Genomic DNA, 57,671 nt, shown 5'->3' on the forward strand with positions numbered 1-57,671 from the left:
CACGCGCGGTCATGCTGCTCACCCACCTGGTGCGAGCGGGCGGCGTGCTCGCCCTGGCCACGCTCAACGCCACCGGAACCATCCAGATCTGGCACCTGTTCGTCTTCGGCGTGCTCTCCGGCGTCGCCGAGGCGTTCTTCTGGCCGGCCAGCACAAGCATCCTGCCGTCACTGGTATCCGACGAGCAGCTGCCCAAGGCGAACGCCCTGCTCGGCATGAGCGAGCAGTTCGGCCGCCTGGTCGGCCCGCTCGGCGGCGGCGTGCTGATCGCACTGAGCGGCACCACCACGGCCATGCTGGTGAACGCGGCCACCTTCCTGGTCGCGGCCGCGACCCTGCGCGGCGCCCCCAAGGGAACCCGCCCGGACCGGCCGGAGACCCCGCTGTGGCGGGAGATCGGCGTCGGCCTGCGCTACGCCCGCGACAGCGTGCCGATGCGGATCGTGCTGCTGCTGGTCACCGCCTCGACCCTGTCCTACGCCGGCCTGTTCGCCGTCGGCCTGCCCGCCCTGGCCAAGGAGCTGTCCAACAGCCCCATCGCCCTCGGCGCCCTGGTCGCCTCCTGGGGCCTGGGCCAACTGATCGGCGCCTTCAGCGCTTCACTAACCGGACTCCCCCGGCGCTGGGGCCTGCTGATCATCGGCATGACCCTGTTCGAGGGCCTGGCCTTCGCCCTGGTCGGTTTCCTGCCCAGCGTGTGGATCGCGGCCGTGGTGCTCGCGGTGCTCGGCATCGGCGTCGCGTACTCCAGCGACGTGGCCCTACCCGCCTTCGTGCAAAGCACCGCCCCCCGCGAACTCCTCGGCCGGGTGAACAGCATCGTCGACCTGCCCCGCATGACCCTGGACTCGCTCTCGATCGCGCTGATGGGACTGCTGATCACGATCGACGTGCGGTGGGCCTTCGCGATGGCGGCGGTGCCGATGCTCGCGGTCGGGGCCGGGTTGGCGTTCAGCCGGACCGCCCGCGAGATGCGCGCGGGCGAACGCGCCTAGCGGTTGTCCAGACTTTGATGGAGAGAATGCGACGCCCGTTCGGCACCCTCGCCGCGACCTCGGCCGTGGCCGGCATCACGGCCTACGGGTACCGGATCGTCAAGACCAGCCGTTTCCGGTAGACCCCCGACGCACAAACCGGTGGTGGCGAGTTCCCCTCACCACCACCGGCCAGCCGCCAGCCGGTCCTGAAGGTTACTTGCCCCAGGTGTTGTGCTGCACGGGTTTGCCGTTCTCCCACCACCAGTGCCCCAACTCGCCATCCGGACTCATCGTGAAGGCGAACACCTGCTGCTCGTCGAACCATACATGCGCACTCGGATCCCCAGCGATCTGCGCGCCCTGCCAGGTCTCCCGAACGACCTCACCCTGAGTCCGCGCGTCCCAGTACCAATGGCGCAGCTCTCCAGCCGGGCCGCGACCGAAGGCATGCTGCTGCTCGCCATAGGGAAACCCAGCAGGCCGGCCCTCGATCTGCCCGCCCCAGTTGTCCTGCCAGAACCTGTCCGACCACTGCCAGTGCTCCAGGCTGCCGTTCAACCCGCGGGCGAAGACGTGCTGCTGTCCCTGCCAGAGGTAGCCGGTGGGATCGCTGCTGATCTTGGGCCCCTGCCACACCTCAGAGATCAGACGCTCGGCACGGGCATCCCAATACCAGTGCACCAGCTGCGAATCCTTGTCCCTGGCGAAAACGTGCTGCTGCTCCCCATGGGCGAACCCGGCCGGGCTACCGACCAATTGACCACCCCAGGAGTCATTGCGCAGTGAACCGGACCAGATCCAGTGCGCCAGCGACCCGTCCTCGGCGCGGGCGAAGACGTGCTGCTCGCCCTTCCAGACGTAGGCCACCGGGTCACCGGTGATCTTCGGCCCCTGCCACGTCTCCTGCCCGACCCGCTCCGGCACCCTGGCATCCCAGATCCAATGACGCAGGCTGCCGTCGGGGCCGCGGCCGAAAACGTGCTGCTGCTCGCCGTCGACGAACCCGGCCGGGTTACCGGCCAGCTCCCCACCCCAGGAACCACGCTCCACCCCGCCCCCACGGTTCATCCACCAGTGGGAGAGCTCGCCGTTGTGCGCGCGGGAGAAAACATGCAACTGATGCCGCCAAGCAAACGCCAGCGGATTCGGGCGCTCCACAGTGGTGGTACGCACCCAGTCGGCGAGGGTGTCCACCCGCGCCAGGGTTGCGGTACGCCGGGTCTCGGTCTCGCCCAGACAGCCGCCTTGCCAGGCGGCGCTGACGAGTCCCAGCAGTTCCACCGCCTGGCCGCGCTGGCGCAGCGCGGGTCCGCCCGCATCCCCCTTGCAGATGCTGGCCGCGCTGGTGGAGGGCGAGACCGCGACCGTGGCACCGCTCACGGAGGTCACGCCGTAGGTTCCGCTGTGCGGAGCGCCGGGCACCCACTCGGTGGCGGTGCGCCCGTAACCGGCCAGCCGCAGCACCTCGCTGTCACCGGGCGCGGTGGCGGTCAGCGGCACCGGGGCGATGTCGGTGATCGGGAAGGCCAGCTTGACCAGGGCAACATCCCGATCGTCCCTGGGCACCACCTCCAGCACCGGAGCCTGGTGCCCGGTCTTGCCCGAACGCGGATTACGACCCACGGTAACGGTGGTGAGCAATGCCGGTGGACCCGGTCGAACGTCCGACTCCTTGCCCGGCTCGGCGAAGCAACTGCGGGCGGTGAGCACCCACTGCGGAGCAATGAGCGCGCCGGAGCAGCCGCGCACGTGCTCTCCGACCACAACCCTCGCCAGGAACAGATCTGTTCCCTCCCTGACGGGGTCTCCTACTGCCGCCTGCGCCGTGGTCGCGGTACCGACACCCAGGAGGCCTGTACTCACCACAGTCATCGCGGCGATTGCAACCGCCAAAGCACGCCGTCTTACCTGCGCTGCTTTCACATCCACCACTTCATTCGTGATCCATTGAACGAAACCCCGGCACGGGGCCCGTGGATACCAGGAAATAGTCAGCCCAATGAGACGCCCAGACAATCTGACCACTGAATGTCCGAACCGGGGTCCAGGAGCCAGCGATGATCAGGAGCTGGCCCGGAGCTCAAGAAGAGTTGCAGGCCCGTTCGGCTCACTGATCCCCTCACCCACGGGCTTTCCCTCATTTTTGGGAATGCTGACGTTCTCTTCTCGATCTTTGACCTTCAACTTGGCCTGAACGTCGTGGTTTGCCGCCTGGATGTAGAAGACCTTCTGGACCTCCACGGCCAGATAGCCGACGGGAGCGGCGACCCGGAAGCAGGCAGTGATCAGGCCGGTTGCATTGCGGGCCTTGACGACGATCTGGTCCTCGCCGCTCACGCAGTCGACGGACTGAATGTTCCCGTCACCCTTGCGCACGATGATTCCACGTTCCCGCAGGATGGCATCGGCGGCAGGATGCTGGAAGTCCTCGACGACAAACTTCGGCGCGTCGGCTGCCGGCCCCGTGGACTGGGCGACGGATGCCCCCTGGACGCTGATGAGCAGCGCGGATATGGCCACGACCCCGAGGACCGCCAGGCGCGGGACAAGCCTCACAAGTGCTCCCCTTGAACTTCCGACCCCTAGGAAGACGAGCGACAAGACCAGAATTCCGGCACCGCAGCGAGAGCCGTGGTGACGGTGACTTAACGCCCCTGCTTCCCTCCCCCCACAGGAGAGAATTCGACGTTAGGCACAAAAGCTGTTTGCAATCAAATTTCTGTGACGAACGCAACAGTGTGTAACGTCGGCTGGCGTACCACATTCGGCCCAACCAGGGTGACAAGCGAACAGATCTTGCTCTAGTGTTCTCTCGCCTGTGGCGCATTGATCGCAGGCACAGGGGGGCACGGGGGGCATGACTGTCGTTCACACGCGCTAGGCGCGGATCTTGTTTCAATCCCGCTTCCTTACGCCTTTCTTCACGCTCTGACCACGCGGATGGCTGCAATGCGCCAACCGGATGCCGCCATTCCAACTTTCAGTTGCCGAAGGGACACGAGCACGGTGAAGCGGAAAAGAGGGCCTGTGACGCCTAGACGTTCACTGGTCGCGACCTCGATGGTGCTGGCACTTCTGGCCGGCGTTCTCCAGGGCGGTCCGGCTTTCGGCGCCGAGACGCCGGCGCTCGCAGATCGCGAGCAGGCGCTGACGTTGCTGAAGACCGGTGGCCCCGGTCTCGCCTACGCCGCGGAGTCCGCGCTCGTCGGCGGCGACGAGGCCGTGGCGGAGTTCCTGCGAACCGGCAGGCACCAGGCGAAGGAGGCCGACGACCAGGTTCTGGTCGCCCAGATCATGCATCGGGGCGGCCCAGGAGTCCGCGCGGCCGCCAAGGCCGCGCTGGCCGGGTCGGCCTCGGATGTCCGCGCCTTCCTCGACACCGGGCAGTACACCGCCCAGGCGGCCGACTTCCAGGTTCAGCTTGCCCAGATCATGAACGCTGGCGGCTCCGCTGTCCGCGATGGTGCGAAGGCCGCGCTCAACGGCACCGCCCAAGACGTGTGGCAGTTCCTCGGCGATGGCCAGCACTCCGCTCGGCAAGCGGACAACCAGGTCCTGGTCACCCAGATCATGAACGCCGGCGGCCCGGCGGTGAAGGCCGCGGCCAAGGCCGCGCTCAACGGTACTGACGAGGACGTGGCGGAGTTCCTGGCCCGCGGCCAGCACGTGGCCAGGGCCCGGGACGAGGAGCGGGCCAGCGTCGCGGAACTGTCGGCTGCGGCCAAGGCGGCCGAACAGCGCGCGACGGCGGAGACCGAAGCCGCCAAGGATGCCTCCGCACGAGCGGTCGACGCCGCCGAGAAGGCCAAGCAGGCAGCCGAGATCGCCGCTGCCGAGACCGCGGCGGCGAAGGATCAGGCTGGCAAGGCCGCGGCCGCGGCCATTCGCGCGGCCGACGCCGCCGAACGCGCGGCCGATGCCGCGAAGACCGCGATTTCCGCGGCACAGGCAGCGAACAACGCCGCTCGCGTGGCCGCCAACGCCGCGTCCAAGGCAGCCTCCGCGGCCTCGGCCGCGGGCCAAGCCGCGGCCGAGGCCCGCAATGCGGCGACCGCGGCGGCGGGAGATGCCAACCAGGCCTCAGCCGCCCGCAAGGCTTCCGAAGCGGCACTGGCGATGGCCAAGGTGGTCCAGCAGATCGCCGAGGCCGCGAAGGCAGCAGGCCGTGCGGCCGAGGATGCGGGCAAGGCGGCCGGGGCGGCCAAGAGCGCCAGCCAGAACGCGGACAAGGCGGCCAATGCTGCTCAGGCAGCGGGCAGCCACTCCCACGTCGCCTCCGGCGAGGCCGCTCGTGCCAGACAGGCCGCAGCCAACGCCCGGCGCAAGGCGAATGAGGCCTCGCGCGCCGCGGGTGTCGCCGAGTCCCTTGCCGGGGAGGCAGGCCGCGCGGCGAACGAGGCGCACCTGGCGGCGAGGTCAGCGGCCGAGCACGCTCACGCGGCAGGTCTGGCCGCGGCGGATGCGGCCGAGCACGCCGGCCAAGCCGCGGACCTGGCCAAGATCGCCACCGAGCACGCCGAAGCGGCCCGGGTCGCCGCCGAGGCGTCGGTCGCCGCCGCCCGGCAGGCCACGACGATCGAGGAGAACGCGCGCAAGGCCGACGCGGAGCGGCTGACCGTGGAGTCCGGCGAGGCCTTGCTGACCGCGGAGGACGCCAAGGCCGAGTACGCGGCACGGAAGTCCGACGCGGCATGGGATGCCGCCGAAACCGCGCACCGGGACGAAGAGACCAAGCGGCTGCTGGCCGAGGCGACCGCCCCTGGCGCCCCGGCTTCAGTGGTGTTGACCAACGGGCGCAAGGTCGCCGCGCGAGTGCTCAAGAGCGGCGGGCAGTGGAGCAGGAAGGCCGCCGAGGCCGCACTCGTCGGAGCCGAGGCCGATGTCCGGCAGTTCCTGCGGACCCAGCTGCCGTTCGATGCGGAGCAGGATGACCGCTCCCGCGTCGCCTACATCGCCGACCACACTGAGATCCCGGCTCAGAAGAAGGCCGCCGAGGCCGCGCTGTCGGGTTCTCACGCCGGGGTGCTGGAGTTCCTGCGCACCCGTGAGTACGAAGGCAAGGACGCCGACGACCAGGTCAAGATCGCCCAGATCATGAACACCGGCGGTCCGCAGACCAAGGAGAGCGCCAAGGCCGCGCTCAACGGCACCGTCGAGGACCGCCGGGCCTTCCTCGCCACCGGCCAGCATGTGGCGGCCGAGCAGGACGACGAGATCAAGGTCGTGCAGCTCCTCGACGGCGGCGGCCCAGAGGTGAAAGCCGCGGCCCGGGTCGCACTCGCCGGCCCTCCGGCCTATCGCAAGGACTTCATCCAGGTTGGGCAGCACAAGGCCCGTCAGCGCGACCAGGAAGCCGCCTCGCACGTTGCCGAGGTCCGTCGTTACGTCGCCGACGCCGCCCGCTCGGCGGCCAACGCGCAGGAGAAGGCGGCCGAGGCTGCCCGCGCGGCCGCGATCGCGCGCAACGCCGCCGCTGAGGCGGACGAGCACGCGCGGCGAGCGCGGGAGGCGGCCAACGAAGCGGCTGGCTACGCCGCTCAGGCCCGGCAGTCCGCCGCGCAGGCACAGGAGTCGGCCAACCAGGCGGCCGCCTCGGCACGCAGCGCCAGGGAGGCGGCCAACAACGCCCAGCGCGACGCCCGGCTGGCCTCCCATTCCGCCTCCGCCGCGACCGCGTCAGCCGCACGGGCGCAGCAGTCCGCCGCCGAGGCCCGGCAGGAGGCCACCCGGGCACGGGACGCCGCCATCGCCGCGGGCAAGGACAGCGACGCGGCTGCGGCGGCCGCCAGCGAGGCCTGGCGCGCGGTGGCCGAGCGGCAGCGCGCCGCCGATGAGGCGAAGCGCAAGGCAGGAACACAGCGCCCGCCATGGGCGCAGACCGAGGACGACATCAAGAAGCAGTTGGCCGAGCGATACAACTCGGCGAACTTCGACGACATGGTCGGCCCGGAGGGCCTTCCGCCACACCTGCGGGCGATGGCGCTGGAAGAGTACGGCGAGCGGATGTGCGAGGCACGGCCGGCCGACTGCAACCAGATCCTCGCGGCCATGTCCGCAGCGGCCGTGTGGCGAGCCGGGCCACGAGGGATGACAAAGCACAAGGCGGAATCCGCTGAGATCGTCCGCAAGGCTGCGGAGCGGGTCATCAGCATTGACGCGAACGTCCTCATGGAGAGACACCTCACTCAGGCTGAGCGGGATTACTACAACAGCTTGCCCCACAAGGCGCGGGCGGCATTGTGGCGCCGGTACGCCGGCACCGCGATCCATCGAGCCGTTTTAATCGAACTGGAGAACGAGTACCGAGGCCGGTTCAGGTACGCAGCGTCCTGGCATCCCGACTTCTACGACACGAAGACCCGCACCTACGTCGAGCTGACCACAGATGCGCAGCTCACCCGCCATATCCTACGCGGCGGAGCCTACCCGGGGTCGGCCTACATCGCGTACAGTATCCCGTACGGATTTGGACTTCGATGACATCAAGCAGGGTCGCACCAATGAGCATAGGCAAGATCGAGGCCGGACGCTTCACCATCACCGAAAAGAGCATCAAGGACACCGACTTCTCTCAGAACAAGAGCAAAGAGTGGGGTATCGTAGAGTCCCGGCTCGAACGGTGCAAGTTCGAAAACCTGCGGGTGAGAAACTTCGTTTTCGGATCAGGCAAGAAGCCGACTGAATACATCGACTGCAGCTTCGACGGCTCCCACATCCGGGCACTCGTCCCTGGACGCGCCCGGTTCATTCGGTGCTCGTTCCGAAATGTCCGACTGGAGAAGTGGCTCTGCAACGAGGCGGAGTTCATCGACTGCGTCTTCACCGGCACTCTACGCGAAATCAATTTCAATCGAGAACTCGACAAGGGAGCCCGGGGCCAACTGGGCCGCAAGGAGAACGCATACTCCGGCAACAACTTCTCCGGTGCCACCCTGGAATGGGTCGCCTTCATGGGCGGGGTCGACCTGTCGGCTCAGCAACTGCCTACCGGCGAGGAATATCTGTATCTACCCGACGCGGCGCCCGTCCTAGCCGCAGCCTTCGCTGAAGTCGAAAACTGGGGTGAGGCTGACCGCAATACGGTCAGGGGCAAGCTGGAAATGGCACGCGAGGACGTGGCGCACGGCCAACATCAACTATTTCTCTGCCCCGAGGTATTCATCGCCCGCTCCCCTGAGCAAGAGAAGGCGCTGGGTCAGCTTCGCGAGGTCCTCCTCGCGGCCAAGGCAAAGCTCGAACAACCGGCCGGGGGTTCGTCCGGGACCGAACGTCCGAATCTGGCAATCGACCGCCGTGCGGTCCACGGGCCTGGCTTCGTGTACTTCCGCGCTCGTGACCAGGGCGATGCGGGACGCTCGCTGGGCCTGCCCGGTGGGCCGCTCACCGAGGACTCCACGGGGACTCCGGCATTCGACGGCGTGATCGCGCGCGCGGTCGAGCCGTTCCTGGTCCTGGGTGCGCTGGTGGCAGCCACCCGGGACGTCCGATGGCATCCCGAATTGTCACCGATCGTCAGTGTGTGGCCGCCTGAGGAGACCGAACCTCGTTCGATCGAGGAAGCCATGACACTGCCCGATGGCTCTCCCTGGAAGGACCCGGGATCCGTCTTGCAGGAACTGGGCACCGCAACCAGGGACAGCCTCGCCGCGGTCCCGGAGGATCGACTGGCACAGGTCGCGGCGCAGTGGTCGCGAGCTGAGGCGTTCGCCCACTTCCAGGATGTGAACCCGGAGAGCATGCTGTCGGTCGTTCGCGATTTGGTGGGTCTCGCCCAGCGGGCACGAGCCGCCGACGAGCAGCTCTACTGCTGGATTGGCACCCCGCCGGCATCAGAGGCCAGCCACTGAGAACGGGTGGGGGCGACCAAGCGAGGTCGCCCCTGCCCGGACCGGAACGCTTTCCGCGCTCAGCACAGGCCGCGACCTTGGCGCGCTTGGTCGGACGACGGGCCACCATCTCGCACTCCAGCCTCGCGGCAACGGTGCTCAGCGGCGCGGGCCGACCACGTGCCCCTGGCCGGTTTCGGGGGCGAGGGCCAGGTCCACCGCGGCTTCGGCATGCGCAACAGCCGTGTCGATGATGGGTACCGGACTGTCCTCGGGTTTGACGAGCAGGCCGAACTCGGTGCACCCGAGGACAACGACCTCCGCGCCGCGCTCGACCAGATCCGCGATGGCGGCCTTGAACTTGTTCCGGGTCGCGGCGAGGAAGACGCCCTTGGCGAGTTCCTGGCAGAGCGCGTTGTGCACGTTCTCCTGGTGTTCGCCCTCGGCGACCAACACCTTGAGGTCATAGCGTTCGCGCAGGCGGTTCACGAAGTAGTCGCCGGTCATCGTGTAGCGGCTGCCGAGCAGTCCCACGGTGGTGAACCCGCGTTCCCTGACCTGCCGGGCGGCCGGATCGACGATGTGGAGGAACGGGAGGTCGACCGCGCTTTCGATGCGGTCGGCGGCGGCGTGCACGGTGTTGCAGGCGATCAGGAAGAAGTCCGCGCCCGCGGCCTTCAGCTTGTTGCCCTGCTCGGCCAGGAGGTCGCCGACCACGTCCCAGCGACCCTCGCGCTGGTTCCGGTCGACTTCCTCGAAGTCGGTCTGCGCCAGGACAAGACGCGCGCTGTGCAGCCCGTCGTCACCCAGGCGCTGAGAGGTCATTTCGTTGATGAGCCGGTAATAGGCGATCGAACTGGGCCAGGCGACACCGCCGACTATTCCGATGGTCTTCATTTCCCCACGCTAGAACCGCCTTTTCCCTACGTCCACTGCGCTGCCTCGCCCGTCCACGCAGCTCGGCGTCCCACTCGTGCAGGGCGACGGACGGGGAGTGCGACCTACGCCTTCGAGAGCCAGGTGGCCGGTGCCGTCGAACTGCCGATCGCGGACCAGGGCGCGTCCCGCACGATCAGCCTGCTGTGGCGGAAAGACCCGTCGGCGGCGGCGACCCTGGACCTCCGGCGCCACATCATCGATACGGCGTCTCAGCTCTTCGCGGCGGTCAGCGGCGGCCGGTGGCCAGGATGACGAGGAACTGGCCGCCGCCCGGCTCGATGCTGGCGGTCACCGGCAGTCCTGGCACCAGCCGGGAGAACCGGTCCACCAGCCAGTCCGCCGCCTCCTGGGCGTCCTGCTTGGTCGGGCACCGGGCCACCATCTCGCGGCCGCCCTTGCGCTCCAGCCTTGTGGCGACAGTGATCAGCGGGGCGGGTTCGACCACGTGCAGGCGGTCCGGCCAGGCGATGACCACCTTGACCGCGCCCTTGCGGGTGTTGCAGCCGCGGTGCGCGAGCCGCTCGGCGATCTTGGCCTTGCGGTCGGCGGTCCGGCTGTCGACGCTGGGCCCCCTCGAGTCGTTCACCGACATGTCGGGGTCGACCGGTTCATCGCAGACCCAGCAACGCCAGCCGTCGCGCTCGGCCACATCATCGAGGAGACTCACCCGAGCAAACTAGCCTGCCGCCAACGGCATCCACAAAGGACAGAGAAGGTCATCGGTACCTCGGCGGCACATGCCAGAAGCCCCGGGGCACGTTGTGGACCGTGTCACCAGGGCTTCTGGGGCTATCTCAACCGAGTCGAGCTGAGGGGATTCGAACCCCTGACCCCGCACTGCCAGCGTAGGTGAATCAAGCATCTGACCAGCAAGTGCCGTTGCATACCGTTCAACGGCGTTCGACTCGGTTCCTGCGAAACCACTGCTCCAGGTCTGCTCCAGGCTGGCCCGCGCACCACAGTTCTAAGGGCCAGGCCGGCCGTCTTACCCGGCCGGGACGGGCAGCGGCATGCCCGGCACCCGCGCGTCGACGGGGGGCTTGCCGTGCACCAGGAACCGCTCCACCGCGCGGTCCAGGCGGGCATTGCCGTCGGCGTAGAGCCCGTGGTCGCCTTCGCCGGTGACGGTGATCATCCGCGCGCCGCGGAAATTCTGCCGCGCCTTGATCGCGTTCTCGATGCCGGTGGCCCCGTCGTGCTCGGAGTGCACGATCAGCACCGGCGGCACGCCCTTGCCGGTCAGCTGCTGGAGCGGGATTTGCCCCTGCGGGCGCTGCCAGAACACGCAGGCCTGGCCGGTCAGCCAGCTGGCGCCGAGGATGAGGTGGCCGCGGTCGAAGTTCTCCTGGGAGCGGCGGATGATGGACTCGCGGTCGCCGGTCCACGGGGTGTCGTTGCACAGCGTGGACCACAGGGTGGCGGTGAAGAAGTCGGCCGCCAGCGCCTGGCTCGGTGCGGGCGTGCTCCGGCCCTGGGTGGCCGCCCGGGCCGACACCAGCAGATCGGCCAGCAGCGGGAAGTTCTTCTTCTTGTACAGGTAGTGCACCACCGCGCCGTCCAGCGCGAGCTGGTTCACCAGCCCACCGCCGATCTCCACCGGTTTGCGAGCCAGTTCGGCGCGCAGGTCCTCATAGACGCGCCGGGCCTGTTCGCCGGTCGCGCCGAACCGGTACCTGGACTCGTACTGGGCGATCCAGGGCAGGAAGTCCTGCCGCCAGCGGCGTTCGAAGCTGGCTGCCTGGCTGTCCCGGAAGGTCTGCCAGTCGCCGGTGAACTCCACCACGGAGTCCACCACGAACCGCCCGGTGCGCCGGGGGAACTGCTGCGCGTAGTGCGGGCCCAGCCAGGTCCCGCCGGAGATTCCGTAGTAGTTGATCTTCTGTCGGCCAAGCAGCACCCGCAGCAGGTCCATGTCGCGGATGGTCTGCGCGGTGTCGATGTACTTGCCGAGCTCGCCGGAATGTCGTTGGCAGGCCTGGGCGAACTCGCGCACCGAGTCCGCGATTGCCGCCAGGTTCGCCGGCGAGCGGTCCCGCCCGTCCCGGCCCGCGCCGGGCACCACACCACCGCAGCTGATGTTGTCGCTCTTGCCGGTGCCGCGCGGGTCCATGCCGATGATCTCCTGGTGCGCGCGCAGCTCGGTGCCCGGCTGCCAGCGGCCCGGCCCACCCGGTCCACCCGGGTTGGTGAACAGCGAGGCGGTGGCCTTGCCGGTGGCGGGCAACCGGCTGATCGCGATGGTCAGCTCCGGCTCGTCGCTCGGCCAGGCCCAGTCCCGAGGGGTGCGGAAGGTGGCGCACTCCAGGCCGGTGATGTCCAGGTCATCAGGCAGCGGCGCGCTCATGTCATCCATCGTGCAGGGCCGCCAACTCAAGCTCTGCCCGGCGAAGCGGTCCGGGATTCCGGTGCTGTTCAACGGAATCCCGGCGGCCAGTGCCGGGGTCGTGGTGGCGACTCCGGCCAGCAGCACTGGCAGCACGAGGAGGAGGCGTTTTCGGCTCATGCCCCCAGTACAGGCTGTGCCGCTGCGGCACAGTCAAGTTCGACGCGGCGCGGGCCACATTCCACCCGGTCGTGGGGTGCGGTGGTGCACTCGACTCAGGCTGACCGCGCACGCGATACCTCCACTCACCTGCTCAGCACTCCCGCGCGGTGTTCGGCAGGAACCCGAGCTGAGCGAGCCACGCTGTCGTGGTGGTTAAGGTGAAGCCCCGCGCGGGGAACACGTGGTCGAGGACGGCTCTGTTCAGGGCGGGGTCAGCGTCGGCGACGGCGTCGGTCAGAACCGTGATCCGGTAGTCGCGGTCTGCGGCGTCGTAGGCGGTGGCCGCGATCATAGCGCTGGTCGCTACGCCGGTGAGTACGATCGAGTCGACATTGCGGGCTCGGAGCACAAGGTCGAGATCCGTTCCGGCGAAGGCGCTCGTGCGGCGCTTGAGAACGGTGACGTCATCGGGTCCTGGCCCGAGCCTCGGGTCCACCTCGGTGCCGGGAGCGTCCTCGCGAAAGGTCTCGCCTGCCTCGAAGAACGCGGTCATCAGCGGGTTGGTGTCGGCGAGGTCCGTCCTGTTGCGGCGCAGGGCCGTCCGGACGAACACGGGGAGCACACCGGCCGCCCGGGCCGCGGGTAGCACCGCGGCGATCGGGGCGACGGCGTCCGCGGCGAACGGGAAGTCGCGGGTGACACCGACCTGCAGGTCACCGACAATCAGTGCGGTCCGCATGCTTGTGTGCCTTCCATCCGGCGTTCGATGGTGAGAAGTACGGCCAGGCCGAGCATCATGATCAGCGCGATGAGCAGCAGCGCCCAGGTGTAGCCGCCGGTGCGTGCTGGGAGGTCTCGCCGGGTGAGCAAAGAGCAGCGCAGACAGCAGCGACCAGGGCGTGCTCAACCACGCCAGCGAACATCTGGCTCAGCCCAGCGCACGACTACCTTGCCACCACTCGAAGCACCCGGCGTCAACAGCGACCTGAGCACGGCGAACGAATGTCCACCCGCGTCAAGACGTTCCTTCGGCCGCGCACGCGAGATCCTGCGGCGGACGCTTTCCGGTGACGAGGTACTCGGTCGTGGCGTCGTTGAGGCACTTGTTCTTCTGGTAGACGTAGGCACCGTGCCCGCCCTGGTCGGCGGTGATCATCCGCGCGCGGTCACCGAGGGCCGCACGCATCTTCTTGGCACCGGACAACGGGGTGGACGGGTCTCGGAGGTTCTGCACGATGAGCACATTCGACGGCCCGTGGCCGGTGATCTCCACCGGGAGCTCGATCGGCTCGGTCGGCCAGAACGCACACGGCCAGATGTTGGACGCGGCCGCACCCCACATCGGATGCCGGAACCGGTCGATCTCGACCTGACGTTGGTAGAACTCCACCGACTCCGGCCAGTTCCGGTCGTTGCAGAGCACCGCCAGCTGGGCGGCGGCGGCGTTGTCCGCAGGCTGGTCCGGCGGCGGCGGCGTGCCCGGCAGCGGTTCCACGGGCTTGCCGGTGTTGACGGCACGCCACATCTCGGCTGCCTGGGGCAGGCCCGCGTCGGTGTACATCCGCTCGAACGTGCCCTTGCGGAACTGCTTGCCGTCGAAGCCGTCCGCCATCGGTTTCGCGTCCAGCCTGGCGGCCAGTTCGTAGTACTTCAGCTTCACCTGTTCTGGCGTGGTGCCAAGGCCGTACTCCGGATGTGCGGCGATGAACTTCGCCAGATCCGGAAACCTGTCTTCGACACCCTGGCCGAACCCGCGCGAGGCCGCGGGACTGCTGCCTTCGTTGCTCATCGAGCTGTCGAGCACGATCCGGTCGCCGCGGTTCGGGAACATCGTGGCGTAGACCGCGCCGAGGTAAGTGCCGTAGGAGACGCCGAGGTAGGAGAGCTTCCGCTCACCCAGTGCCTCGCGGACCTTGTCGATGTCACGTGCGGTGTTCGCGGTGGTCATATACGGCAGGATCGACGCCGTCGAAGAGGAGCCGCATTTCTTGGCGGTCTCGACCATCCTCTTCGCGCGGTTGGCGACATCGGCCGAATCCAGCGCGTATTCCGGGATGTTGGCGGTCTGTGACGTCCCCGGCGGCATGTCGCAGGTCACCGGGGTGCTGTAGCCGACGCCACGCGGATCCATGCCGACCACGTCGTAGCTGTCCCGCACGCTCTGCGGCAACCCGAGATAGGTCAAGATTATCGAGTAATTCATCGCCGGGGCGCCCGGTCCGCCGGAATTGAGCAGCAGTACACCGCGGCGCTTCTCCGGTTTGGCACTGGCCATCCGCGATATCGCGATGTTGATTGTCTTGCCACCGCGGTCGTGGTAATCCAGCGGAACCTTCAGCGTCCCGCACTCCAGCGGCCCCAAAAATGTGCCGCTGGGGCACTTCCCCCAGGCTACGGTGGCCGGCCTGTCCGGTGCCGCATCCGCAGCCAAGCCCGGCGGGGCGAGAGGCACCACCAGGGCGGCGGCGAGAACGGCAACCACAGATCTACGCATTGAGTGCTCCTCCTCGGGGTGACGCCATCGCGCGGTCTACAGCGGACGATGGCGCGAGCCGAATGCAGTGAACACCGTGCCCCAACGGCACAGTCAAGTCGAATCACACGCTCGAGTGCGCGCTGTCGTCCTTCGCTCGGCGATCCAGTTAAGAATGAGCGGAGCACCGTCAATTTCGGCGCAGAACGTCCCCCCGTGAACGATGCGTTGCACCTACTCGTACCGCGTCTCGGACAAGAGTGGCAAACGTCCGTGCTGCCTGGCTACACAATCATGTACAAGGAGCAGCGGTGCAGGTGCACCAGGGCGACGTCGAGCATTTCCTGGCCGGGTTGGCGGCGTTGTTCGCGGTGGCCCGGGTGGGGTGATCGCAGGGCGGGCCTGGGGTGGCCGGGGCCGGATTGCGTGGCGCCGAGCCTGGAAGTGGCGTCTACGCTCTGGCCCGCGAGCAGGGCCTGCCGAGTGCGCTTGGGACAACGAGTCGCTGGAGCACCACCTGCTCAAGCTGGAGCTGGTCACCACGATCCATGCGCTGAGGGCGGTCGGGGTGAGCCGCTGGTGCGGCGCGAACCTGTACATCACCATGGCGGCCGCGGTTGGTGAAGGATCGCTGGGGTGACCGCCGATCGCCGATCTAAGGGCCAGGAGGCTGGCGGTGCCGACGCTGCCACGGAGGCCGGGTTGACGCGCTGCCGCTCGTCGGACCTGCCGGGGGCTGCAGCAGCTGGCCAGCCAGGCGGGATTTGGTCGCGGCTGCATTCCGGCAAAGCCAGGCCCAGTAAGGGCCGGCAGAGCGACGGCGAGCACACGACACCGCATGACCGGCCTCCAGCAGCCCAAGCGGTCACTGAGGTGTCGCGCATGACCTCTGAGGCATTACCAGCCGCGACCGCCCTCCAGCGGGGGCCACCGCACAAGGTCGACTTAGGTGGGTGAGGGCTCCTGGCGACTATCGGGGCGAGCCGACAGCCCCCGTAGAACGAGCTCGGATACCAGCTGAACATGCTGTTCTGGCTCGCGACTGCGGTGGGTGATGGTCTGCATGAGCAGCATGTTTGTCAAAACTGCAGCGATGTCATAAGCCGCCTGCGAGGAACTGAGGGTGCCGCGCTCGAGACCTTGTTCAATTGCAGGGACGATGACTTTCGGAAAATTCAACCATTCCTTCACGACCGCCGGGCCGTCTACGTTGCCATAGGTCTCGTGCGACAGCGCCATCAGCAATGCGTCAATGAACTCCGATTCGTCACGGGCCAGCTTTGCCAGGCGCTCTAGGTGACGTTCAATCGCCTTCATTTCGTCGAGCCCAAGCGTAATGTCGTCAACGGCCGCCTGAGAAAGCTTAAAAAACTGGTTCTGGAGGGCGCCGACGATCAACATAGGCTTGCTAGAAAAGAGATTCTTGACGGTATGTAGCGGCACGCCGGATCCCGCGGCTACCATCTCAAGCGTGGTGGCGAAGTAACCTCGTCGCCCGAACTCAATCCTCGCGGTGTCGATGATACTTTGGCGTGGATCACTCGGGAGATCGATTCCCTGCGCCGACTTGAAGTTGGCCATGATGTCAGCGGCGATGGAGGCGGCGACATCATCAATGTGCTCGTGTTTATGCTGGGTATCGATGACGCTGCTCATGAAGGCTACTGCGATTTCACCGAAGAGCCAATCTGGCACGTCATCATTATTGACCTTCCAGCGGAAGGCGAGCCCTTCAACGATGGCAACCAGGCTCACGCTCAGCAGACGGACGTCGAACGGTTTGCGGATCGAGGCTCCCCAGCGCTCGAACATCATCTCATAAGCCTTGGCACCCTGGTCGTCGACGGAGCGGTAGAGCGCCTGCAAGTTTTTCATAGTGGTTGGGTACTTGCGCCCGAGTACCAGTGCAAGAATTTGACGAGCTGTCATGTGGTCTCTACAAACCTCGCGAAAGTCCCAGTTTGCGACTTCTCGCATGGCATGGCGCGGATCTCCACCCTTTGCCATCAGGACGCTTTCAATCTGTGCACTCAGGTCGTACGGCAGCTTGAAATTTGCCGGTATGAGTTCGTCCATCACTGCCTTGATGAACGCTTCTTTAGTGGGATGGTGGCGGTAGAACGTGGCAGTCGACAGCTGCGCTCGATCCATTGCGTCTTCTGGGCGCAAACCCTTGTTGAGTATCGCGCCGCAATCCTCGACTAATGTTTCGATGGCCACACGCACCAGCCGCTCTCTCGAACCCTCACCCTTTTCCATATTGTGACCTACCTCCAGTCCGCCGCCGACTCGATCGCTGCGAACGATGCGGCAGGGCGCTGACCTCGTCAGTGAGAGTGATTACTCAACTCGCTTGAGCACGAGAGAGCAACCTAGAGAGCGATTGATCGCTGGGTGTGACGTTGATTGCTACTCAGTCTGCGTCGGACACTTTGGCCATGACGTGTTGCTCTGTCAGCGACCGCGTCGTTTGCCGGACGTTGCCTGGGTGACTTGGGCGCATCACTAAGCCTCTTGCGCAGGCAAGGGTTCTCGACGGCAGAGTCGATTCTGGCCACCTTGCGGGCCACCAAAACTACAAGGAGCACGCGGTGGAACTCAGCACGCCCGAGGACTTCGCCCGAACCCTCGATGCACTACGCCGAAAATCCGGGAAATCCTACCGTCAGTTGGCGGAAGAATCTGGTTTAGCTTTCACCACGATCTCCGGCTACTGCAAGGGGCGTCACCTGCCACAGCTCTCGGTCGGGCGCGAATTCTCCGGCCTCCTGACCGCAATGGGCGTCTCGGAGCAGGATGCCTGGTTCGACGCGCTCCCCAGGCTCAGGACACGCGCGACTCCGGGCTCAAATCCGTACCGAGGGTTACGTGCGTTCCAGCCAGAAGACGCGGCGGTGTTCTTCGGGCGCGCGGACCTCACCGCGCGGGTGTTGGCCACGGTGACCGACGAAGGGCGGCTGGTCGTAGTCGGGCCATCGGGCTCGGGCAAGTCGTCGCTCCTGCGCGCCGGCCTGATCCCGGCGCTCGACCAGGCCGCGCTGATCACGCCGGGCAATACGCCGCTGCGGGAGCTGGCGGACGTCGCCGACGAAGTGGTGCTTGTAGTGGATCAGTTCGAGGAGCTGTTCACCATGTGCCCGGACGAACGTGACCGCATCGACTTCCTCGATGCACTGCTTGATCGGTCCGCTCCGCTCGTGCTCGGCCTGCGCGCGGACTTCTACGAACAGGCGCTGCGGTACCCGCGGCTCGCCCGACTGGTACAGCAAGCGCAGGTGGTCGTGGAGCCAATGACCGAGGTCCAGCTGCGTGACGCCATCGTGGAACCCGCGCGCTGCGCTGGGTTCGAGTTGCAGGACGGGTTGGTCGAACTGCTTCTACGGGACACAGAGCCGGGAGCGTTGCCACTGTTGTCGCACACGCTGCAGACGATCGTGCAGTTGTGCCAAGAGGACAACCCCCAGGCCACGTCACTTGGCGTGTCGCACTACCAGGCCGCGGGCGGCGTCCGCGGGGCGATCGCCAAGTCGGCCGCTCTCGCCTTTGACTCATTGAGCACCACGCAGAAGACCGTGGCACGAAACCTGTTCCTGCGATTGGTGAAAGTCGACGACAGTGCTGTGGACACCCGTCGGCGCGTCACCTTCGATGAGCTGTTTGACGGCCGTACCGACGAGGAGGTCGACGACCTCACCGAGGTGTTCGACCTATTCGTCACTCATCGACTGCTCACCGCCGACAAGCACACAGTGGAGATCAGCCACGAGGCGTTGCTGACCGCGTGGCCGCTGCTACAGAGCTGGCTGGCAAACGACAGGATCGGCCGCCACGTCCACGGCAGGCTGACCGCTGCGGCCCGTGTCTGGCGAGACAACGGGTACCCGGCCGAGGAGCTCTACCGGGGCGGGACGCTGGAGACCGCGCTGGACTGGGCGGCCACACCTGGCCCGCACGAAGCGCTCAACCCGTTGGAACATGAGTTCCTCGCTGCCTCAGTTGACCAGCGCACCGCGGAGGATTGTGCCGACCGGCGACGGGTTCGGCGCGGTTACCAGGCGATCATCGTCCTGGTCGTGCTGGTACTGGTCGCGGTAGCCGCAGGGCTGTACGCGCGGCAGGTCGCATCCAGTGCCGACCGTAACGAAAGGCTCGCGCTGTCCCGGCAGACCGCAACGAAAGCAGATCGGCTGCGTGACAAGGACCCTGCACTGGCCGCGCAACTCGCCCTGGCGTCCTACCGGGTCGCGCCGACCCCAGAAGCGCGGGCGGCGCTGCTCGACTCGTCTGCGCGCCCGATGCCCACTCGCGCCCGTGCCCGCAGCGGAACCACACAGGTGATGGCCACAGCAGGTCATCTGCTGGCCTCGGGCACCGACACCGGGCATGTCGAGATCTCTACCGTCGATGGCGCATCGGTGGCAGTCCTTGCCACGGGCCGTCCCGTGGCGGCGATCGCGCTCACTTCCGATGGTGCTCATGTCGCGGCAGGCGATCAGACGGGCTCCGTGTTGGTGTGGCGGGTCGGCACCCTCACTCCCATCGGCACGTTCGCGGCTGGTCCCGCGCGGCTGTTCTCCCTCGCGTTCAGCCCGGACGGTCGCCAGCTAGCCGCAGCCAGCGGTGACTCAGCCGTGCGTCTGTGGACGATCGGGCAGGACACGGCTCCAACTGTGCTCACCGGGCCTAGCCAAGCCGTGAAGAGCGTCGTGTTCACCCCGGACGGACGCACAGTCGCGGCGGGCAGTGACGACGCCACCGTCCACGTGTGGCCCGTGGCCACTCCAGGCCGATCGCTCGTCCTACGCGGTCCCACCAGCAGGGTCTTCACCGTCGCGATCTCACCTGACGGCCGCACTCTCGCCGCGGGCACAGCCGCCGAGCACCTCGTCTACACCTGGGACCTCACGGCCCCCGGCAGGCCGCCTACACAGTTGGCAGGACCGGCAAGTTGGATCAACATCGTGGCCTTCAGTCCGGACGGACACACCCTGGCCGCGGGCAGTTCCGACACCCTGCTGTGGCAGTGGGATCTGCGGACACGCCAACCGCTCGGCACGCTCCCGCACCCGGTTCCGCTGACCGGCGTCGCTTACCGCGACAACCGCACACTGCTCGGCCTCACCCCGGATGGCGTCATCCGGACCTGGCCCTTGCCGGGCCCGGCGCTGGTCGGCAGCACCAACCAGATCTTCTCCGCCTCGTTCGACGCCTCAGGTGGCCGGCTGCTCGTCGGGGCGGGCGACGGCAGCCTGCGCCTGTGGGACGTCACCGCCCACACCCGGCCCACAGCTACGGTTGCCTTGGCAGAAAAGGAAACCGCAGCAGCCAACCTTGCCGGCGCGTCGGTGCTCACCCCCGATGGCACAGTGGCGATCGCCGGGTCGAAGGACGGCAGAGTCTCCTTCTGGAACCTCCGTGCCCGGACGTCCGTGCACGTTTCGGTTGCCAAGACAACGATTCAGGCCCTCGTCCTCAGCCCTGATGGGAAGACGTTGGCAGCGTCGAGCGGTGACGACGGCATGGTGCACCTGCTCGACATCACCAACCCTGACCGCCCCGTCGTCACCATGGCGCTGCCCCGCCTCACCCCGCCCGCTGCGGCGGGCGGGGTGAGGTTCAGCCCAAACGGGCGGCTCCTCGCCGTCGCAGGCGGCGACGCCAAGGGCTACTTGTGGGATATCACCGACCGGGCACGGCCACGTCTGCTGGAAACGGTCACCGGGTTCACTGGCGCGGTTTATGCGACCGCGTTCAGCTCCGACGGCAGGCTGCTCGCCTTCGGCGGGGCCGACTACTCGGTCCGGCTGGTCGACCTCTCCCGACCCGAGAATCCGGTCACACTGGACGCCCCGCTGATCGGCCCGGTCGGCGAGGTCTACGAACTTGCGTTCCAGCCGGGTAGCAGGGTCCTCGCGGTCGGCAGCATCGACCGAACTGTCTGGCTGTGGGACCTGGGCAACCCGCGCGAGCCGGACTGGAGAGCTACCCTTACCGCTGCCGAGGGTGGTCTGTTCACTGTCGCGTTCAGCCCCGACGGCCGCACTCTCGCAGGCGGTGGCCGCGACCGGGCAGTCCGACTGTGGAACACCGACCCCAGCACGGTCTCCGCCCGGATCTGCGCGACGGCGGGCGATCCGATCACCCCGGCGGAGTGGGCGCAGTTCATCCCTGACGAGCCCTACGCCCCGCCCTGCCGCTGAGACGTGTACGGGCTTGTATGGGGCGTATGTGTCAACCTGTACTGACCTGGTCAGAGCACTGTCGGGCCGCTGTTTCACCTGGCTAAATCCGTCACGGAACATCCCGCGGATCCCAGGAGGAACGGCAATGCTCATCAAGAACGGGACCAAGGTGACACTCGTGATCGCCGCGGTGACGATGACCGGATCATCCGGCTCGGGAGCCACCGCGCTGGCAGACAAAGTCGACAACGGTAACTCGTACAACGATTGCCCGGACGGCTTTACCCTCGCCTCGGCCAACATCGTCAAGGATGGCGCCGTCATCGGCATCGGGGAGATGCGGTGGCCATGGGCGTGCTCAGGCGAGTGGACCAAGGTCTGCGCCGGTGCACATGAGCTGCTGGGGTAGTCGTCCACCAGCGTGTGCAGAACATGGAGAACCTCTCCTGCTCGTCCCACGGCCAGCAGGACCTGGAACCGGTGGTGCTGGTGCTGGACATCTCACAGCTCGGACGCCATCTCAAGCCCGTGATCGTGCGCCAAACCGCGCCCGACATCGGTCAAAACAAGCCCTCGCCACAGGTCCCTGGGTGGTTCATCCAGGGTCCCGGTGCGTCCTCACAAAGGTCGGCACATGCCGATCATCAACAATGGGGAGGACGCCCATGAACCCACCCTCGGTGCGCGAGTCACTGCCAGGTGAACCCCACCCGCCGTGGTCGTGTCTGACGGTGCGCCACCTTCTCCGTCGCGGAATACGGAAAGGGGGTGCGATCACATGATCATCCAGTTCATCCCGACCGAGCGTGAAATGACCTTCAGCAACGACAACGAGGGCTCCAGCGGCTGACCGGAAGGAGGAAGGCCATGCAACGTCCGCGAATCAAACCCGAACACCTGCCTTTCCGCCGCGGCGAGGACCTGGTGCAGATCGGCGGCTCCATCTACGGAATCGCCAACCTCATCCCGGACCCGGACGGGGCCGTGTGGGCGCTGCTGGCCCGCCTCGACGGCACCCGCACCGTGGACCAGGTGGTCACCGACCTGGTCCGCCTCTACCCCGAGCATCCGGCCGGGACTGTCCACACGGCGATCGAGGCCCTGGCCCGCGCCGGCCACCTCGAAGACGCCGCCGAACCACCCCCTGCGGAGCTCAGCGATGCCGAACAGGAACGCTACGGCCGCAGCCACGCCCTGTGGCGGTGGATCGATCTGACTCCCCGCTCCAGCAGCTGGAACGCTCAGCTGGCGTTGCACCAGGCGCGGGTTGTCGTGGTCGGCCTCGGCGGGGTCGGCAGTGCTGCGGCCCTGGCGCTGACCGTCTCCGGGGTGGGGCAGGTGCACTGCGTGGAACCGGACGTGGTGGAGCTGTCCAACCTCAACCGCCAGATCCTGTTCACCGAAGATGACCTGGGCCAGCCCAAGGTGGAGGCGGCAGTGCGGCGCCTGCGGGAGCACAACTCGGCGATCGAGGTCACCGGGCAGCGGCACGTTATCGACGGCCCGCAGGTGCTGCGCCAGCTGGCTATCGGGTGTCAGGTGCTGTTGATGGCCGCCGACACCCCGCGTGAGATCCGCTCCTGGACCAACCAGGCGTGCCTGGACACCGGCACCGCCTGGGTGCACGGGGGCTACCACGGTCCCCGAGTCAACATCGGCCTTTACCAGCCGGGAACTGGTCCGTGTCACGATTGCACCGGTCTCGCTGTGGCCGAGCGGCGAGCCGCGCAACCACAGCGCACGTTGTGGCCGGGGACGCCCTCGACCACGGCGGCGCACGCCGCAAGCGCAATCTCCGCCGGGTATGCCGGGCTGATGGCAGCGCACGCGGTGATGAGCCTGATAACCGGGGCGCCGGCGTTGCAGACCAACTGCGAGTACGGGTTCAGCCTCGTCGCCTTAGACGACTGTTTCACCCTGAGCCTGTCTGCGCCTCGGCCGGACTGCCCGGCCTGCGGCCGGGCCGCCGCCTAATTGTCGGGTGGGGCGTGCACCAGGCACTCCCCACCCGACCGTGCGGTCAGTTCTGCTCGGCCAGTTCGGCCGCGCGTCGGTGCAACTGCTCGGCGCGGGACTCGTCGAGCTCGGTCAGAATCACCGCGGCCTCCCCCAGCGCCCGGACCGCCTCCTCCTGCCGGCCATGCCTGATGAGCGAGGCGGCCAGGGTTTCCAGGATCATGGCCTGGCTGGATTCGGTCCCAGCCAGTTCGCGGTACTGGGCGAGTCCGCGGTGGCAGAGCTCGATCGCGGTGTCGTGGTCCCCGCGCCCCTGGTGGGCGACCGCGATGTCGTGCAGGGCGTAAGCGATGCCGTTGGGGGCACCGACCTCGCGGCGCAGCGCCAGCTCGGTCTCGGCGTGCGCCAGGGCGGTGTCAAAGTCGCCTTCCTCGGCGGCGATCTGGCTCAGGTTGCAGACGACCACCGCCTCGGCCGAGGCCTTGCCCGCGGTCTGGGCCAGGGGAAGCGCGGCTGTGTAGTACGCGCGAGCCTCGGGCAGGCGTTCCTGGGAGCGGCGAATCAACCCAAGGGCGCACAAGGCTTCACGGCGGGCGGCAGGATCCCCGAGTTCTTCGGCCACGGCCATAGATGCGGTGAAGTCAGCCTCGGCGGCTGGGAGATCCCCCAGCATGCGGCAGGTGCCGCCGTGGCGCAGCAACAAAAACGCCTCAGCGACCCGGTCACCGCAGGCCCGCGCGGAGGCGAGACCAGCTTCCTCTGCTTCAAGGCGGTTCCGCCACAGCGTCCGCGGTCCCAGGGTGAGAAACCGCGCCGCGCTGGCGATAAGCACCACCACCCCGTGTTGTCCGTGCCCGGCGGCCAGCCGCTGAACAGCCCACAGGGTGGCGTGCTCAGTCCGCAGCCAGGCCACTGCTTCCTCCCGGCTGGTCACCGGCACCGAGACGGTCATCTCACCAAGCTCGTTACACAGGGACTCAGTGCCGGGAAATAGCTGGCGATCGGCCTCCATGGCAGTACGGGCGTACCAGGTCAGCATCGGCATCAGCGCCCCACGCCGCTGCCCTGGTTGCTCCTCACACTCGGCGCGGTGTGCGGCGTAGGCGTGCAGTAGGTCGTGGAAGCGGTAACGGCGCCGCCCTGCCGGCTCGATCAAGTGGTACGCGGCCAATGCCTCCACCAGCCGTCTCGCCTCCCGCAACTCGACCCCGGCAACTGCGGCGGCCGCGTGCACCCCGAACTCCACTCCTGGATGCAGGCCCAGCAGCCGGAACATCCGCGCCTGCGCCGGAGGCAACCGGGAATAGGACCAGTCGAAGACAGTGCTCACCGAGCTTGCCTGGTCCCCCGGCACGGTCAACGCGCCAAGGCCTTGCCAGCCTTCGCGGATCTCTTCCACCACGTCGGCGACCTCCAGGTACTGGTGGGCGGCGATGCGGGTGGCGGCGACCCGCAGTGCCAGCGGCAAGTGCGCGCACACCCGGATCAGCTCGGTCACCGCTTCGGCTTCGGCTGCGGCCCGCTGCGCGCCGATGACCGTGGCCACCAATTCGTGGGCCTCAGCGGTGGTGAACAGGTTCAAGACGAGCGGGGTGGCGGTTTCGATCACCGCCAGCCCGATGAGGTTCGCGCGGCTGGTCACCAGCACCAGCGACCCCAGGGATCCTGGGAGCAGGGGGCGGACCTGCTCGGCATTGCCAGCGTTGTCCAAGACCACGAGCACACGCCGCTCGGCCAGCAGCGAGCGATACACCGCGCACTGCTGATCCAGATCTGCTGGGATCCGCTCCTCGGACACCCCGAACGCCATCAGGAATCCGGTCAGCACCAGGTGAGGCGCCAGTGGTGCGCTGGGGCCGTAACCGCGAAGGTTGGCGAACAGCGTGCCGTCGGGGAAGTGATGTTGCACCCGGTGTGCCCACTGCACCGCCAAGGTGGTCTTGCCGACCCCCGCGGTCCCATCCAGTGTCACGATCACCGTCGCCGGGGTAACGCTCATGGTGTCCGCTGTCGGCAACAGCGCGTCCAGCATCGCTAAGTGGTGGGCGCGACCGGCGAATCCCCGGACTGTCGGGGGCAATTGCCGCGGTACCAGTGGGGCCTCTTTCGGCGGGGTCAGCACCACTTGGCCGATGGTGTGCGCCTGCACGACCGGGCCCGTGACGGTTCCGCTGACCGTATTGCCGACCTCGACCATGTACTTGAGTCTCCTAGGCTTCCACCACGCCGGAGCTGGCTGCGGTGGAGAACACCCAGTCGGAGCATCTACCTGGCCCGTCAGAACACCGGGTTGAGCACGGTCGCCCTGAAAATCGGGAAACTCAGCTGGCCGTAGCGATCACAGAGGTCGAGCTGGTCAATGGCCGGAAATATCGGGCCTGGCGGTGCCCGGCCACAGTGGATCCATGGTCGCCCCGTGATTACTCGGATGTGGATGGCCAGCAGACCCCAAGATCATCAATTGGAGCGTCTGGTGATCCGGTCAGCCGCCACCCCAGTGCTGTGCCCGTGGTTGCCGCGCACGCCGTCCGTTGCTCGCCGCTACCCTCGGTCAGTTCTCGCCTGTGGCAGCCCCCTGGGGCTCGGCACTGGCCCCGGCGATCGCACGGCGTAGAGGATGCAGCCGTATTGCGACCACCACGACCCACCGCCAGGGTGGCATCCGGTGCAGCTGACCGAACTCGAGCTCGCGCCCTTGTCGAACACGCCGAACAGGTGTCGCGATATCACACCTCGTGGACGTGCCACAGTCGAAGGAAGTAACCACAGTTGGCGGTTGACTCTCCGCTCGAAGGCTCGGCGTCAGGAGGCCTCCCGACATGCTGCCCGGCGGCCGTGGTCCAGGGGCGGTCAACTTACCTGTGTGTTCGAGCTATTGTCAGAGCTGGCGGCGTGCCGGCCGAAGCAGCTGCGGCAAACCCGTGTGCCGTCCGGCAGTTTCGACAGCGTCTTCACCTGGTGTCAGTGAGGAAACTGGGCGACGGTCGAGCGGTTCGGCGATCCGGGGACGCCGTCGCTTCGAGGGCCGAGGCCAGCGCGGTGACAGTACGGTCAATTCTACCAACAGACCGCCTGCGCATCCGGACACTCGAGGCACCAGGCCGGCCGTGATGGTCTTGCTGTTGACCCACCGGAAGTCACCGCAGCCCGCGCAGACGCCGGACCGTCAAAGCGCGGTGAGCATCCTCACCGTTTGCCATGCCGACTGCCCTCCCACTTGCATTCCGGCCGCAGCCCCCGAAACGGAAGCGGTGACGATGTAGCGCGCCTACGCAACCACGGGGCCTCGTCCCACACTCGCCCTATTCCGACTTCACCGAACACAGTCACAACTTGACTCGCCTCAGCCACAGGGCAAGACATACAGGCCACATTGGCAACTACGCATTGCGCATCCACCCGGACCGCACCCGATCGCCTCGTGGCGGCGTATGTCACCCACGGTATGCCACCTCACACCAGAACCGCTGGATGATCTCATCGTCGTCGCGCTCGATCAGCCTATCCACCGGGAGCAGAAAGCGCACCCGAAGCAGGGACGAACCCTTCGCGCTGTGCTGGACCAACTCGGCGGCCCCAGAATCACGGAGTGCGCGGATGAAATCGTACCAGAGGCTGTCGGAGTACTGGCGCGTCCAACCGCTGTTCTCGTTCGCAGACCGGAATTTGTGCTCGTAAACGAAAAGGGAATCAGCCCTGGTGCGGATCTTGCCAAGGAAGTACCCGACGGCCTCCTCGAACTCGGTGATCTCGGCGGTCTGCTCGACTGCGGGGAGCGGAGCACCCAGCCCGCGCAGCTCGGCGGCGATGTCACCGGGCTTCTCCAACAGGGTCCCTTGGTGGAGGAGTTGTGAGATGCGCACTTCCTCGAACAGGGACACATCGGTGAGGCGGATGCCCGTGCCGGTCACCCACAACTCATCGATCTCGCATCCGATGAGCCCGAGCGACCACGAACTCTTTGGCGGCAGCTTGAGGCACTGGAATCGGCAGTTCTCGAATAGCACGTCGACGGTAGTAATCTCGGTCAGATCCAGGACCACGAACTCAGCCTCCGCGACTGTCCCGCTCAACGAGCCGGTCCGCCGGGCCAGTTCGGTCCACAGGGTCCCCAAGTTGACCCGAAATATCTCCTGCTGGGCGGCCGGCAAATCAGTGGGGCCGCCGCAGACCTGGTCGAGCAGCGCGCGGGCTTGGGTGGTGGCTAGGCGGACGATCCTGCTAGCGGTCGCGATTCGCCACTGCGACTTGATCATTTTCCCTTTGACCGCAGCGAACCGGCGTTCAGACAGTTCCTTCACCATGAAATCCGCAAGGAAGATGTCGTAGAACAGCTCATGTTGAAACTCGAAGCGCTTTCCTCCCTCCGAGACGGTGATCCCACACAGGACGGGGAGCCGTTTCTCCAACCCCCGCCTGCTCTCCAAGTCACCAGTGCTAATCGCCATCGACGCCGCGAACGCCAACTCCTCATCGGACATGGCGCGCTCGCCTCCAGCCGCCATCATCTCGGCCAGGTTTTGAAATGTACTGCGCAATTCGGCCTCAGAGAGCAGAGCCTTGCCTTGGTCGCCCGGCGCCAAAAGCTTTCCCGCCTCGCGGGTGAGGTACTGCTCGACGATCAAATCGGCCAGCTGGCTCTCGCCTGCCTCAGTCATAGCAGCAGACTCGACGTAGACCCGGGCGAAGAACGGCAGGCTCAAGAGCCTCCGGTCGTCTTCGGACAGCTTCTCCACGCTGTCTCTGACAATGCCATGCTTGTCGAAGAAGTCGCCCACCTGCTCCGGGCTCCAGCGCAGCATCTCGGCAACGCGGTGCTGGACTGCCAGGTTCTGGTTCTGTAGGTTCCGCCGGAGGCTGGACTGATACTGGTTGAGGTAGTACGACGACCTGGCGGACACCAGAATTACCCCCCGCCCGCTCATCGCCTCAATCCACGGTCGCATCGATCCGAGGGCGTCGTCGTAGCCGACTCCGCCGAGGAGTTCATCGAACCCATCGATGAACAGTGCCATCAACCCGTTGCGGCACAGTGCCCGCACGGCCGTCTCAGTGAGGCTCCGGGTCCTTGCCACGGTCGCGCTCACCACCGTCTGCAGTTTGCTGGCTGCTTGCCCGGCGGAACGCACGTACAGGAACAGCGGCGAACCAGTCCCGGGCGACCGGGTGGCCTCCTCAGCCTCGACATCCTGGGCGCGCCGCAACGCGGCCGAGACCAGCGCCCGGGTCTTGCCGATCCCGGCCTCGCCAGTGACGAAGTAGATCCTGGTCTCCGGACCGCGCACCTGCAGGCGGTCGTCGATGTCGGTCACCAACTGAGCGAACGACGTCGTGGGCGCCTGGCGGTTGCCGTGCATCTCGCCCAGTCGGACCCTGGGCTCAATCTGCACGCCCTGGCCACGGTTCCAGCCCAGATGTGCCCGCTCACCTGCGATCAGCTCGTCCTCGCACTCCTGTAGGTACTGCCGGATGCTGCGAGCGACAACCGGCCAGTTCGCGAGAGTGCGCAGTAACTCGGTGTAGGGAACCCACGCTCCCGTCCCGTCGTCCCGCCACTGGCGCTCCTCGTTGGCACCGATGCGGAAGCAGTCCGAGCGCTGCTCCGTGCCAACACCGGTCGCCCGCATCCACACCATGTTGATGACACCGTCGTTCTCATCGTGGTGCGGCTGGTGATCAAGATCGCGGAAGCCTTCCAGGTCGGTGCGCAGATCCTCGATGAAGTCCACGAACTTGCTGTCGGCGGCCCTGGGCAACATCGACCGATGCAAATCCACGATGAGCCTCTCACCGTTTGCCTGCCTGCGGGTTTCCCGTTGCCCCGGGCAAGCGTAGGTCGGCAACCGGCGGGCGAAACTGGAGAACAGGCACCAGTTGCCGGAGCTGTCCGCGCAGATGAACGGCCAAAGATCCAGCCGCGAAGCCAGCCATCGCAACTCGACCCGGTCAAGGCCGCCCTCCGCCGCTGTCACAACCACTTTCGACCGGTCTAGGAAACTTCGGATCGCCGCCGACGCTGCGGCTGCGGCGTTGGCAACCCAGGTGCGAAGCTCAGTACCCCCAGTCCCGCTGGGCACCGGGTTGCCGTGGTAAATGTGGTTCCGCAACTGCTCGATGGTGCCGAACTCGTTCGAGGCGATTCCCGGGGCAAGCGCGGCCTTCAACGCCGCGATTAGGCAGACAACCTGCCCGGCGACCCTGCTGCCCTGCGCCAGATTGCCCATCAGCCGGGCCGCCTTGCCCAGGTAGGCCAGCAAGCCGCCGAAGCCCATCGTCCTGCCGAGTGCGACGTTGTCAGGGTCGCGTTCACGGAGCACTGCGGCCGCGCACATCGCGCCGAAGCGGAGATGGAAGTCCAGCGCGGCGATTAATTCGTGCAGAGTCAGCTGATCGCGATCATGCTGGGGAAGATAGGCTTCCTCCAGTCGATCATAAAACTCGATGGATTGTCGCAACGGGGTCCCTCTCCGCTGGAGTGTCGGCAAGCTTACGACGGGAGTCGCTCGATCGAGCGGCAGCGTTACCCGATAGCCGGTACCAATCTCCTAACAGATCAACGTTGGACGATCCGTCCGGTAATTCGGGCACCGAGGTCACTCGGGGTCGAAGTGACCGCTGCGCTGGCTACTGGTCCGCACTCCACAAAAGATCGACTGCGTGAGACGATAAGTAGTACCCAAACATCGCTTTCTGATGAAGCTCACGAGCCCGAGGCCACACTGAGATGGTTCGGCCTAGACATTTGCCGTTGCAGCAGTCGATCTACGTCGCCAACCTGTTCTCACTCGCAATGGAGCAGCACAGCACCGCCAACTTGATCAGCAGACAGATCAAATGCAGTACCTGTTGAGGCCGCTCAACGCGATCATCACCTGGATCACCGTCTTCCTGGCGCGGTCTCGGCGTGGGAGGCCGATATCTCGCAGCTGACACTATCCGATGTGGACCTGCGATGTTGCGCTTCGCTGGAGCCCATCAGGCGGACACTATCGCTAGAAGTCTGGTCGGGCCTGGTCACAGCAGCCCAATAGATCATGCTGGAGGTCGAGCCTGTACCTGTGACAATGTCCCTGCCCAGAGGGACATTCCAACTCGATATCCGCTCAATCCACCGTGGACACCATGTCCGCCGATGGCATCCTCCCAAGACACCAATCCGTGCGCTGCTTCAGCAACAAATTAAACCAGGCGTGGTTGCTCGGTGGTCGCTCCACTACGGCGGACACGCCATCAACGCCGGCACGTGGCGACAGGTCGATCTTGAACTGAACTGCGAGAACGACACGAAACGGCCGCGAATGACATCACCAGACACGCCGCTCCGTTGACTCTTAATCAGCGGGAAACCGCAGGCCACGGAGTTCGCGCCTGCCTTGGTCCACATACTCGGTGCAGCCACACAGCTCGGCACCTAGGGCCACGGCGGGCCACCCCGCGCAGGCAGGCTCAGCTCCAGCATCCGGACCGCCTGAACGCTCCGGCCGAGCAGGGAGCACACCGGTGTGGTGATGCCCCTACCGGGGAATATCACCACGCCTCTTTCCCAGCCCTACCCCAGCCGTCGGCCCCGGCTGTCACCGCCTAAAACAGCCGCTGCCCGGTTCGAATCGGGACACTGACTAATCCCGCCGCCCATATCAATCCGACGCCACACAGCGAGCCCAGAAGACCAGATGACAGCCCCGGGCGTTGCCATGCCCGATTGGAGCGGGCTGCTCCAGATCTGCTCCAGAAAATCCCCGAAATTCGGCAGCAAGCTCACGACTGCCAACCGACCAAGATCACCTGATGATCATCCTGAAATGCCGGAAGCCCCGGTCAACAGGTTGTGGACCCTGTCGACCCGGGCTTCCGGGGCTATCTCAACCGAGTGGAGCTGAGGGGATTCGAACCCCTGACCCCCACACTGCCAGTGTGGTGCGCTACCAACTGCGCTACAGCCCCGTCTCCGGTGCGCTGACCTGGAGTTTTTGTCTCCCGTTCAGTGCCTGCATACCGTACCTCATCTCCCCTCATGAACAAAAATCGGGGGTTGGCCAACGGTGTTTGGGCTGGTAGATCCCTCGTATGCGCACACTGAACCCGGTACTGACCGAACCCGACGCCGAGGGGGTCTCGCCGGAGCGGCGGGCCGTGCTCCAGGAGGAGCGGTTGCGGGGGTTGGTGGGGCGGATCCTGCGCGGCGGGGGTGTGCTGGCGGGGCGGTTGCGGGAGTGCGGGGTGCGGAGCGGGCGGGATGTGTCGCTGGCGGAGCTGCACCTGTTGCCCACGTTGAGCAAGCGGGATCTGTGGGATCACTACCCGTTCGGGTTGCGGGTGGTGGATGAGCGGGAAGTCGTGTGCGTGCACGGGTCTTCCGGGACCGGTGGGCGGCCGACGCTGATTCCCTACACCGCGCACGACGTGGACGTGTGGGCGCGGGTGATGGCGCGGGCGCTGGGCGGGGCGGGGGTCACCGGGCGGAGCCTGATCCACAACGCCTACGGGTACGGGTTGTTCACCGGTGGGCTTGGGGTGCACCACGGGGGGATGCGGTTGGGGGCGACGGTGTTGCCGCTTTCCGGTGGGATGACCGAGCGGCAGGTGCGGTTGCTGGTGGATCTGCGCGCGGATGTGTTGTGCTGCACGCCTTCCTACGCCATCCACCTCGGCGAGGCGTTGCGGGCGGCCGGGATCTCGCCGCGGCAGCTGGGTTTGCGGGTCGGGGTGTTCGGGGCGGAGCCGTGGACGGCGGAGATGCGCGCCCAGATCGAGGGGCTGCTGGGGTTGCGGGCGTTGGACATCTACGGGCTGTCGGAGATCATCGGGCCGGGGGTGGCCTGTGAGTCGCTGGACTCCGAGGGCATGCTCAACGTGGCCGAGGACCACTTCTACGTCGAGGCCGTGGACGCCGACGGCAGGCCGGTGCCCGATGGCACGCCGGGCGAGCTGGTGTTCACCACGCTGACCAAGACCGGGATGCCGCTGATCCGCTACCGCAGCGGGGACGTGGCCACGCTGGCCGGACCGGTGCCGGGGTCGGCGCGCACGTTGCGGCGGATGAGCAAGCTGCTGGGGCGGGTGGACGACATGCTGGTGGTGCGCGGGGTCAACGTGTTCCCCACCGAGATCGAGGCGGTGCTGCTGGCGGACAACCGGGTCAGCCCGCACTACCTGGTGGTGGAGGACCGGCGGGTGGCCGCGCGGCCGGAGCTGCGGATCGCGGTGGAGCCGTTCGCGGAGTCGGTGGACGCCGAGGCACTTGGGCGGGAGCTGACCGCGGCGTTGCGGGAGCGGCTGGGCATCGGGTGCGCGGTGCTGGTGGTCGAGCCGGGGGTGGTGCCGCGCACGGAGACGGGAAAGGCGCGTCGCCTGGTGCGGTGGAGCACCGGGGACGCGCCTTTCCCGGGGATCGGGTGAGGCTCAGCCGGCCTGCTGCTTGATGATGTCCTCGAGCCAGGTGGCGGACTGGCGGTAGTCGACGACCTTGTTGCCGGCCACCACGGCCGGGGTGCCGTTGAAGCCGCCGGCCTCCTTGAAGCCGGGGTCGTTGTCGACGTTGGCGAAGGCGTCCTGCAGCGCCTTGTTGAAGGTGCCGTTGCGGATGTCGTTGGCGAAGTTCTCGCCGGTGACGCCGACGTCCTTGCCCAGCTGGATCAGCTGGTCCTTGGTGTAGCCCGCGCCGTTCTCCTTGGGCTGCTTGGCGTAGAGGCTGGCGAAGAAGTCCGGGAACTTGCCCGGGTCCGCCTCGGCGACGGCCATCGCGGCGTTGGCCGAGTCCAGCGAGTAGCCCTCCGGCTTGGACAGCTTCACCAGCATCGGCAGCATGTGGTAGCGGACCTTGAGCTCGCCCGCGTTCAGCTTGTCCTGGATCTGCTTGCCGAAGTTCTCCTCGAACCCGCCGCAGCCGGGGCAGAGGAAGTCCGCGTACAGGTCCATGGTGGCCTTCGCGGAGTCCTTGCCCGCCACGATCACCGCGTTGTCCCGCTTCACCGGGTAGGTCGGGTTGACCTTGACCGCGGGGATCGCGGTGGAGGTGGTGGCGCTGTCGGTCTGCGCGGTGAAGTAGATGCCCCCGAAGACCGCGGCGGCGATGACCACGACGGCGGCCACACCGACCCACATCTTGGTGCGGTCTGCCTTGCCGCGGGCGGCCGCCATCGCCTTGGCCGCCGCGGCGGCATCCTGCTTGCGCTTGCGCGCGTTGCGCTCGGCACCGCCCACGTTTCTGGTCCTTTCCAGCGACGAACCGGCCACCGTCCGGCGGCCTCGGCGGCAGCCTAATCGGCGGCGGATGAGAACGCCGTGAGTCGAATGTCGGTTTTCGCACGGCCGGGCTACCGTGAATTTCATGACCGCACCGGAAAGCAGTGGCACCGGGGGCGGCGGTGGAGCGGGCGCCGGGGTGATCCTGCTCTCCGGGATGGCCGGGCTGGTCTCCGGGGCCTTCTCCATGGCGCTGGGCGAGTACGCCTCGGTGGAGACGCAGAACAACCAGGTGCGGGCCGAGGTGGCCGTGGAGCGGGCCGAGCTGCGCGCGCACCCCAGGGCCGAGCAGCAGGAGCTGGGCGTGGACCCGACCGAGCAGCCCTCGCCGTGGTTGGCCGGGATCTCCTCGTTCTTCTGCTTCGCCGTCGGCGCGCTGTTCCCGCTGCTGCCCTACCTGCTGGGCTTCGACTCGCTGCCGGCCGGACTGCTGGTCGGCGGGGTCGGCCTGGTCATCGCGGGCGCGGTCGTGGCAAGGTTCACCACCCGGCCGTGGTGGCTCAACGGGCTGCGGCAGCTGATGTTCGGCGCGATCGCGGCCGGCGCCACCTACCTCGTCGGCTCACTCATCGGGGTGAGCGTGGCCGGCTGAACGAAGTTCCCTTGAATTACCGTCGGAACTTTCCCGGATGAACCCCACGGGTATGCCGGGATACCGCCGGGTGACCCTGAACTGGCTGTTTTCCGCCCCGACCGCGATTTCACCCAAACTGTTTATCAACAGCGTGTAGCTCCGGACCCGTCCACCGGCCGGAGCACCCATTCCCTAGACCGGGTGACGGCCTGCACACTCCTGGCACACGTGGGGGGCCGGTTGCGAGGGCGCCGGTCCCCCACGTTCCCAACGTTCAGGCCTCGGGCTGACGCGGTTTCCCGGCCACCCGCTCGCCCAGTGGCAGCTCCGGCCCCTCGTCCAGGCAGCCGCTCTCCGCGGCCAGCGCCGTGCCCCGATGGGTCTTGTCAGCAGCCGGTTCCGCCTTGCTGGGCAGGGTCTCCGGCGCGGCCAGCCAGACCAGCGCGGCGAGCAGGCTGAGCAACCCGGTGACCGCGAACGCGGCCTGGAAGGAGATCGTCTCGGCGATCGCCCCCGCGGCCAGCGGGCCGATGATCGCGCCGATGTCGGCGGTCATCTGGAACCCGGCCAGCACCGGCCCGCCGCGGCCCCGGTTGCCGATCACGTCGGCCACCGCGGCGCTCTGCGGCGGGTTGAGCAGGCCCGCGCCCAGCCCGGCCACGAAGGAAGAGGCCAGGAACATCGGCACCGAGGTGGTGAAGCCCAGCCACACCGTGCCGATCGCGGTGATGACCAGCCCGATCAGCACCAGCGGCTTGCGGCCCTGCCGGTCGGCCAGCCAGCCGGAGAGCAGCAGCATGGCCGCGTTGCCCACCGCGAACACGGTCATCGCCCAGCCGGCCATGCTCGGCTCGCTGAGCAGCACCGCGGAGACGAACAGCGGGATCAGCGAGACCCGGACGCCGAAGACCGCCCAGCCGTTGGCGAAGCTGGAGGCCAGCGCGGCCACGTAGGCGCGGTGCCGCAGCGCCTCGCGCACGGTCAGCACCGGGCCGTCGTCGTCCTTCACCGGCGCGGCCAGGGTGGAGCGGCGCAGGAACAGCCAGGCGACGAAGGCGGCCAGCACCAGCGCGGCGGCGTAGCCGAGGAACGGGGCCTTCAGCGAGACCGAGACCAGCAGGCCGCCGAAGATCGGGCCGATCACGTTGCCCAGCAGGAAGCCGGTGCCCCACAGCCCGGAGGCGCGGCCGCGCAGGTTCGGCGGGCTGAGCCGGATCAGCAGGGCCACCGCGGAGACGGTGAACATGGTCGAGCCGGTGCCGCCGAGCGCGCGGAAGAGCAGCAGCTGCCAGTAGGAGTCGGCGAAGGCGCAGGCGCCGGTGGACAGCGCCACGATCAGGATGCCGATCAGGTAGATCGGGCGTTCGCCGAACCTGGTCACCAGCCGGCCGCTGACCGGCGCGAAGGCCAGCCGCATGAAGGCGAAGGCGCTGATCACGATGGAGGCCGCGGTGACGCCGACGTCGAAGCTGGCCGCGTAGCTGGGCAGCGCGGGGGCCAAGATGCCGAAGCCGACCGCGATCACGAAGCTGGCCACCACCAGCACCCAGACCTCGGCCGGTAACCGCTGTGCGTTCTGGTCCTGGGACTGCTCGGCCGAACGCACGCTGCCTCCATGATCTTCGTTAGCGACACTAACTAGACGCAACGAGAATAAGGGATCAAGGCAAGGCGATATTCCGTTGTCACGCAACGGGTTCGGTTGATCTCAGCGGGTGACGGAGCGGCCACGCCAGCTCGCGGTGCCGCGCAGCACCTGACCGAGTCCGCTGCCCAGCGTGCTGCCCAGCGCGACCCAGGACAGCGGCGCGAGCAGCGCGGTGGCCGGGGACTGCCGGGCGAACCGGGCGAAGAGCAGCTGCCCGTAGCTCTGCGCCGCCCAGCCGAGCAGGCCCGCGGCGACCAGTCCGCGATCGCGGCGCAGCAGGCCGGTGAGCGCGGCGATCGGCGGGGTCAGGCCGAACACGGTGCTCACCACGGCGCCCGCGGCCAGCAGCGGCACGCTGCTCCCGGTGCCGACCACGAAGCTCTTGCGCAGCGAGCGCCACAGCTGGCCGAACCCGTCGTGGCCCTGGGCGCTCAGCTCGGCGGTGGCGTCCACGATCAGCACCCGGCCGCCGGTGTCCCGGACCCTGGTGGCCAGGTCCACGTCGTCGGCGGTGGAGGCGGCCAGCGCGGCCCAGCCGCCGATGCGCCGGTAGGCGGTGCGGCGCAGCAGCAGGCACTGCCCGATGGCCAGCACCCGCTTGTTGTTCCCGTTCGGCGGCACCACCTCGAACAGCGCCACGGTGGCCGCGGGCATCAGCAGGCAGGCGGCCGCGCCGGGCCGGGCGGCACCCGGGCTGGACACCAGGTCCGCGCCGTGTTCCTCGGCGGCGGCGAGCAGGCGGCCGAGCAGGCCGGGGCCTGCCACCCCGTCGGCGTCCATGAACAGCAGCCACTCCGCCGAGTCCCCGGCCGCGCGCACCCCGGCGGCCATCGCGGCCACCTTGCCGGACCAGCCGGGCGGCGGGCCATCGCCGCGCACCAGGGTGACCCGCTCGTCCTGGGCGGCCTGGGCGGCGACCACCTCGGCGGTGCGGTCGGCGGAGGCGTCGTCCACCACCACGATCCGCAGGTTCTGGTGCTCCTGGGCGCGCAGTCCGGCCACACCGCGGCCGATGGTGGCCTGCTCGTCCCTGGCCGGGATGATCGCGGCGACCTCGGCCGACTGGTCCAGCGGTTCGGGCGGCAGCGGGACGACCTTGCGGAGCACCCGCGCGTAGTTGGCCGTGCGTCCGACGGCCAGGGCGGCGACTGTGATCGCCAGTCCGGTGCCGATCCGCCCCAGTGCGCTCATGGGATCGAGTCTGCCAGGGCAGACTGTGTCCCTGTGGAGCTGCCCGACCTGCCGGTTCGCCCGGCGCTGCCCGAGATCGTCCGCACGCTGACCGCGCACGGCGCGGCGGTGCTGGTCGCGCCGCCCGGCACCGGGAAGACCACGCTGGTGCCGCTGGCGCTGGCCGAGGGCGGGGCGCGGGTGGTGGTGGCCGAGCCGAGGCGGCTGGCCGCGCGGGCGGCCGCGGCGCGGATGGCGCAGCTGCTGGGTGAGCCGGTCGGGGAGACCGTGGGGTACGCGGTGCGCGGGGACCGCAAGCGCTCGGCGCGCACCCGGATCGAGGTGGTGACCTCAGGGTTGCTGGTGCGGCGGCTGCAGAAAGACCCCGAACTGTCCACTGTGGACATCGTGGTGCTGGACGAGTGCCACGAGCGGCACCTGGACGCGGACCTGCTGCTGGCCCTGCTGCTGGACGCGCGGGCGGGGCTGCGCGAGGACCTGCGGCTGCTGGCCACCTCGGCCACGGTGGCCGCCGAACGGGTGTCCACGCTGCTCGGCGACGCGCCGGTGCTGCGGGTGGAGGCGCGCACGTTCCCGACCGAGATTCGTTACCTGCCGCCGGTGCGCGGGCAGCGGACCGAACAGGCCGTGGCGCAGGCGGTGCGGGTGGCGCTGGCCGAGGGCGACGGGGACGTGCTGGCCTTCCTGCCGGGGGTGGGCGAGATCAACCGGGTGGCCTCGGCGCTGACCGGGCTGGACGCGGATGTGCTGCCGCTGCACGGCAGACTGGCCTCGGCGGCGCAGGACGCGGCACTGCGGCCGGGGCCGCGGCGGCGGGTGGTGCTGGCCACCGCGGTGGCCGAGTCCAGCCTGACCGTGCCGGGGGTGCGCGCGGTGGTGGACGCCGGACTGGCCCGGGTGTCCACTGTGGACCATCGCAGGGGCATGTCGGGACTGGTGACCACCAGGGTGTCCGCGGCGGTGGCCGAGCAGCGGGCCGGGCGGGCCGGGCGGGAGGCGCCGGGGCGGGTGTACCGCTGCTGGCCGGAGCACGAGCAGGCCACCCTGCCGCGCTATCCCGAACCGGAGATCCGGCTGGCCGACCTGACCAGGCTGGCCCTGGAGCTGGCCTGCTGGGGCACGCCTGACGGATCCGCGCTGTCCTGGTGGGATCCGCCGCCGGCCGGGGCGCTGGCCGCCGGGCGCACCGTGCTGCACGCCCTCGGCGCGCTGGACACCGAGGGCGCGGTCACCCCGCGCGGGCGGGAGCTGGCCGAACTGGGCACCCATCCGCGCTTCGCCAGGGCGCTGGTGGACGGCGCGCGGCGGGTCGGGTCCCGGCGGGCGGCCGAGGTGGTCGCGGTGCTCGACGACGACACGCTGGCCGCCTCGGCCGATCTGGGCATCTCGTTGCGGCGCCTGCGCGAGGAGCGCGGCGGAGCGCAGAGCCGGTGGCGGCGGGAGGCGGACCGGCTGGCCCGCTCGCTGCCGGACTCCCCTGGCGGCCGGGACGATCCGGCGCTGATCGCCGCGCTGGCCTATCCGGAACGGTTGGCGCGCAAGCGGTCCGGGCAGACCGGGGTGTACCTGATGGCCGGTGGCACCGCGGTCGAGCTGCGCGGCGCGGCCGACGGGTTGGGCGAGGCGGAGTGGCTGGCGGTGGCGGTGGCCGACCGGGAGCCGGGCCGCACGCACGGGCGGATCCGGCTGGCCGCGGTGGCGGATGAGGCACTGGCCCGCAGGGCCGGGGCGAACCTGCTGTCCACTGTGGACGAGATCTGCTGGGCGGACGGCGACGTGGTGGCCAGGCGGGTCGAGCGGCTGGGCGCGATCACCTTGTCGGACAAGCCGTTGCGCGAGCCGGACCGGGAGTCGGTGCGGGCCGCGCTGATCGACGGGTTGCGCAAGGAGGGGCTTGAGCTGCTGCGCTGGACGCCCGACTCGCGCGGGCTGCGGCAGCGGCTGGCCTTCCTGCACCGGGTCTTCGGCGAACCGTGGCCGCCGATGGACGCGGAGAACCTGGTGGCGGGCCTGGAAACCTGGCTCGGCCCGGAGCTGGCCACCGCGCGGCGGCGGGCCGACCTGGCCAAGGTGGACGCGGGCCAGGCGCTGCGCAGGCTGCTGCCCTGGCCGGTCGCCGGCCGGCTGGACGAGCTGGCCCCGGAGCGGATCGCGCTGCCCTCGGGCAACCGGGCCCGGCTGGACTACGGCGAGGAGACCCCGGTGCTGCCGGTGAAGGTGCAGCAGGCCTTCGGCTGGACCAGCACACCGCGGATCGCCGACGGCCGGGTGCCGGTGCTGCTGCACCTGCTCTCCCCCGCGGGCCGCCCGGCCGCGGTCACCAGCGACCTGGAGTCCTTCTGGCGCAACGGATATCCGCAGGTCCGGGCCGAGCTGCGCGGCCGGTACCCCAAGCACAAGTGGCCGGAGGACCCGGTCAGCCCCTGAGCAGGTGGGCGGCCAGCGCAGTGCGCGAGGACAGGCCGGTCTTGGCCAGGATGTTGGACACGTGCGTGGTCACCGTGCGCTCGCTCAGCGCCAGCCGCGCCGCGATCACCCGGTTCGGGCAGCCCTCGCTGACCAGCTGGGCCACCTCCCGTTCCCGCGCGGTCAGCTCACCGGGCGCCACCCGGCCCGCCGCCCTGGACACCCGCCTGCCCAGCCCGCGCTGCACCCGCACCGCCGTCTCCAGCGCCCGGCTCGCCCCGCACTCGGCGAAGAGGGCACAGGCCCGGTCCAGCTCGGCCAGCGCCTCCGCGCGCTGCCCGAGCCCGGCCAGCGCCGTGCCCGCCACCAGGTGCGCCCGGCCCAGGCTCGGCCGCAGCGGCGTCCGGGCGAAGCGCTCGGCCGCCGCCCCGGCCAGCCGGACCGCCGCCGGCCACTCGCCACCGGCCGCCAGCAGCCGCGCCTCGGCCAGCTCCGCGTAGGCCACCGCGACCGGTTCGCGGGCCAGCGCCCGGCAGCGGCGGACCCAGTCCCCGGCCTCCACCAGCGCGCCCCGGCGCACCGCGCTCTCGGCCAACTGCTCCAGGTGGAACGGGGGCAGCCGGTCGCGCACCGCGTCCAGGAAGTCCGCGGGCACCGGCAGCTCCAACGCGCGGCGCGCCTCGGCCAGCTGCCAGCGCACCTGCGCCCACCACGGGTGGTCGCCGGCCGGGGCCAGCTCGACGGCCCGCTCGGCGAACTCCAGCGCCGCCGCCGGATCGCCGCGTTCCCCGGCCAGGTGGCCGCGCAGCATCATGGCGTAGGCCAGCACCGGCGGCCTGCCCAGGTGCGCGGCGAGTTCGTCCACCTCGTCCAGGTTCGCCACCGCCTCGGTCCAGGCGCCGGTGAGCACCTGGGCGAAGGCCTCGCGCAGATGGCTGCGCAGCAGCACCAGGCGCTGCCCGGTGGCCCTGGCCACCTCCCGGATCCGCACACTCTGCCGCCGGGCCTCGGTGTAGCGGGTCAGGTGCAGGGTGATCCCGGCGCACTGCTCCACCACCGGCAGCCACTCGGCCAGCTCCGCGGTGGTCGCCTCGTCCACCAGCGCGACCACCCGCTCGCCTGCCCGCTGCGCCGCCTCGGGCGCGCCCTCGGTCCAGTGGTCGTAGGCCAGCAGCGCGTGGCAGGCCGCGTGGATCAGCGAGGCATCGCGGGGCAGCGGGGTGCCGATCACCTGCCCGGCCAGCCGGACGGCCTCCCGCCGGTCGCCGGTGTTGTGCATGGCGTAGGCCAGCTCGCAGCGCACCGCGGCCAGCTCCACCGGGTCGCCGTCCGGCCAGCTGGCCAGCGCCCTGCGCAGCAGCGCCCGCGCGGTCAGGTTGCGGCCGAACATCCGCTCCACCGTCGAGTACCGCACCAGGGTCCGGGCCGCGGTGTGGTCGGCCGCGCCCATCACCTCCTGGAACAGCGCCATGCCCGCCTCGGCCTGACCGGCCGCGATGAGCACGTCGGCCAGTTCCAGCCGCTCGTCCAGCTCCGGGCACAACCGCTGCGCGGCGGTCAGCCAGCGGGCCGCGGTGGCCGGTTCGCGCAGCCGCACCTCGCGCGCGGCCCGCACCAGCACCTCGGCCGCGGGCCGGTCGCCAGGCCGGGCGGAGAACTCCAGGTGCCTGGCCCGGTCCGGGGCGGCGGCGCCCTGGGCGAGCAGCGCCCCGGCGATCCGGCAGTGCGCCGCCAGCCGCCAGCTGTGCGGGGCGGCGCGGTAGACGATCCCCCGCACCACCGGGTGCCGGAACTCCAGCAGCGGCCCGTCCTCGTTGGCCCGCAACAGGTCCGCGGCCAGCGCGTCATCCAGTCCCTGCCGCACCAGCGCCTCCGCGAGGCCACTGGCCGGGGCCACCAGGTCGGCGGTGATCCGCTCGCCGACCACCGCGGCCGCGCGCAGCACCAGCGCCCCGGTCTCGCCGAGTCCGTCCACTTCGGACAGTAGTGCGGCCACCGTGCTCGCCGACGGTTCGGCGGCCAATGCCAAGAGGTGACCGGGGATCCCGCCACCGGCCGCGTGCAGCTCGGCCAACCGGCGCGGACCGATCGACGGGCCGAGCAGCTCCGTGGTGTCCCGCCGGGACAACGGCCCCAGCTCGATCCGCGGCCCGTTCGCCTGGTCCAGCACCGCGCGCACGGCCGGGCTCAGCTGCCGGGGCCGGTAGCAGGCCACGATGCTCAGCCAGGCTCGGTCCGGGCAGCGCACCAGCCTGCCGAGCAGCGCGAGCGTCTCCGCGTCGGCCCGGTGCAGATCGTCCAGCAGCACCACCGGACGCCGGTCCGCGGCCAGCGCCGCCCGCAACGAGCTGCCGCACCGGACATCCGGCCGCGCCACCCGCGCCCGCTCGACCAGCGCGGTCTTGCCGATCCCCGGCTCCCCGATGACCTGCGCGATCCGCAGCGCCCGATCCCGTGGTGCGTCAAGGAATGCCACCAGCTCGGCCAGCTCGCCGCGGCGTCCTACCCAAGGCATGACTCCCCCTCGCCTCCACCGTAGCGAGTGGACACACCGAGGCCGCGAGTCCTTTTGGGCAGACCTATGGCCATACGCAGTTCCTACGAGGTGGTGACCGGGTGAACCGGATTGTCTTGCCCGGCAACGATCCCGAGGAAGGGCGTTCCCTTGCGAAAGTCGAACAGAGTCCTGCTGACCGCGCTGGCCGCGGTCAGCCTGCTGGTCACCGGCGCCCAGGTCACCGCCACCGCCGGGCCGACCGGCGCCAGTGACGCCGGCGAGCCGATCAACACCCACTGGGACCGCTCCGGACGGGTCCAGATCACCGTCTACGCGCGGACCAGTCACGGGCAGCAGGTCTACCGCGACCACACCGTCACCCTGCCGGACCCGGACATGGTGGTCGTCGGCGGTGGCGCGCACGCCCCGATCCACGGCTGGGGCGCGATGCTGACCGCCTCCTACCCGACCGAGGACCGGCGCGGCTGGCGGGCCTCGTCCAAGGACCACCTCAAGGTGCAGCCGCACTCGCTGACCACCTACGTGATCGGGATGAAGATCGCGGGCATGTCCGCGGCGCAGCTGCGCGAGCACGTCGCGGTCACCAGCAACCCCAGCGACTCGGCCCACCAAGCGGAAACCCAGGTGGGCCCGCCGCGCACCGGCGGCCCGTGGGTGATGCTGGGCGGCGGCTTCAGGGTGGACTGGCACGGCGCGGGCAACCTGGCCACCGCCTCGTTCCCGGTCTCCGAGGTCGGCTGGAAGGTGCGGTCGAAGGACCACGTCACGGCCGACAAGGCCAGCGTCACCGGGTACGGGATGTACATCAAGCAGCACCTGCCGGTCGGCACGGTGGGGGGCATCAGGGTGCCCAGGCACGGTGGCCCGGCCGGGCACCCGCAGGCGGGCGCGGACGTCGGCGCCGACTACGCGCTCACCGGCGGCGGCGCCGAGGTGGACTACGGCAGCGGCTGGGGCAACATGCTGTGGCGGCTCCAGCCTTCCGCCGCCCCCGACCGCTCCTTCCACGCCGGGTCCAAGGACCACATCCACGACTCGCCCGCCAAGATCACCGCGTGGGCACTGGGCGTCCAGCTGTTCTGACCCCCGCTCACTCCGCGTTGGCGGCGCGCAGCACCTGCGCCGCCAACGCGGTGCGCGAGGGCGCTCCGGTCTTGGCCAGGATGTTGGACACGTGCGTGGTCACCGTGCGCTCGCTGAGCACCAGGCGTTCCGCGATGGCCTTGTTGGACAAGCCCTGGCTGACCAGCTCGGCGATCTCGGTCTCCCGCACGGTCAGCTCGCCCGGCGAGACCCTCGGCGCGGACTTGGCCACCCGGCGGCCCTGTTTGCGTTGCAGCTTCACGGCTTGCTCGACCCAGCGGTGCGCGCCGCAGTCGGTGAACAGCACGATCGCCCGGTCCAGCTCGGCCAGCGCCTGGGCCCGCTCGCCCAGCTCGGCCAGCGCGGAGCCCAGGGTGAGCTGGGCCTTGCCCACGTTGAGCGGCATGCCGTCCTGGGCGAAGGCGGCCATGGCCGCGCGGGCGAGCTCGGCGGCCGTGGCGGCGTCCTTGCGGCCCAGCGACAACAGGGCCTCGGACAGCTTGGCGTGGCCGATGGAGCCGCGGACCAGCTCGTGCGCCAGCATCCGGCAGTGCGCCAGCGCCTGCTCCGCGTAGTCGAACTCGCCCAGGGCCACCGCGTGCCCGATCAGCTGCTCCAGCTGGAAGCTCGGCAGCTCCCACACCCGCCGCGACGGGTGGTCGTAGCCCAGCTCGGGGAAGTCCGCCACCAGGTCCACCGGCCTGCCCGCGACCCGGCGGGCCTCGGCCAGCTGGAACACCGCGGGGCCGATGGAGCGCAGCTCGTGCTTGCGGGCGATCTCCACCACGTCCTCGGCCAGCCGCACCGCCCGGTCCAGGTCACCGCGGTCCACCGCCACCTCGCTGGTCAGCAGCAGGCTCAGCGCCAGCTCCAGCGGCTGGTCGACCAGGGTGGCCACCTCGATGGCCTCCTCGGCGAACTGCTCGGCCTCGGCCAGCTCGCCCAGCATGTACAGCGCGGTGGCCGCGCGCAGCTGGCTGCGCAGCACCGCCAGGTGGTGCCCGGTGCCCGCCACCGCGAGCACCCGCTTGGCCAGGCGCAGCGCGTCCTGGTAGCGGCCGAGGAACAGCCCGGCCCAGTGGCTGTGCTCCACCGCGAGCAGGTGCTCGGCCAGCTCGTCGTCGGTCAGCTGCTCGAACCCCGCGGTGGCCTCGTCCAGCAGCCCGGCCGCCGCCGGGATGTCCCTGGCCCGGAACCGGTTGTAGGCCAGCAGTCCGCTGGCGCTGGCCCGCAGGCCGCGCACCTGCGGCACCGGCGGTGTGCGGGTGACCGCGAGGGCGTGCTGCTCGGCCACCTCCTGGTTGCCCAGCGCGTGCTCGACGTAGGCCAGCTCGTGGTGCAGGGTGGCCGCGGTGACCGGGTCGGACTCGTCGATGGTGGCCAGCTCGGCGCGCAGCACCGGCGCGAGCGCCTGGAAGCGGCCCAGCCAGCGCTCCACCGTGGACCACAGCACCACTGCCCTGGTGTGCGCGGACGAGCCGCCCGGCGGACGGCCGCGGATGAGGCGGCGCAACACTTCCACGCCCTCCTCGGTGCGCCCGGCCGCGGTGAGCGTGCAGGCCAGCTCCAGTTGCAGGGCGAGCCGGTCCTCCACAGCCGAGGCCGGCACCAGGCCGAGTGCGGCGGCCAGCCAGCGGGCCGCGGTGGCCGGGGCCCGGAAGCGGACCCGGTTGGCCGCCTCCACCAGCACCCGCACCGCGGCGGTGTCGCCGGGCCGGGCGGTCAGCTCCAGGTGGCGGGCCAGGTCCTCGGGCACCGCGCCGCGCCGGGCCAGCACCTCGGCCAGCCTGCGGTGCGCGCCGTCCCGCCAGCTCAGCGGGGCCGCGTCGTAGACCAGGTGGCGCAGCAGCGGGTGCCGGAACTCCACCGCGCGGGTGCCGGTGCCGCCGCGGAAGACGTCCGCGGCCAGCGCCTCGTCCAGCGCGGCCCGCACCTGGACCACCGGCAGCACCGCGGTGACCGCGACCAGCTCGGCGTCCACCGGCTCGCCGGCGACCGCGGCGGCCCGCACCACCAGGCGGGTCACCGGGGTCAGTCTGTCCACTTCGGACAGCAGCGCGGCGCGCACGTGCGCGGGCAGCTCCTCGGTCAGCTCGGCGGGATTGTGCTGCCAGACCGCGGGATCGGCCGAGGCGGCCAGCGCCTGCAGGTAGAACGGGTTGCCCCGGCTGGCCCGGTGCAGCCCGGCCGCCCTGGCCCGGCCGGTGTCCGGCCCGAGCAGCTCGGCGGTGGCCTCCTCGCTCAGCGGACCGAGCTCCAGCCGGTGCCCGCGGCCGTCGCTCATCGCGCGGGCCAGCACGGTGTGCCCGGCCACCGACAGCTGCCGGGGCCGGTGCGCGACCACGAAGGTCAGCCTGCCCCGGCCCGGCCTGCGCACCAGGTGGTCCAGCAGCTCCAGCGAGGCCACGTCGGCCCAGTGCAGGTCGTCCAGCACGACCACCAGCCCGGCCCGGCCGACCACCGCCTCCAGCGCGGCCCGCACCGCGCGGTGCAGCACGTGCCGCTCCGCGCCGAGGTGGTCGCCGACGTCCCCGGCCGCCACGCCGAAGGCGGGGAACACCGCGGCGCAACGGGCCACCGCGACCGCGCTCAGCCGCTCGTACCAGGCGGGGCCGAGCGCGGCGAAGTGGTCGTCCAGCGCGTCGGCGAAGACCCCGAACGGCCGGTCGGTCTCGAACTCGCTGGCCCGGCCTGCCAGCACTTCCTGGCCCTTGTCCCGGGCGGCCGCGGCCAGCTCGGCGAGCAGCCTGCTCTTGCCGATGCCGGGCTCGCCCGCGATCTGCACGAACCGGAACCCCGGCGCGGGCGGACCGTCCACAATGGACACCAGCTCGGCCAGCTCCGCGGCACGGCCGACGAACCGCGTCCCGCCCGGCTGCGAACGGACCTGCACAGCTTCCCCCCGGTGCTCACGACCCGGTGACCCCAACACAGCACCGTACTGGTGCGGCCGTACCAGTCACCACTGGCTCAGCTTCCTCTATCCCAGAGTGCCCGTTCGGGCGTACCCGGGGGAAACCGATGGGGCCGAACCGGGGCCCGCGGCGACGGGTACGTACTTCTGCCGAAGCACCCGGCACGCGACCGGGGATTCGCTGTACGGGCAAGCCGCACACCGAGCAAGGGGGAAACACCCATGCGAGTCCTGCCCAAGCTGACCGCGCTGACCGCCGTCGCCGCCGCACTGGTCGTGGCGCCGGCCGCGATCGCCGGCCCCACACCGACCCCGGCCAAGTCGATCACCCTGGACGCGGCCTCCTTCAGCGGTCAGCTGCCCGCGCCGGGCGCCACCCTGACCAGGGCCACCGTCTTCTTCCACACCAACGACGAGGACAAGGACCACGACACCCACATCACGGTGACCGCCTTCGACCGCAACGGCACCACCGCGGCCAGGGTGGCCAACGCCTTCGGCGACTTCGACGACCACAGCGACAACGGCCCGTTCGGCATGTACATCCACAACCCGAGCCGCTGGGAGCTGTTGCAGGGCGGCAACCTGCACCTGCGCATCGACCCCAACGGCAACGACACCTGGCGGTTCAACTTCCGGGTGGACCTGCAGTTCTCCGACGGCAGCCAGCTCTCCTCCTGGGGCGACCGGCTCCAGCTGAGCCAGAGCGACCGCGCCCGCAACTTCCCGATCTCCTGAGTCAGGCGGGCCGCATGCCGTCGAGCACCTGCTGGCGGTAGGGCCGCATCGCCCGCGCGCTGTTCCAGCCGACCGCGCCGGTCACCCGACCGGCGCGGCGGTACAGCGCGACGAACTTGCGCGACTCGAGATCGCCCTCGACCACCTCGACCTCGTCCTGCGCGCCCGGCATGCCGAAGCCCTGGATCTTCAGGTCGTACTGGTCGGTCCAGAAGTACGGCAGCGGCTGGTAGGGCTCGGCGCTGCCGGTGCCGGCGAGCAGGTTCTTCGCCACCGCGAGGGCCTGCTCGGTGGCGTTGGTGCGGTGCTCCAGCCGGACCTGCTCGCCCAGGCCCAGGTGCAGCCAGCTGGCCACATCGCCCGCGGCGTACACCCCCGGCGCGGCCTGGCAGGTGGCGTCGCACTCCACGCCTGCGGTGCCCGCGGCCAGTCCGCTGCCCTGCAACCAGCCCACCGCGGGGGTGGCGCCGATGCCCAGCACCACCACGTCGGCGGGCAGCTTGGTGCCGTCGTCGAGCAGCACCGCGGTGACCCGGCCCAGCGAACCGGCCAGGCTGGCCACCCCGACCCCGGTGCGCACCGGCACCCCGTGGTCGGCGTGCACCTGGGTGATCATGCCGCCGATCCTGGTGCCCAGCACCCGTTCCATCGGCGCGGCCAGCGGTTCCACGATGGTCACCTCGGCGCCGAGCTTGCGCGCGGTGGCGGCCACCTCGCAGCCGATCAGCCCGGCGCCGACCACGACCACCCTCGGCCCGGCCAGCAGTTCGGCCCGCAGCGCCAGGGCGTCGTCCAGGGTGCGCAGCACGTGCACCCCGGCCAGCTCCTGCGCGCCGGGCAGCGAGCGGGCGGTGACGCCGGTGGCGATCACCAGCCCGTCGTAGCCCAGCTTGCCGCCGTCGGCCAGCTCGACCCGCCGCTGCGCGAGGTCCAGGCCGGTGGCGGCGTTGCCCAGCACCAGTTCCACGTCCAGGCCGTCGAGGTGGTCCTCACCCCGCAGCCGGGCGCGCTCCGGCGCCCAGTCCCCGGCGAGGACCTGCTTGGACAGCGGCGGCCGGTCGTACGGCAGGTGCGGCTCCGCGCCGACCAGCGTGACCTTGCCCTCGAACCCGCCCCTGCGCAGGGCCTCCACCGTGGTCAACCCAGCGGCCGAGGCACCGACCACGACGACCTGACGCAACACCGTGTCTACTCCACTACTGAGATCGCGGCCGCGGGACAGCGGCTGACCGCATCATCCACCAGCGGGCGCTGGGATTCATCGGGAGCCGGGTTCAGCAGCGTCACGATGCCGTCCTCCTCCCGCTGGTCGAACACCTCCGGCGCGGCCAGCGCGCAGTTCCCCGCGCCGCAGCAGCGGTCCTCATCGATCAGCACCTTCATCGCGGCAACCCTCCTCACCAGCGCACGGGCAGCTTGTGCACGCCGTAGATGGCCATGTCGGTGCGGAAGGGCACCTCCGAGATCGGCGTGGCCAGCTCCAGGGTCGGGAACCGGGAAAACAGCGTGCTGAACACCACTCGCAGCTCCATCCTGGCCAGCTGCTGGCCGAGGCACTGGTGCGGGCCGAAGCCGAAGGACAGGTGCGCCACCGGCTGCCGGGTGATGTCCAGCCGGTCGGCTTCCGGCAGCAGCGCGGGGTCGAAGTTGGCCGCGACCACGCTCAGCGCGACCAGCTCGCCCTTCTTGATCAGCTGCCCGCCGATCTCCACGTCCTCCAGCGCGGTCCGCTGCAGGGCCAGGTGGATGATGGTCAGGTAGCGGAGCAGCTCCTCCACCGCCCGGTCCGCCAGCTCGGGCTGCTCGCGCAGCAGGGCCAGCTGGTCCGGGTTCTCCAGCAGCACCGCGGTGCTCAGCCCGATCATGTTCGCGGTGGTCTCGTGCCCGGCGACCAGCAGCAGGAAGGCGAAGCTGACCAGCACCTCGTCATCGAGCAGCTCGTCACCGGCGTCGGCGCGGGCGATCAGGTCGGAGAGCAGGTCCTCACCGGGGTCCAGCCGCTTGGTCTTGACCAGCGCGCCCAGGTAGCGGTCGAACTCGTTCACCGCGGCCTGCCGCCGCTCGAAGCTGATGTCCAGCCGGAGCAGGTCCGCGGTGACCGACTGGAAGTGCTCGCGGTCGGCGTAGGGCACGCCGAGCAGCTCGCAGATCACCAGCGAGGGCACCGGCAGCGCCAGCGCCTCCACCAGGTCGACCACGCCGCCCTTGGCCTCCATCGCGTCCAGGTGCTCGTCCACGATCTGCTGGATCCTCGGCCGCAGGTGCTGCATCCGGCGGACGGTGAACTCCCTGGTGAGCAGCTTGCGGTAGGCCGGGTGCTCCGGCGCGTCCATGCTCAGCAGCATGCCCCGGCGCGGCGGCGGGCTGTCCTGCTTCTGCGGCGAGAAGACGAACCTGCGGTTCTTGACGGTGAAGCGCGGATCGGTGAGCACCGCCCGGATGTCGGCGTGCCTGGTCACCAGCCAGCCCTGGTCACCGCTGGGAAAGGACACCCGGGTGATCGGCTGCTCGCCGTCGCGCACCTCGCCGATCTCCTGGGGCGGGTGGAACGGACACTGCCGCTGGGTGGGGTAGGCCGGGGCGGACATGGTCTCGGTCATCGCGGAGCCCTCCTCGTGGGAACGACTCCAGGTCACCAGTGCCACCTGCCGGTTCACCGAATGTCACCTGACAGTTTGCTGACGTCGTGCGCGCCGCGCGGAATGACCACGGTGAACGCCGCTCCCTGACCCGGCTGCGAGTCCACCCAGACCGACCCGCCGTGCGCCTCGCTGATCGCCCGCACGATGCTCAGCCCCAGCCCCGCGCCGCCCCTGCCGCGCGAGGAGTCGCCCCGGTAGAACCGCTCGAACACCCGCCCCAACTGGTCGGGCGAGAGCCCCGGCCCCTCGTCCGCGACCACCACGCCGACCCCCTTGTCGCCGACCGCGCGCACCGAGACGTGCACCGGTGACCCGGCCGGGGTGTGCTGCAGGGCGTTGCCGAGCAGGTTGCGCAGCACCTGGCGCAGCCGGTTGGCGTCCCCGCGTACCACCGCGTCGATGGTGCTGATCACCAGGTTGATCTCGCGTTCCGGGTCCACCACCCGCGCGTCGGCCACCGCGTCCGCGGCCAGCGCGGCCAGGTCCACCGGCTCGGCCAGCAGCGGACGGCCCTGGTCCAGGCGGGCCAGCAGCAGCAGCTCCTCGACCAGGGAGTGCATCCGGGTGGCCTCGTCCTCGATCCGGGTCATGGCCAGCTCCACCACCTGCGGATCGTCCACGCCCTGGAGGTAGAGGTCGGCCCAGCCGCGGATGGTGGTCAGCGGGGTGCGCAGCTCGTGCGAGGCGTCCGCGACGAAGCTGCGCAGCCGTTCCTCGGAGCGCTGCCTGGCGTCGAAGGCCAGGTTCACCGCGTGCGCGAGCTGGTCCACCTCGGTGTTGCCGCCGGTCACCCCGATCCGCCTGGTGTGATCGCCGGCGGCGATGGCGGTGGCGTTGGCGGCCATGTCCCGCAACGGTTTCAGCCCGACCCACAGCACGCACAGGGACAGCAGCGCGATACCGCCGACGGTGACCAGGGTGGCGATGATGCCGTACCCGGCCAGCCCGGCCAGCGTCTCGTGATCCGGGCGCAGCGAGGTGGCGGCCACGATGGTGTGCGCCGAGCGGCCGTCCGGCGTGCTCAGCGGCTGCGTCAGCCCGATGACCAGCGCCCGGTACTCCAGCTCGGGATCCCCCTTGCTGCGCACGGTCTGCGGTTCGCCACCGGGGCTGCGACGCTGCTCGTCGGTGAGCTCCGGCGGCGCCTCCTCCCGCCCGCCCGGCCGCGCCACCGGCACCTGCTCGATCACCCGGCCGTCGCCGTCGACCAGGGCGAAGTAGCTGCCGCTGGGGCTGAGCGCGCGCATCGCCTCGATGGCCTCGGCGGTCAGCTCCCGGTGATCGGAGTTGACCTGCTTGACCCGCACCTCCACCACCCGCAGCGACTGGTCCACGCGAACCTGGAGGTAGTGCTGGAGCCCGAGGTAGGCGGCCGCGTCCACCACCACCACACCGGCGCTGGCCAGCAGGATGGTGCCGGCCAGCAACCGCCCGCGCAGCGAGGCGAACCGCCAGGCCACCGGGTCAGCCCTTGGCCGGGCGCAGCGTGTAGCCGAAGCCGCGGACGGTGTTGATCAGCGGCGGCCCCTCGGCGTCCACCTTCTGCCGCAACCGCGAGATGAACTTCTCCACCACGGCCGCGTCCCCGCCGAAGTCGTACTGCCACACGTGGTCCAGGATCTGCGCCTTGGACACCACCCGCCCGGCGTTGACCAGCAGGTAGCGCAGCAGCTTGTACTCCGTCGGCGAGAGCTCCAGCTGCCGCCCGGCCCGGTGCACCTCGTGCGCCTCCTCGTCCAGCACCAGGTCCCCGCACCGCAACGCCGAGGACTCCTCCTGCCCGCCCCTGGTCCGCCGCAGCACGGCCTGCACCCTGGCCAGCACCTCGGCCACGCTGAAGGGCTTGGTCACGTAGTCGTCGCCGCCGAGGGTGAGGCCACGGACCTTGTCCTCGGTGGAGTCCCGCGCGGTCAGGAACACCACCGGCAGCCGGGGCCGGTCCAGCCGCAGCCGACGGCACAGCTCGAACCCGTCGGTGTCGGGCAGCATGATGTCCAGGATCAGCAGTTCGGGGTTGCCGCTCTCCGCCGCCCGCACGGCCTCGGCGCCACTGCCCGCGGTGAGCACCTCGTACCCGGCCAGCCGCAGCGTGGTGGCGAGCAACTCGGTGATGTAGGGCTCGTCGTCCACCACGAGCACCTTGGTGCCCGCGGTCGCGGCCATCGCGTCCAAGCGCATCTCCCCGCCACCGCTTCCCGTCGTCGGCACCTGCCCAGGCTGCCACGACAACCGATCACCCTGACGCCCGACAGACCGTAGCCTGACCGTTTCCTGACGACCGGGAACCGCACTTCCCCGCCCCATGAGAAGAACAGCCGCCGCCCGCTCATCCCGGACACCACCCGGGGCACCATGACTGTCCTACCAGTCAGCTGAACACGTTCTACTCCGGGCCGGAGAACTTCCTTCTTTTGGCAGAACACGACCCACCACAGAAACTATAACCTGTTTCACATTGGCTCCGACCCACTGGAGGGCGGCGATGGCGGCAGCGGAGTTCGACGTGGTGGTGGTCGGGGCCGGGGCCGCCGGGATGACCGCGGCCCTGACCGCGGCCAAGCGCGGCCTGCGGGCGGTGGTGCTGGAGAAGGCGGCGGTCTTCGGCGGCTCGATGGCCCGCTCCGGCGCGGCGATCTGGATCCCCAACAACGAGGTGCTGCTCGCCGCGGGCGTGCCGGACACCCCGGAGAAGGCGGCCACCTACCTGGCCCGCGTGGTCGGCGACATCCCGGTGGCCCGCCAGCGCGCCTACCTGGCCAACGGTCCGGCGATGCTGTCCTTCCTGCAGCGCAACAGCCCGCTGAAGTTCACCTGGATGGAGGGCTACTCCGACTACTACCCGGAGTTCCCCGGCGGCATCGCGGCCGGCCGCTCGATCGAGCCACAGATGATCGACGGCCGGATCCTCGGCGCGGAGCTGGCCAACCTCAACCCGCCTTACCTGGCAACGCCACCGGCCACCGTGGTCTACGGCGTGGACTACAAGTGGCTCACCCTCATCGCCCGGCACCCGCGCGGGGTGGCCACCGCCAGCGCGACGGTCGCCCGCGGCATCGCGGCCGGACTGGCCGGGCAGAAACCGCTCACCATGGGCGGCGCGCTGGCCGGCGGACTGCGCGCGGGACTGATGAGCGCGGGCGTCCCGGTCTGGCTGAACACCCCGCTGCTCGACCTGCACGTGGAGAACGGACGCGTCACCGGCGTTGTGGCGCAACAAAACGGCGCGCAGGTCCTGGTGAAGGCGCGGCGCGGGGTGATCGTCGGCTCCGGCGGGTTCGAGCACAACGAGCGGATGCGCAAGGAGTTCCAGGAGGAACCGATCGGCACCTCCTGGTCGGTGGGCGCCAAGGCCAACACCGGGGCCGGAATCGAGGCGGGCCAACGGATCGGCGCCGCGATGGACCTGCTCGACGACGCCTGGTGGGGCCCGGCGATCCCGTTGCCGGAGGGCCCATACTTCTGCCTGTCCGAGCGCACCCTGCCCGGCTGCATCCTGGTCAACGGCGCGGGCAAGCGGTTCGTCAACGAGGCCGCGCCCTACAGCGACGTGGTGCACGTGATGTACGAGAAGGACGAGCCCGGCGCCTCGCACATCCCGGCCTGGCTGATCAGCGACCAGCAGTACCGCAACCGCTACCTGTTCAAGGACGTCCCGCCGCTGCTGCCGCTGCCGCAGGCCTGGTTCGACAGCGGCGCGATGGCCAAGGCGGACAGCATCGAGTCGCTGGCCGCCCGGATCGGCGTGCAGCCGGTGCTGCTGCGCGAGACGGTCAACCGCTTCAACGGTTTCGCCCGCGCCGGCCGCGACCTGGACTTCAAGCGCGGGGACAGCGCCTACGACCACTACTACGCCGACCCGACCAACACGCCCAACGCCTGCCTGGCCCCGATCGAGCAAGGCCCGTTCTACGCGATGAAGATCGTGCCGGGCGACCTGGGCACCAAGGGCGGTATGCGCACCGACGCCCGCGCCAGGGTGCTGCGCCCGGACGGCTCGGTGATCCCCGGCCTGTGGGCCTCCGGCAACTGCACCGGCGCGGTCATGGGCCGCAGCTACGCCGGCGCCGGCTCCACCCTCGGCCCGGCGATGACCTTCGGCTACGTGGCCGCCAACGACATCGCCGACACCCCGGCCCGCTAGCGCCCCGGCGCCAGACCGGCCAGCAGGGCGGTCACCAGCCGCTCGGCCACCTCCTCCAGCGACTCCGCCCCCGCGCGGAAGTGGCTCAGGAACGCGTGCTGCACACACGCGCCGGTGAGCAGCTCGGCCGCCGACACCGGATCGGCGGCCGGGCTGACCCGCCCGGCCCGCTGTTCCGCGGCCAGGAACCCGGCCACCGCCTGGCTGACGTACTGCGGCCCGCTGCCCTGCTCGCGCAGCACGGCCCGGTGCGCGGCGAAGAGCTCCGGCTCGGCGAACAGCGAGGCCGCCATCGGGAAGGACTCGCCGAAGAACACCAGCATCGCCCTGGCCAGCTCGACCAGTGTGCCGCGCAAGTCGCCCACCCCGACCCACTCGTCCAGCTCCCGCAACCGGAGGATCAGCTCGCCGGGCACCCGCTCCCCGAGCACCGCGAGGAACAGCTCGGTCTTGCCGGAGAAGTGCTTGTACAGCGCGGCCTCGGACAGCTCGGCCGCCTTGGCGATCTCCTTGGTGGTGGCCCGCGCCAGCCCCTTGGTGCGCAACACCTCCGCCGCCGCGTCCAGGATCCGGTCCCGAGTACTCACACGCCCTCCGATCGTCGCCGATAGTTGACAGGTTAGTGAACACTCACCCACCATGGTGGTTAGTGAGCACTCACTAACCACTGGAGAGCACCATGAAGATCACCGTTTTCGGCGCGTCCGGCCGCACCGGCGCGCACGTCGTGCAGCAGGCCTGCACCGCCGGCCACCAGGTCACCGCCGTGGTCAGGGACCCGGCGAAACTCCAGTTCCGCCACCGCAACCTGGTCACCGTGCGCGCCGACGTCCTCGACCCCGCCGCCATCGCGCCCCACGTCGCGGGCCAGGACGCGGTCGTCTCCGCCCTCGGCGCGAACGACCTCAAACCCACCACGATCTGCACCGACAGCGCCCGCGCCATCCTGCGCGCGATGGCCGCCGAGGGCACCCGCCGCCTGCTCGTGGTCAGCACCGCGGGCGCCACCGACGAGGGCGACGGCCCGCTGCTGCGCTACCTGATGAAGCCCGTGCTCAGCCGCGTCTTCCGGCACCCGTGGGGCGACATGATCCGGATGGAGGAGCTGGTCATGGCCAGCGACACCGACTGGACCATCATCCGCCCACCCCGGCTGACCAACGCCCCGCACACCGGCGTCTACCGCACCGCCACCGGCGCCAACCTGCCCGGCGGCGGCAGCATCCCCCGCGCCGACCTGGCCGACGCCATCCTGCGCGCCCTCAGCAACCCGGCCACCAGCCACACCGCGCTGAGCGTGGCGACATGAGGAAACTCCTGTGGCGCACCACGATCGCCCTCACCGCACTCCTCCTGCTCGGCGCGGGCGCGCTCGCCTACGCCGCCTTCCTCCGCGCCCCCGCCAACTCCCCCGCCGCCTGCCGGGAAAACCCGCGCCGCCCGGCCCAGGCCCTCGTCGCCGCGGGTTCCAGCTCCACCAAGGCCACCCTCAGCGCCGACTGGCCCGCCGCGCTCCGCACCCGCCTGGGCCCGGCCACCGAGGTGATCAACGCAGGCGTCAACGGCGACACCACCGCCGACCTCCTGACCCGCCTGGACCAGGACGTCCTGTCCTGCCAGCCCACCGCCGTCACCCTGCTGATCGGCGGCAACGACGCCAGGAACCAAGTCCCCCTGGAAACCTTCCGCGCCAACCTGACCCAGATCCTCACCCGCCTGAAACCCACCCGAACCGCGATCCTCTCCCTGCCCCCACAAGGCGAAGACCTCACCTCCCAGGCAAACCAGTCCCTGACCGCCTACAACCAAACGATCAAGGACCTGGCCACCGCCCACCACGCCGCCTACCTCCCCCTCAACGAGGAACTGACCGCGATCCTGCGCACCCACCCGCCCAGCTCCGCCCAGGACTTCACCTTCCTGGATACCCTCGGCGTCGCCCTCCAGCGCTACCTGCTCGGCCGCACCTGGAACGAGATCTCCACCGCCAACGGCCTGCACCTGCTGACCGACAACCTGCACCTCAACGACCGCGCGGGCGAGGCGGTCACCACCCTGGTCACGACCTGGCTGTCCACTCCGGATCCCGTCCGGTGAGCCCCAGCACCCGCTCCCACACCGAAGCCGGCTCCGGCACCGCCACCGCCGGCCCGTAAACCCCCATGTCCCGCCCCTGCTGCGCACTGACCGCCACCTGCCCGTGCACAAACTCGACCAGCCCCGCGTCGAGCCGCACGTCCTGCCCACTGGCCCGCGCCAGATCCCACGCGTGCACCGCGAGCTCGGTCACCACCATCCCGCCCACCACCTCCGCGGGCAGCTGGTTCTCCCCACCCATCCACGTCATGCCCACCCAAGCCTCATCCCGCCGCCAAGCCGCGACAGTCCGGGAAACCTGCTCCTCCACCGCGCCGGCCCAGTCCGCCCCCACCAGATCAACCGCACCCTCGTCCACCCCGGGCGGCGGCACCGACTCCTTCCACCCGGCCCCCGCCAACGAAGGCCCCCAGAACAACAGGTGGTTCAGCAACCGCCGCACATCAAACTCCGCACAAGGCGTAGCCGCCCCCAGCGAAGCGACGGTCAGATTCCGCACAACCCCAACCAACGGCGCCTCAACCAGCGCCACGTACTCAGCAGACATGCCCCCAACCTAGGCAGGCCACCACCCCGCGTATTGAACAAACGCGACATAGGATCCCCGCGTGCCCCGGGACCCCCGCGAACTGGCAGGCGCCTGGCAGCAGTACCAGCGCCACACCTACGCCGCCCCGTCCCCCGACCTGGCGCCCTACGTCGAGCGCTACTGGTCAGCCGCCTGGTCCTATCCCACCCCGTACGAGCAGAAGATCGTCCCGTACCCCCACGTGCACCTGACCTTCCAGGCCGGCGCGGTCACCCTCAACGGGGTCCGCACCGGCTACCACCTCAGGCGCCTGGCAGGCACCGACGAGGTCTTCGGCGTCCAGTTCCGCCCCGGCTGCTTCCGCCCGTTCCTCAACGCCCCGGTCAGCACCATCACCAACAAGACCCTGGACGCCACACCCCTTTTCGGCCCACCCCCACCCCTGACCACCGAGGCGGTCGAAACCTACCTACGCCCCCACCTACCACCCCAAGACCCCCGAACCGAAGAAGCCGCGGACGTAGTCCACACCATCGCCACCACCCCCACCCTCACCAGAGTGGAAGACCTTGCCCAGCACGAAAAAACCACGGTCCGCCAACTCCAGCGCCTGTTCCACGACTACGTGGGCGCCACCCCCAAGTGGGTGATCCGCCGCTACCGCCTGCACGAGGTGACCCAACGCCTGGCCAACCACGACCCCATCAACTGGTCAGCCCTGGCAGCCGACCTCGGCTACGCCGACCAACCCCACCTGACCCGAGACTTCAAGTCCATCTTCGGCGAAACCCCCACCGCCTACGCCGCCCGCTACTAGACCTCAATCCCGTTACGCCGCAACAAAGCCGCCGCAACCCCCACCCCGTCAACCAACGTCCCACTGAACGACCCGTCATACCGCCGACGCGCCCCACAAGACGGACTCCGCTCCTGCAACACCGCCCGCGAGGCCCCCACCGCAGTGGCAATGGCCAACATCCGCCGGGCCCCAGCAAGGTACTGCGCGGTCACATCCGCCCCCGTGTCCTCCACCACCCGCGCCCGCCCATCCAGCACGTCATCCCCATCCCCACCCACAATCTCCGCAGGCCGCCGAGGCGTGGCAAGCCCACCCAACAACTCAGGACAAACAGGCACCGCCACCCCCTCGTCCACCAGCGCAACCACCCCCGGATCGGCCTTGTCCCGCCCGTCATACCGACACCGAACCCCAGCCAAACAAGCACTAACCACCAAAGGCTTCCCCACACCCCCACCCTAGGCACCAAAGACCCAAGGACACAGAACTCAAAGCGCGAGAGCAGCGGGACGCGGGCCAGCAAGACGCAGGACGCGAGACGCCGGGGCAGCGGGGCGGGGGCGCGGGATGCGGGGGGTGTAGGGCGCGGGATGCCGGGGCAGCGAGGCGCAGGGTCGCGGGACGCGGGGGCACCGAGGCGCAGGGTCGCGGGACGCGGGGGCACCGAGGCGCAGGGTCGCGGAACGCGAGACGCGAGCCGCGGGACGCGAGGGCAGCGAGACGCAGGGTCGCGGGACGCGGGACGGGAGGGCAGCGAGACGCAGGAGCAGCGAGACGCGGGGACGCGAGCCGCGGAGGCAGCGAGCCGCGAGCGTAAGGCGCAGCCGAACCGCAGAGGCCCCGGGCGAAAAGAAAGAAAACCCAACGCAACTCACACCGGCGATGGGGGTCCGGGGGCAAGCCCCCGGCTGGGGGTCCGGGGGTTCGACCCCCGGTGTGATGCCGAAGGCCGAGCCATGCCCGCGCTTTCCGCGGGCATGGCTCGGCCTTCGGTCGAGTGGAGGTGCCGGGAATCGAACCCGGGTCCTCTGTCGCTTTGCCAGGACTTCTCCGTGCGCAGTCTGCTGTGTCTCTACTCGGCCCTGTTGATCACACAGACATGTTCAACATGACGGGCCCAGTCACTGTGGGTTTCCCCGTTGCTCCCCGTGACCGGGAACGCGGGTAAGTCTCCTAGCTGATGCCGGGCACCGGGTCGGAGACGCACCCGGGCCGACAGCGTTGCTCTTACCGTCAGGCGGCGAGAGCGAACGCGCGCTGATTGTTGTCGGCGCTTGATTTTTTTGCAGCGACGCTTGCGGTGGTCAT

39 protein-coding genes, 1 tRNA gene and 1 other RNA gene (2 of these 41 cut by a window edge) are annotated in these 57,671 nt (G+C 69.5%); 15 read left to right on the plus strand and 26 right to left on the minus strand.

Going from position 1 to position 57,671, the window contains the following annotated elements:
• Nucleotides 1-995, plus strand: partial view of an MFS transporter gene (locus tag M8C13_RS20100; RefSeq protein ID WP_252482180.1) — the 3' portion only. 211 nt of this gene lie to the left of the window's left edge; the window shows 995 of its 1,206 coding nt (coding positions 212-1,206); its start codon lies off the left edge, out of view; the stop codon is at nt 993-995.
• Nucleotides 996-1,190: 195 nt separating this feature from the next.
• Here the strand turns inward: M8C13_RS20100 and M8C13_RS20105 are convergent, their stop codons facing one another.
• Both M8C13_RS20105 and M8C13_RS20110 read right to left on the minus strand, forming a co-directional pair.
• On the minus strand, nt 1,191-2,906 hold the full coding sequence (locus M8C13_RS20105) for a trypsin-like serine protease (RefSeq protein WP_252482181.1): 1,716 nt from the start codon (nt 2,904-2,906) through the stop codon (nt 1,191-1,193).
• 132 nt (nt 2,907-3,038) lie between these two features.
• Nucleotides 3,039-3,533, minus strand: a complete 495-nt coding sequence (locus M8C13_RS20110) for a hypothetical protein (RefSeq protein WP_252482182.1) — start codon at nt 3,531-3,533, stop codon at nt 3,039-3,041.
• Between the two features lie 504 nt (nt 3,534-4,037).
• Between M8C13_RS20110 and M8C13_RS20115 the strand changes: the two genes are divergently transcribed.
• Both M8C13_RS20115 and M8C13_RS20120 read left to right on the plus strand, forming a co-directional pair.
• On the plus strand, nt 4,038-7,457 hold the full coding sequence (locus M8C13_RS20115) for an ALF repeat-containing protein (RefSeq protein WP_252482183.1): 3,420 nt from the start codon (nt 4,038-4,040) through the stop codon (nt 7,455-7,457).
• 20 nt (nt 7,458-7,477) lie between these two features.
• On the plus strand, nt 7,478-8,824 hold the full coding sequence (locus M8C13_RS20120) for a hypothetical protein (protein ID WP_252482184.1): 1,347 nt from the start codon (nt 7,478-7,480) through the stop codon (nt 8,822-8,824).
• A gap of 138 nt (nt 8,825-8,962) precedes the next feature.
• Here M8C13_RS20120 and M8C13_RS20125 read toward each other — a convergent pair whose 3' ends face one another.
• The 7 genes from M8C13_RS20125 to M8C13_RS45470 form a co-directional block, all read right to left on the minus strand.
• Nucleotides 8,963-9,700 carry an aspartate/glutamate racemase family protein gene (locus M8C13_RS20125; RefSeq protein WP_252482185.1) on the minus strand — a complete coding sequence of 246 codons (738 nt, stop codon included), beginning with the start codon at nt 9,698-9,700 and terminating at the stop codon, nt 8,963-8,965.
• A 268-nt stretch (nt 9,701-9,968) separates the two neighbouring features.
• Complete coding sequence (locus tag M8C13_RS20130) at nt 9,969-10,409, minus strand: hypothetical protein (RefSeq protein ID WP_252482186.1); 441 nt, start codon at nt 10,407-10,409, stop codon at nt 9,969-9,971.
• A gap of 318 nt (nt 10,410-10,727) precedes the next feature.
• On the minus strand, nt 10,728-12,245 hold the full coding sequence (locus M8C13_RS20135; RefSeq protein ID WP_252482187.1) for an alpha/beta hydrolase: 1,518 nt from the start codon (nt 12,243-12,245) through the stop codon (nt 10,728-10,730).
• A gap of 133 nt (nt 12,246-12,378) precedes the next feature.
• On the minus strand, nt 12,379-12,966 hold the full coding sequence (locus tag M8C13_RS20140) for a cysteine hydrolase family protein (RefSeq protein WP_252482188.1): 588 nt from the start codon (nt 12,964-12,966) through the stop codon (nt 12,379-12,381).
• Complete coding sequence (locus tag M8C13_RS20145; protein WP_252482189.1) at nt 12,951-13,097, minus strand: hypothetical protein; 147 nt, start codon at nt 13,095-13,097, stop codon at nt 12,951-12,953. The genes M8C13_RS20140 and M8C13_RS20145 overlap by 16 nt, the downstream gene beginning before the upstream one ends.
• Nucleotides 13,098-13,242: 145 nt before the next feature.
• The gene (locus tag M8C13_RS20150) at nt 13,243-14,721 is read right to left on the minus strand and encodes an alpha/beta hydrolase (protein WP_252482190.1); all 1,479 of its coding nucleotides are present in this window, start codon (nt 14,719-14,721) and stop codon (nt 13,243-13,245) included.
• 924 nt (nt 14,722-15,645) lie between these two features.
• Complete coding sequence (locus M8C13_RS45470) at nt 15,646-16,926, minus strand: TetR/AcrR family transcriptional regulator (RefSeq protein WP_252482191.1); 1,281 nt, start codon at nt 16,924-16,926, stop codon at nt 15,646-15,648.
• A 365-nt stretch (nt 16,927-17,291) separates the two neighbouring features.
• Here M8C13_RS45470 and M8C13_RS45475 point away from each other — a divergent pair, with 365 nt between their 5' ends.
• The 3 genes from M8C13_RS45475 (at nt 17,292) to M8C13_RS20170 (ending at nt 22,856) form a co-directional block, all read left to right on the plus strand.
• Entirely contained in the window at nt 17,292-20,900 is a 3,609-nt protein-coding gene (locus tag M8C13_RS45475) for a helix-turn-helix domain-containing protein (protein WP_252482192.1), read from the plus strand.
• A 127-nt stretch (nt 20,901-21,027) separates the two neighbouring features.
• The gene (locus M8C13_RS20165; RefSeq protein WP_252482193.1) at nt 21,028-21,291 is read left to right on the plus strand and encodes a hypothetical protein; all 264 of its coding nucleotides are present in this window, start codon (nt 21,028-21,030) and stop codon (nt 21,289-21,291) included.
• Nucleotides 21,292-21,749: 458 nt separating this feature from the next.
• Entirely contained in the window at nt 21,750-22,856 is a 1,107-nt protein-coding gene (locus M8C13_RS20170; protein ID WP_252482194.1) for a ThiF family adenylyltransferase, read from the plus strand.
• 46 nt (nt 22,857-22,902) lie between these two features.
• Here the strand turns inward: M8C13_RS20170 and M8C13_RS20175 are convergent, their stop codons facing one another.
• The 3 genes from M8C13_RS20175 to M8C13_RS20185 form a co-directional block, all read right to left on the minus strand.
• Complete coding sequence (locus M8C13_RS20175) at nt 22,903-25,035, minus strand: tetratricopeptide repeat protein (protein ID WP_252482195.1); 2,133 nt, start codon at nt 25,033-25,035, stop codon at nt 22,903-22,905.
• A 1,237-nt stretch (nt 25,036-26,272) separates the two neighbouring features.
• Nucleotides 26,273-29,293 (minus strand): NACHT domain-containing NTPase, encoded by a 3,021-nt coding sequence (locus M8C13_RS20180; protein ID WP_252482196.1) that lies wholly within the window; start codon nt 29,291-29,293, stop codon nt 26,273-26,275.
• A 1,416-nt stretch (nt 29,294-30,709) separates the two neighbouring features.
• Nucleotides 30,710-30,782: transfer RNA gene (locus M8C13_RS20185), tRNA-Ala, on the minus strand.
• Nucleotides 30,783-30,905: 123 nt separating this feature from the next.
• Between M8C13_RS20185 and M8C13_RS20190 the strand changes: the two genes are divergently transcribed.
• Nucleotides 30,906-32,237, plus strand: coding sequence for a phenylacetate--CoA ligase family protein (locus tag M8C13_RS20190; protein WP_252482197.1), 1,332 nt, complete (start codon nt 30,906-30,908; stop codon nt 32,235-32,237).
• A gap of 3 nt (nt 32,238-32,240) precedes the next feature.
• Here M8C13_RS20190 and M8C13_RS20195 read toward each other — a convergent pair whose 3' ends face one another.
• The gene (locus M8C13_RS20195; RefSeq protein WP_252482198.1) at nt 32,241-33,041 is read right to left on the minus strand and encodes a thioredoxin domain-containing protein; all 801 of its coding nucleotides are present in this window, start codon (nt 33,039-33,041) and stop codon (nt 32,241-32,243) included.
• Nucleotides 33,042-33,168: 127 nt separating this feature from the next.
• On the opposite strand from M8C13_RS20195, the gene M8C13_RS20200 reads away from it, so the two are divergent.
• A complete protein-coding gene (locus M8C13_RS20200; protein ID WP_252482199.1) occupies nt 33,169-33,675 on the plus strand; it encodes a VIT1/CCC1 transporter family protein in 507 nt (168 codons plus the stop codon).
• Nucleotides 33,676-33,931: 256 nt separating this feature from the next.
• Here M8C13_RS20200 and M8C13_RS20205 read toward each other — a convergent pair whose 3' ends face one another.
• Together M8C13_RS20205 and M8C13_RS20210 are read right to left on the minus strand one after the other, a co-directional pair.
• Nucleotides 33,932-35,263 carry an MFS transporter gene (locus M8C13_RS20205; protein WP_252482200.1) on the minus strand — a complete coding sequence of 444 codons (1,332 nt, stop codon included), beginning with the start codon at nt 35,261-35,263 and terminating at the stop codon, nt 33,932-33,934.
• Between the two features lie 102 nt (nt 35,264-35,365).
• Nucleotides 35,366-36,496 (minus strand): glycosyltransferase family 2 protein, encoded by a 1,131-nt coding sequence (locus M8C13_RS20210; RefSeq protein ID WP_252482201.1) that lies wholly within the window; start codon nt 36,494-36,496, stop codon nt 35,366-35,368.
• A gap of 33 nt (nt 36,497-36,529) precedes the next feature.
• Between M8C13_RS20210 and hrpB the strand changes: the two genes are divergently transcribed.
• Nucleotides 36,530-38,923 (plus strand): ATP-dependent helicase HrpB, encoded by a 2,394-nt coding sequence (hrpB, locus tag M8C13_RS20215; protein ID WP_252482202.1) that lies wholly within the window; start codon nt 36,530-36,532, stop codon nt 38,921-38,923.
• On the opposite strand, the gene M8C13_RS45100 is transcribed toward hrpB, so the two are convergent.
• Nucleotides 38,913-41,417 (minus strand): LuxR family transcriptional regulator, encoded by a 2,505-nt coding sequence (locus tag M8C13_RS45100; RefSeq protein ID WP_305883976.1) that lies wholly within the window; start codon nt 41,415-41,417, stop codon nt 38,913-38,915. The genes hrpB and M8C13_RS45100 overlap by 11 nt on opposite strands.
• A gap of 150 nt (nt 41,418-41,567) precedes the next feature.
• On the opposite strand from M8C13_RS45100, the gene M8C13_RS20225 reads away from it, so the two are divergent.
• Nucleotides 41,568-42,503: a hypothetical protein gene (locus M8C13_RS20225; RefSeq protein ID WP_252482203.1), complete on the plus strand. Its 936-nt coding sequence runs from the start codon at nt 41,568-41,570 to the stop codon at nt 42,501-42,503.
• 7 nt (nt 42,504-42,510) lie between these two features.
• Here the strand turns inward: M8C13_RS20225 and M8C13_RS20230 are convergent, their stop codons facing one another.
• Complete coding sequence (locus M8C13_RS20230; protein ID WP_252482204.1) at nt 42,511-45,396, minus strand: AAA family ATPase; 2,886 nt, start codon at nt 45,394-45,396, stop codon at nt 42,511-42,513.
• A gap of 243 nt (nt 45,397-45,639) precedes the next feature.
• Here M8C13_RS20230 and M8C13_RS20235 point away from each other — a divergent pair, with 243 nt between their 5' ends.
• Complete coding sequence (locus M8C13_RS20235; protein WP_252482205.1) at nt 45,640-46,155, plus strand: Arm DNA-binding domain-containing protein; 516 nt, start codon at nt 45,640-45,642, stop codon at nt 46,153-46,155.
• Nucleotide 46,156: 1 nt separating this feature from the next.
• On the opposite strand, the gene M8C13_RS20240 is transcribed toward M8C13_RS20235, so the two are convergent.
• From M8C13_RS20240 to M8C13_RS20260, 5 genes are read right to left on the minus strand one after another with little or no spacing between them, the layout of a single operon-like run.
• On the minus strand, nt 46,157-47,338 hold the full coding sequence (locus M8C13_RS20240) for an FAD-dependent oxidoreductase (protein WP_252482206.1): 1,182 nt from the start codon (nt 47,336-47,338) through the stop codon (nt 46,157-46,159).
• Between the two features lie 5 nt (nt 47,339-47,343).
• Entirely contained in the window at nt 47,344-47,538 is a 195-nt protein-coding gene (locus tag M8C13_RS20245) for a ferredoxin (protein ID WP_252482207.1), read from the minus strand.
• Between the two features lie 14 nt (nt 47,539-47,552).
• Nucleotides 47,553-48,755 carry a cytochrome P450 gene (locus tag M8C13_RS20250; RefSeq protein ID WP_252482301.1) on the minus strand — a complete coding sequence of 401 codons (1,203 nt, stop codon included), beginning with the start codon at nt 48,753-48,755 and terminating at the stop codon, nt 47,553-47,555.
• Between the two features lie 53 nt (nt 48,756-48,808).
• The gene (locus M8C13_RS20255; RefSeq protein ID WP_252482208.1) at nt 48,809-50,257 is read right to left on the minus strand and encodes a cell wall metabolism sensor histidine kinase WalK; all 1,449 of its coding nucleotides are present in this window, start codon (nt 50,255-50,257) and stop codon (nt 48,809-48,811) included.
• Nucleotides 50,258-50,261: 4 nt separating this feature from the next.
• Nucleotides 50,262-50,975, minus strand: a complete 714-nt coding sequence (locus M8C13_RS20260; RefSeq protein ID WP_374213110.1) for a response regulator transcription factor — start codon at nt 50,973-50,975, stop codon at nt 50,262-50,264.
• A gap of 304 nt (nt 50,976-51,279) precedes the next feature.
• Here M8C13_RS20260 and kstD point away from each other — a divergent pair, with 304 nt between their 5' ends.
• Nucleotides 51,280-52,938 carry a 3-oxosteroid 1-dehydrogenase gene (gene kstD, locus M8C13_RS20265; RefSeq protein WP_252482209.1) on the plus strand — a complete coding sequence of 553 codons (1,659 nt, stop codon included), beginning with the start codon at nt 51,280-51,282 and terminating at the stop codon, nt 52,936-52,938.
• Here kstD and M8C13_RS20270 read toward each other — a convergent pair.
• Complete coding sequence (locus M8C13_RS20270; protein WP_252482210.1) at nt 52,935-53,525, minus strand: TetR/AcrR family transcriptional regulator; 591 nt, start codon at nt 53,523-53,525, stop codon at nt 52,935-52,937. The two genes, kstD and M8C13_RS20270, sit on opposite strands and share 4 nt — an antisense overlap.
• Before the next feature lie 92 nt (nt 53,526-53,617).
• Here M8C13_RS20270 and M8C13_RS20275 point away from each other — a divergent pair, with 92 nt between their 5' ends.
• Nucleotides 53,618-54,247: an NAD(P)-dependent oxidoreductase gene (locus M8C13_RS20275; protein ID WP_252482211.1), complete on the plus strand. Its 630-nt coding sequence runs from the start codon at nt 53,618-53,620 to the stop codon at nt 54,245-54,247.
• A complete protein-coding gene (locus tag M8C13_RS20280) occupies nt 54,244-55,035 on the plus strand; it encodes a GDSL-type esterase/lipase family protein (protein ID WP_252482212.1) in 792 nt (263 codons plus the stop codon). The genes M8C13_RS20275 and M8C13_RS20280 overlap by 4 nt, the downstream gene beginning before the upstream one ends.
• Here M8C13_RS20280 and M8C13_RS20285 read toward each other — a convergent pair.
• Complete coding sequence (locus M8C13_RS20285) at nt 54,998-55,582, minus strand: TIGR03086 family metal-binding protein (RefSeq protein WP_252482213.1); 585 nt, start codon at nt 55,580-55,582, stop codon at nt 54,998-55,000. The genes M8C13_RS20280 and M8C13_RS20285 overlap by 38 nt on opposite strands.
• A 61-nt stretch (nt 55,583-55,643) precedes the next feature.
• Between M8C13_RS20285 and M8C13_RS20290 the strand changes: the two genes are divergently transcribed.
• Entirely contained in the window at nt 55,644-56,381 is a 738-nt protein-coding gene (locus M8C13_RS20290) for a helix-turn-helix domain-containing protein (protein ID WP_252482214.1), read from the plus strand.
• Here M8C13_RS20290 and M8C13_RS45105 read toward each other — a convergent pair.
• Both M8C13_RS45105 and ssrA read right to left on the minus strand, forming a co-directional pair.
• Nucleotides 56,378-56,812, minus strand: a complete 435-nt coding sequence (locus tag M8C13_RS45105) for a DUF523 domain-containing protein (RefSeq protein WP_308202829.1) — start codon at nt 56,810-56,812, stop codon at nt 56,378-56,380. The genes M8C13_RS20290 and M8C13_RS45105 overlap by 4 nt on opposite strands.
• Before the next feature lie 546 nt (nt 56,813-57,358).
• Nucleotides 57,359-57,671: a transfer-messenger RNA gene (gene ssrA / locus M8C13_RS20295) on the minus strand (it continues 59 nt past the right edge of the window).

The sequence above is a fragment of the Crossiella sp. SN42 genome (assembly GCF_023897065.1).
Taxonomy (GTDB): Bacteria; Actinomycetota; Actinomycetes; order Mycobacteriales; family Pseudonocardiaceae; genus Crossiella.

What these genes read in the sequence shown, in the direction of transcription:
- M8C13_RS20115 (WP_252482183.1), top strand. Translation starts at nt 4,038, where the DNA reads ATGGTGCTGGCACTTCTGGCCGGCGTTCTCCAGGGCGGTCCGGCTTTC.
- M8C13_RS20120 (WP_252482184.1), top strand. Translation starts at nt 7,478, where the DNA reads ATGAGCATAGGCAAGATCGAGGCCGGACGCTTCACCATCACCGAAAAG.
- M8C13_RS20125 (WP_252482185.1), bottom strand. Translation starts at nt 9,700, where the DNA reads ATGAAGACCATCGGAATAGTCGGCGGTGTCGCCTGGCCCAGTTCGATC.
- M8C13_RS20135 (WP_252482187.1), bottom strand. Translation starts at nt 12,245, where the DNA reads ATGAGCCGAAAACGCCTCCTCCTCGTGCTGCCAGTGCTGCTGGCCGGA.
- M8C13_RS20140 (WP_252482188.1), bottom strand. Translation starts at nt 12,966, where the DNA reads ATGCGGACCGCACTGATTGTCGGTGACCTGCAGGTCGGTGTCACCCGC.
- M8C13_RS20150 (WP_252482190.1), bottom strand. Translation starts at nt 14,721, where the DNA reads ATGCGTAGATCTGTGGTTGCCGTTCTCGCCGCCGCCCTGGTGGTGCCT.
- M8C13_RS20165 (WP_252482193.1), top strand. Translation starts at nt 21,028, where the DNA reads ATGCTCATCAAGAACGGGACCAAGGTGACACTCGTGATCGCCGCGGTG.
- M8C13_RS20170 (WP_252482194.1), top strand. Translation starts at nt 21,750, where the DNA reads ATGCAACGTCCGCGAATCAAACCCGAACACCTGCCTTTCCGCCGCGGC.
- M8C13_RS20175 (WP_252482195.1), bottom strand. Translation starts at nt 25,035, where the DNA reads ATGGTCGAGGTCGGCAATACGGTCAGCGGAACCGTCACGGGCCCGGTC.
- M8C13_RS20190 (WP_252482197.1), top strand. Translation starts at nt 30,906, where the DNA reads ATGCGCACACTGAACCCGGTACTGACCGAACCCGACGCCGAGGGGGTC.
- M8C13_RS20200 (WP_252482199.1), top strand. Translation starts at nt 33,169, where the DNA reads ATGACCGCACCGGAAAGCAGTGGCACCGGGGGCGGCGGTGGAGCGGGC.
- M8C13_RS20210 (WP_252482201.1), bottom strand. Translation starts at nt 36,496, where the DNA reads ATGAGCGCACTGGGGCGGATCGGCACCGGACTGGCGATCACAGTCGCC.
- M8C13_RS45100 (WP_305883976.1), bottom strand. Translation starts at nt 41,417, where the DNA reads ATGCCTTGGGTAGGACGCCGCGGCGAGCTGGCCGAGCTGGTGGCATTC.
- M8C13_RS20235 (WP_252482205.1), top strand. Translation starts at nt 45,640, where the DNA reads ATGCGAGTCCTGCCCAAGCTGACCGCGCTGACCGCCGTCGCCGCCGCA.
- M8C13_RS20245 (WP_252482207.1), bottom strand. Translation starts at nt 47,538, where the DNA reads ATGAAGGTGCTGATCGATGAGGACCGCTGCTGCGGCGCGGGGAACTGC.
- M8C13_RS20250 (WP_252482301.1), bottom strand. Translation starts at nt 48,755, where the DNA reads ATGACCGAGACCATGTCCGCCCCGGCCTACCCCACCCAGCGGCAGTGT.
- M8C13_RS20260 (WP_374213110.1), bottom strand. Translation starts at nt 50,975, where the DNA reads ATGCGCTTGGACGCGATGGCCGCGACCGCGGGCACCAAGGTGCTCGTG.
- kstD (WP_252482209.1), top strand. Translation starts at nt 51,280, where the DNA reads ATGGCGGCAGCGGAGTTCGACGTGGTGGTGGTCGGGGCCGGGGCCGCC.
- M8C13_RS20275 (WP_252482211.1), top strand. Translation starts at nt 53,618, where the DNA reads ATGAAGATCACCGTTTTCGGCGCGTCCGGCCGCACCGGCGCGCACGTC.
- M8C13_RS20280 (WP_252482212.1), top strand. Translation starts at nt 54,244, where the DNA reads ATGAGGAAACTCCTGTGGCGCACCACGATCGCCCTCACCGCACTCCTC.
- M8C13_RS20285 (WP_252482213.1), bottom strand. Translation starts at nt 55,582, where the DNA reads ATGTCTGCTGAGTACGTGGCGCTGGTTGAGGCGCCGTTGGTTGGGGTT.